Consider the following 57,671-nt stretch of genomic DNA (forward strand, 5'->3'; position numbering starts at 1 on the left):
GGTGGGCGGACTGGCCGTCATCGTCGTCCTCGGTGCTTGGCTGCTGTTGCGCGGCGATGGTGACGCCGGGAGGCTCACGCAGGTGGGCACGCCGGAGAAAGGGGCGGCGACGGCCGTGCTGAGCGGCTCGGTACTGGCCTACTACTCCTTCGTCGGGTTCGAGACCTCGGTGAACGTCGCCGAGGAGACCCGCGACCCGCGGCGGTCCTACCCGCGTGCCCTGTTCGGCGCCCTCGCCACCGCAGGCGCCGTGTACGTGCTGGTGGGCATCGGCGCGTCCGCAGCGGTACCGACCGCGCAGCTGGCCGGGTCGAGCGGTCCGTTGCTGGAGGTCGTGAAGGAGGCGGGCGGCGTGCCGCCCCGCCTGTTCAGCGCCATCGCACTCGTCGCGGTGGCCAACGGCGCGCTGCTCACCGGCATCATGTCCTCACGCCTGGCCTACGGTATGGCCAAGGACGGGCTGCTGCCCGCTGTGCTGACCAAGGTGCTGCCGGGCCGTCGCACACCATGGGCCTCGATCGCGGTCACCACGCTGCCGGCGATGCTCTTGGCCCTCACCGGCAGCGTGGCCACCCTGGCGTCCACGCTGGTCTTGTTGCTGCTGGTCGTCTTCCTCATGGTCAACGCCGCGGTGCTGGTCCTTCGCCGAGACCCGGGCGAGGCCGGCCACTTCCGTACTCCGATCGCACTGCCCGTGCTGGGCATCGCGTCCTGTGTCGTGCTGGCCACGCAGATCGAGGCACAGGTCTGGCTGCGCGGACTTGCGATCCTGGCCGTCGCTACAGTGCTCGGCGCGCTCACCGCCGTGCGGCGAAACAGGAGCCGTGACAGCCGGTGAGGTGCGTGGCGGTTCCCTCCCCCGGGCCGGGCAGCTCACCTGCGTTCATCGCCCCTGCCGGGTCAGCTGCTGTTCGGTCACTGTCGCCCTTGCTGTCCGGCCCGTCCCTCGAAGTCCCGGCGCACTGCCGCACCTTCGTCGTCGACCAGCCCGTTCTCATGCGGGAAGTCCAGCACCGTTCCGCAGTGGCTGCACAGCTTCCCGTCCTCGGCGGGGGTGCCGCATGCCTTGCAGAACCGATTGCCCTTCTGGTTCTCGTTTCCCTGCGTCATGACTCTCCGGAAGCAGCTCGGAAGTATCGGTTTCGGATGCGGGGTACCCATGGTGCCGGAGTCGATACCGTGGCCGACCGGGCCGCGACGGCCAGCCGTCCTTCGCAGTGGATCGGCGCACGGCGGGCTCTCGAGGCGGGGCGACGACCGTGCCGAGTTCCTCTGGACAGTGGCTCTCCCCATCTGTCGGCCGCCGGCGCGACGGTTCAGCCCGCAGCCCCGACGATTCCCGGGCCCTGCGCGGTGGAGCGTCTCAGCGCGAGGGCCGCGATGTCGTCGTCGAGTCGTCCGCCGCTGTGCCGGAGCAGATCCCGGTGCAGCCGGTCCAGCAGATCGCGGGGGTGCTCCGGGCTCTGTCGCCGCATCCAGTCCGGCAGTGGGAAGAACCGGCCGTTGTGGTCCCGGGTCTCCGATACGCCGTCCGTGTACAGCAGCAGCTGATCACCGGGGGCGAAGGAGACGATGTCGACCCGGTAGCGATCACCGATGAGCGCCGCGAGGTTGAGGGGCGGGGAGGGGGCCGTGGGCTCCAGAACCCGGACCTTCCCGTAGTGCGCGATCAGTGGCGGGGGATGTCCGCAGTTGAGGAGTCGTAGTCGGCTGCCGTCGTGCGGGATCTCGGCGAGGAGGGCGGTGGCGAAGTGCTCGGGCCGGTCGTGGGCGGGGAAGGCTGCGCTGTGACGGGTGACGGTGGTTTCCAGGCGGTGGACGATGCCCTGGAGGTCGGGTTCGTCATAGGCGGCCTCCCTGAAGCAGCTGATCACCGCCGAGGCTGCCCCCACTGCGGACAGCCCCTTGCCCCGGACGTCGCCGATGAGCAGACGAACCCCGTGCGGTGTACCGATCGCCTCGTAGAAGTCGCCGCCGATACGGGCTTGTTCCTGGGCTGCCAGATACAGCGATTCGATCTCGACCCCCTCGATGCGTTGCGGCAGCGGGCGCAGCAGCACCTTCTGGGCCGCGTCGGCGACGAGCCGGACCTGGAAGAGCGTCTCCTCCCGCTGAAGTCGGACATGACTGCCGTACGCGGCCGCCAAGGTGACCGCGACGATCGCGGCCGAGGTGTACGGCGTGCCCAGATCAGTGTGGAAGAAGCTGAGGACGATCATGAGCACGAGGCAGAAGGCCCCCAGCGCCACGGTGGGGAGCACGGGCCACATCGCGGCCGCAAGGGCGGGCGCGGCGGGCAGAAGGCGGCTGAAGGCGATCTCCCTCGGAGTGGAGAAGGCCAGGACGGCGATGAAGACGGTCACGATCAGGGGCGCCAGCCGGGCAGCATCCCATCGGCCGCTGTAGGCGGGGCGACGGCGCCGCAGCCGTGCAGACGTGATCACAAAAGTATCTTATCGGTCTAATCGGTCATGGGGTGTGCAGGGACCGGGCGCGCCCTGGCTACTTGGGATCACGAATGCTAGAAAGGTCGCATGGCGAGTCTTTTCGCCCGTTTTCGACAGCTGTCGGTCAAGCGTCTGATCAGCAAGAGCACGCGGACTGTAGCCGGGCAGGTTCTCGTTTTCCAGGTGGCTCTGGTAGTGCTGCTCGTAGCCTGCGGCGTCTTCGCTCTCATCCTGCAGTCGGAGCGGGACAGCAGCGCCGAGGCCAGACGCCGCTCCACGGCCGTGGCGCAGACCTTCGCACACTCGCCGGGCGTCCTGGCGGCGCTGCGGACCCCGGATCCCAGCAAAATCCTCCAGCCGCTCACCGAGGCGGCACGCCGGGCCGCCGACGTCGACTTCATCGTGGTCATGGACACCGAGGGCACCCGGTACACCCATCCCTTGCCGGACCGGATCGGAGAGCGGTTCGTGGGTGAGATCGGGCCGTCGCTGGCCGGGAAGGTCTTCGTGGAGAGCGTCGACGGCCCGCTCGGTCGTGAGGTGCAGGCCACGGTTCCGGTCAAGGACGCCGACAGTGATGTGGTGGCCCTCGTCTCGGCGGGGATGAAGGTCAAGAACGTCGAAAGTCAGTTGAACCAACAACTACCGATCATCCTGGGTGCGGGGGCCGGAGCGCTCGCGCTGTCGGCCGGGGTGACGGCGCTGGTGGGCAGGCGGCTGCGACGGCAGACACACAGCCTTGCCCCGGACGAGATGGCTCTGATGTACGAGCATCATGACACCGTGCTCCACTCCGTACGGGAAGGGGTGCTGATCGTGGCCGCCGACGGGCGGCTGATGCTGGCGAACGACGAAGCCAGACGACTGCTGGAGCTGCCCCCGGACATCGAGGGGCGGCTCGTCTCGGACCTGCCGGGCCTCGATCCCGAGACCAAGGCGCTGCTCACCTCGGGGCGCGAGGCGACCGACGAGGTGTTCCTGGCGGGAGAGCGGCTGATCGCGGTCAACCAGCGGCCCACGGGTCAGCGGCCCACGGGTCGCGCGGGAGGACCCGGGGAGACGGTGGTGACGCTGCGCGACTCCACCGAGTTGCAGGCGGTGACGGGCAGGGCGGAGGTGGCAAGGGAACGGCTCCGGCTGCTGTACGACGCGGGACTCCACATCGGTACCACCCTCGACGTGCTGCGCACCGCGGACGAACTGGCGCGAGTCCCCATCCCTCGCTTCGCGGACTTCGTCACCGTGGACCTGGCCGACGCCGTCCTGCACGGCGAGGAGCCGGCCCCGACGGGGACGGCCATGCGGCGCGCGGCCGTGTCCGGCATCGTGGACAACCATCCGCTCATCGAGCAGGGCCGGCTCTTCGACTATGTTCCCGCGACGCCGCAGGCCCGCGGATACGGCAGCGGCCGCTCCCAGCTGGTGAGCGATCTGCCGACCGCCACGAGCTGGCGCGTGCAGGACCCGGAACGGGCCCAGGCGGTCATCGACTACGGCATCCACTCCCTCATCACCGCGCCCATCCAGGCCCGCGGCGTCGTCCTGGGCATGGCCAGCTTCTGGCGCGCGCAGCAGCATGAGCGCTTCAACGAGGAGGACGTCTCGCTTGCGGAGGAGTTGGTGGCCCGTGCCGCGATCAGCATCGACAATGCCCGCCGCTACACCCGCGAGCACACCCTGGCGGTCACCCTCCAGCGCAGCCTGCTGCCGCAGGCCATGCCCGAGCAGAACGCCCTCGACATCGCCTACCGCTACCTCCCCGCGCAGTCGGGCGTGGGCGGGGACTGGTTCGACGTGATTCCCATGCCGGGCAGCCGGGTGGCCCTCGCCGTCGGCGATGTGGTCGGCCACGGCCTCCACGCCGCCGCCACGATGGGGCGGCTGCGCACCGCCGTGCACAATTTCTCCGCCCTCGACCTGCCCCCCGACGAGCTGCTGAGCCATCTGGACGACCTGGTCGGGAGCATCGACCAGAGCGAGACGGCGGAAAGCGCCGCGGGCGTCGTGGGCGCCACCTGCCTCTACGGGATCTACGACCCCGTGACACGCCGCTACGTCATGGCGCGGGCGGGGCATCTTGCGCCCGCTCTGGTCCGTCCCGACGGGACCGTCACCTTCCCGGACGTGCCCGCCGGCCCGCCGCTGGGCCTGGGCGGCATGCCGTTCCGGACCGCGGAGCTGTGCCTCGCCGAGGGGACCCAGCTCGTCCTGTACACCGACGGCCTCATCGAGGACCGCAGGCGCGACCTGGACGTGGGAATGGAACTGCTGCGCGAGGCGCTCACCGGCAACCCCGGCCGGCCACCCGAGGAGACCTGCCAGGAGGTGCTGGACAGGGTGCTTCCCGGGCGCCCCAAGGACGACGTCGCCCTGCTCGTCGCCCGTACGCGGCAACTGCCGCCCGACCGCATCGCAGACTGGGACGTTCCCCAGGACCCCGCCGCCGTCGCGGGGATGCGCGACGCCGTCGCCCGGAAGCTCGAAGCGTGGGACCTGGCGGAACTCGGCTTCACCATGGAGCTCATTCTCAGCGAGCTCATCACCAACGCCATCCGCTACGGCTCCGGGCCGATCCACGTCCGGCTGATCCGCGACCGCACGCTGATCTGCGAAGTCGCCGACGGCAGTAGCACCTCACCTCATCTGCGCTACGCCGCGACGACGGACGAGGGCGGCCGCGGTCTGTTCCTGGTGTCGCAGATGGCCGAGCGCTGGGGCACCCGGTACAGCCCGCAAGGCAAGGTGATCTGGGCCGAACAGGCCCTGCCCTAGCGCCGTGTCCGGGATGCCGCTCCGGGCGTGAGAGCCCTGCATGCCGCCGGTCCTCGATGCATCAGGCGCAGGGTCCGTCGGGCCGGCACCGGCTCGGCGGTCTCTCGTCCGGTCCGGCCGAATCCGTCCGCCGTCCACAAGGCTGAGGGGTGACACGGCCGCCGGGGGATGTGGATGAGCGGGCCGCTGCCCTCACCGAGCAAAGACCGGCCGGCCACGGAGCGGCGCCCTCTCCGACTCCCCGCAGGTGCGTGCCGTGACCGGTCCAAGTGATGCGCCATCAGGCCAAGTTACGTCGGCTCTCTTCCGGGGTTCCTGCCCCGCCCATATCCTCGTGCGGCTGACGTTACCAACGGTAAGGGGTGGCGATGAGTGGCACCACGCGCAGAGAGTTCCTGGGCACTGCCGCGGCCGCCGGCGGCTTGGCCCTCGGAACCGCAGAGGGGGCTTCGGCCGAGGACGCCTCCTCACCGCGGACCGTGGCGGTCCTGGGCGGCGGCGTCGCCGGGCTCACGGCCGCACACGAACTCGCCGAGCGCGGCTTCCGGGTCACGGTCTACGAGCGCAGGGCCTTGGGCGGCAAGGCCCGCAGCATGGACGTACCGGACAGTGGCACGGGCGGCCGACGCCCCCTGCCGGGTGAGCACGGCTTCCGCTTCATCCCCGGCATCTACCACAACCTGCCCGACACGATGCGGCGCATCCCCTTCCCCGGCAACCCGGGCGGCGTTCACGACAACCTCGTCGCCCCGAAGGAGATGCTCTTCGCAAGGTCGGGCGGCCGTGAGGACATCCGGATTCCGTTGCCCTGGCCCGACAACCCCCCGGCCGAACTCACCCCCGAGGAAATCCGCCGCGCCTTCACCGCCGTTCTGGACACGGCCTTCAACCTCCCGCTCCACGAGGCGCTCTACTTCGCCAACCGCATGCTGGTCTTCCTCACCAGCTGCGACCAGCGCCGCGACACCGTATGGGAGCGGACGCCCTGGTGGGACTTCGTGCGCGCCGGACGGATGTCCTACGACTACCAGCGGGTCCTCGCGGTCGGCATCACCCGCAACATCGTGGCCACCAAGGCCGAGGAGGCCAGCACCCGCACGGTCGGCACCCTGCTGGAGGCCTTCGCCTTCAACGTCCTCGGGCTGGGCGCGGACGGACCACTGGACCGGATCCTCAACGCACCCACCAACGAGGCGTGGATCGACCCCTGGGTGACCTACCTGAAGTCACTCGGGGTGGAGTTCCGCGTCGGCTGGACCGTACGGGACCTGACCCTGGACGCGGGTGCCATCGCCGGAGCCGTCGTGGAGGACCGCTCAGGCACGCGCCGTACCGTCACCGCCGACCACTACATCTCCGCGATGCCCGTCGAGCACGCCCGCCGCACGTGGAACTCCGCCGTCCGCGCAGCCGACCCCCAGCTGGCCGAGTGCGACCGGCTGGAGACGGACTGGATGACGGGCATTCAGTTCTACCTGACCGAACGCATACCGACCGTGCACGGCCACCTCGACCTCATCGACTCCCCGTGGTCGCTGACCGCGATCGCCCAGGCCCAGCACTGGCCCGGCCGCGACTTCCCGGCCGATTACGGCGACGGTACGGTCGTGGACTGCCTGTCCGTGGACGTCTCCGAGTGGGACCGCCCGGGCATCCTGTACGGCAGGACCGCCAAGCAGTGCACCCGTACCGAAGTGGCACGCGAGGTGTGGGCACAGCTGAAGGCTTCGCTCAACGACGGCGGCCGTACGGTCCTGCGGGACTCCGTGCTGCACTCCTGGTTCCTCGACCCCGCTGTCGACGGCCTCGGCACGCCGCATCCCGTCAACGAGGAACAACTGCTCATCCACCCGGTGGGCACCTTCCACCACCGCCCGCAATCGGCCACGAAGATCCCCAACCTCTTCCTGGCCGGCGACTACGTGGCCGTACCCATCGACCTCGCCACCATGGAGGGCGCCAACTCCTCGGCCCGGCAGGCGGTCAACGCCCTGCTGGACCGATGCGGATCCACCGCGCCCCGCTGCACGGTGACCCCCCTGTACCGAGCCCCCGAACTGGAGCCCCTCAGACGCCACGACCGCACCCGCTACCTCCTCGGCCTGCCGAATGCCTTCGACATCGGCTGAAGCCCCCCGGCATCCCGTTCCCGACACTCCGTATGATCTTTCCGCGTTGCGAAGAAGCGGGGGTGGGCAGTGGCGCGGAACGGTCGGCGCGGCCGGAGGGGGACCGAGGACGGCGAGGAGGAGGGCTGCTGCGCGGCAGCGCTCGACACGCTGACGCACCCCTGTTGCTGCGGCGGTGCGTGGTCACAGGCGGCGGCCCTGTGGCTGACGTTGCTGCGCCCCTCGCTCACCGCCGGTCACGGCGCCGACCCGGCCGCGCCCCCGCCGCGCGGCCGGGCGGCGGCCGCGATGTACCGGTCCGTGCGGCACTACCGCGTCGCGGTCAGCCCGACCCGGCCGCCGTGCTGCCCGTACACCCCGAGCTGCTCCACGTACGCCGTCCAGGCCCTCCACCATCACGGCGCCCTCCGCGGTGGCAGGCTGATCCTGGCGCGCCTGCTGCGCTGCCGCCCCGGAGCGGCCCGGATCCGCGGCTACCGGGACCCGGTACCGCCGGGCCGTCACTGACGACCACGAGGATTCCGGCACCGGCCGCCATAACCGGGGAGGCCGAGGACGTCCGACCGGTGCGAGCACGCCCTCACAGTCCCGCGATGTGATTCCACCGCCTGCTGAACTCCACACGTTCGTCGGAGCCGACGTCCCGTGCGATGGCCAGCCGGCTGCGCATCTCCTCGTCGGGGAAGATCAACGGATTCTCGGCGAGGGCGGCGCTCTCCGCGTCCCGTGCGGAGGCCAGGACCTCCCGTGCGGCGGGGACCGGGCAGACGTAGTTGACCCAGGCGGCCAGCTCGGCGGCGACTTCGGGAGCGTAGTAGTGGTCGATGAGCCGCTCCGCATTCGCTTTGTGGCGGGCGAGGTTGGGGATCATCAGCGACTCGGCCCACAGCTCGGCGCCCTCCTCGGGGACGACGAACTCGATGTCCGGGTCGTCCGCCCGGAGCTGGATCACATCTCCCGAATACGCCTGGCAGGCCAGGACGTCACCACTGGACAGGTCCTTGATGTAGTCGTTGCCGGTGAAGTGCCGGATCTGTCCCGCTTTCACCTGCTTCTCCACCTGGTCGCAGACGGTGTGGAAGTCGTCGGCCGTCCAGCGGGTGATGTCGACGCCGTTGCCCTGCATCAACAGTGCGAACGCTTCATCCATACCGGACAGCAGTGTGACCCGGCCCCTCAGGTCGCTCGCCCACAGATCCGACACCTGCCGTATCTCCCGGCCGGTCCTGCGCCGGTTGTACGCGATGCCGGTGATGCCGGACTGCCACGGCACCGTGAACGCGCGGCCGGGGTCGAAGACCGGTGAACGCAACTGCGGGTCGAGATACCGGGTCACGTTCGGCTGCCGGGCCCGGTCCATCTCCTGCACCCAGCCGAGCCGCACGAACCGCGCGCTCATCCAGTCACTGACGACGATCAGATCGCGTCCGGTGGGCCGGCGGTTCATCAGTGCCGGGCTGATCTTGCCGAAGAACTCGTCGTTGTCGTTGATCTCCTCGACGTACTCGACCGAGATCCCCGTGCGCTTCTCGAAGGCCTCCAGGGTGGGCCGCCGCGAGGGGCGGTCGTCATCGGTGTCGATGTACAGCGGCCAGTTCGCCCAGTTCAGCCGCTGATCGGTGGAGGAAAGGTCGACGGCGGCGCGGTCGCCGGGGCGTACGTACGCGGCCGGGACACCACACCCGGTGAGTCCGCCGAGGGCCGCGCCGGAGCCCAGGACGCGCAGCAGCGTGCGGCGGGAGAGCGGAGGGATCGTCTTCAGGGGCATCGGGGCAGCATGCCGCGTCCGGTGACGACCGGACAATCGGCACCGCGTCGAGGGGCCGGAGACGCCTACGGACACCTTGTCGATCAACGGGCACGGGCTGACGGCCCCGCCTCGGCGATCGCGCGGGCCACCGAACCGGTCCGGTTGCGGCCGACCTCTTGACCCCGGTGTCCTCCTCCCCGATGCTCGGTTGCGTATAGCGGTGCGTGTATCTGATGAGGCAACTCATGAAGCAGTGCACCCGCGTGACTTTCCCGTCCTAGGAGCAGCCCATGGCTCACGAGGTACGTGCCGTCGTCGCCCGGAAGAAGGGCGCCCCGGTTTCCGTCGAGACGATCGTCGTTCCCGATCCCGGTCCCGGTGAGGCCCTGGTCAAGGTCGAGGCGTGCGGCGTCTGCCACACCGACCTCCACTACCGCGAGGGCGGGATCAACGACGAGTTCCCCTTCCTGCTCGGACACGAGGCGGCGGGCCGCGTCGAGGCGGTGGGGGAGGGGGTCACCGGCGTCGAACCCGGTGACTTCGTCATCCTCAACTGGCGTGCCGTGTGCGGCCAGTGCCGCGCGTGCAGCAAGGGCAGGCCCTGGTACTGCTTCGCCACCCACAACGCGACGCAGCCCATGACGCTGCTCGACGGCACCCCGCTCTCACCCGCCCTCGGCATCGGTGCCTTCGCGGAGAAGACGCTGGTCGCCGCCGGGCAGTGCACCAAGGTGGACCCGGCCGCCCCGGCGGCGGCAGCAGGGCTGCTCGGATGCGGTGTCATGGCGGGCTTCGGCGCCGCCGTCAACACCGGCACCGTCGGGCGGGGAGACTCCGTCGCCGTCATCGGCTGCGGCGGTGTCGGCATGGCCGCCGTCGCGGGAGCCCGGCTCGCCGGCGCGTCCAGGGTCATCGCCGTCGACATCGACCGGCGCAAGCTGGACCGTGCCCTGGCCATGGGGGCCACCCACACCGTCGACGGCGCCAAGGACGACGTGATCGAGGCGGTGCGCGAACTCACCGGCGGTTTCGGCGCGGACGTCGTCGTCGAGGCCGTGGGCCGCCCGGAGACGTACCGGCAGGCCTTCTACGCACGGGACCTGGCCGGCACGGTGGTCCTGGTCGGTGTGCCCACCCCGGAGATGAAGGTGGAACTGCCGCTGCTCGACGTCTTCGGCCGTGGCGGCTCGCTGAAGTCCAGCTGGTACGGCGACTGCCTGCCCTCGCGTGACTTCCCGGCCCTCATCGACCTCTACCTGGGCGGCCGGTTCGACCTGGACGCGTTCGTCACCGAGACCATCGGCCTCGGTGACGTGGAGGAGGCCTTCGAGAAGATGCACGGCGGCGACGTGCTGCGCTCCGTGGTGGTGCTGTGATGGCCGGCTCGCCCCGCATCGAACGCCTCGTCACGAGCGGAACGTTCAGTCTCGACGGTGGCACCTGGGACGTCGACAACAACGTCTGGGTCGTCGGTGACGACGACGAGGTGGTCGTCATCGACGCGGCGCACGACTCCGACGCCGTCCTGGAGGCCGTCGGTGACCGCCGCCTGGTGGCCGTCGTGTGCACCCACGCCCACGACGACCATGTGCGCGCGGCACCGGACGTCGCCCTCGCCACCGGCGCGCGCGTCCTGCTGCACCCCGACGACCAGGTGCTGTGGAAGATGGTGCACCCGAACCGGCAGCCCGACGCTCCCCTCGCCGACGGCGACGACCTCGTCGTGGCGGGCATCGGCCTGCGCGTGCTCCACACGCCCGGGCACGCACCCGGGGCCGTGTGCCTGCACGCCCCCGACCTCGGGGCGCTGTTCAGCGGCGACACGCTGTTCGCGGGAGGGCCCGGCGCGACCGGACGCTCGTACAGCGACTTCGGCACGATCCTGACCTCGATCGGCGACCGGCTGCTGACCCTCCCCGGTGAGACGGTCGTGCACACCGGACACGGCGACACGACCACCGTCGAGGCGGAAGCCCCGCACCTGCAGGAGTGGGCCGCCCGCGGCTGGTGACACGAGCACCGCCGCACGGGCCGCTGTGGCCGAACAGCCTCGGCCCTCCACATTCCGGGCCGACCGATTCGCGACATGACCGGCGGGCCCCGCGGACCCGGACTGCTCCGGCTTCGGTGCCGGTCCCAGCCGCCGTGCAGGATGCTGGTGCGCCCTTGTCCACGACGTCGCCTCGACGGCCGACGCGGTGCGCGTGACCGCGGGTCTCGGGTGCGCGCCGACGCCGTCGCACATGCCCCCGTCCCACGGGCGCCCAGCCTTGACCTGCGTTTCCTATGACGCAGGTTATTTCATATGACGCAACAAAATTCCGGCGCCGAGCGGCCCGTGAACTCCTTGACAAGGGTTTGCGGACGCCCTCACACTGGCGTTGCGTTGACCGCAATCCGTTTCGCTATACGCACCGAGGTGTCATGATGATTCCCGCGTGCCGTCTCGTGGATCTGCCCCGAGGCGAGGCCCACAGGCTCGACATCGCCCCGCCGGTCTCGGTGTTCCACACCGACGACGGCGAGCTCTTCGCCATCGACGACACATGCACCCACCAGGACGCCTCGCTCGCCGACGGCTGGCTGGAGGGCCGCGAGGTCGAATGCCCGCTGCACGCCTCGAAGTTCGACCTCACGACCGGAGCCGTCGACGCCCCGCCGGCCAAGCTCCCGGTGCGCACGCACGAGGTCTTCGTCGAGGACGGCATGATCTACGTCCGGCTCTCCACGGCCGCCCCGAACCTGCCTCCCTGCATAGCCGCCCGGCTCGCCGGGGGCGTCGCGTGAGGACGGTGGCCGTCGTGGGCGCGTCGCTGGCCGGTCTGTCAGCGGCGCGTTCCTTGCGGAAGCAGGGATACGACGGACGGCTGGTCGTCATGGGCGACGAGCTCCACCGTCCCTACGACAGGCCGCCGCTGTCCAAGGAGTTCCTGGCCGGCGGCATCGGCGAGGCCGATCTCGCCCTGGAGCCGGACGGCGAGGACCTGCAAGTGGAGTGGCTGCTCGGAGCCCGTGCCGCCCGGCTCGACACGACACCCCGCGCCGTACGTCTCACCGACGGCCGGGAGGTGAGGGCCGACGGCATCGTCATCGCCACCGGTGCCGCCGCCCGCACCCTGCCCGGCATGGACGGCCTGGCCGGAGTGCACACCCTGCGCACCCTGGACGACGCCCGCGCCCTGCGGGACGAACTGGCCGGGGGCGGGCGCCTCGTCGTGATCGGCGGCGGCTTCATCGGCGCCGAGGTCGCCTCCACCGCCTGTGCGCTCGGCCTCGACGTGACCATCGTCGAGGCCGAGCCCACACCACTGGCCGGACCGCTCGGCGCCACCATGGGCAGGATCGTCTCCGCCCTCCACGCCGACCACGGTGTACGCCTGTTGTGCGGAGTCGGCGTCAAGGGGCTGAGCGGCGAGACCCGCGTCGACGCCGTCCTGATGGAGGACGGCCGCAGCATCCCCGCCGACATCGTCGTCGTGGGCATCGGAGCCCGCCCCTGCGTCGACTGGCTGGCGGGCTCCGGAGTCGAACTCGCCGACGGCGTCAAGTGCGGCGCGGACGGCCGTACCAGCCTGGCCGGGGTGGTCGCGGTCGGCGACTGCGCCTCCTGGTACGACCCCCGCGCCGGCACCCACCGCCGTGTCGAGCACTGGACCGGCGCCCGGGAACGACCCGACGCGGCGGTCGCCGCCCTGCTCTCCTGGGGCGAGTCCGAACCGGGCGTCCCGAGACCGCCCTACTTCTGGTCCGACCAGTACGGCGTGAAGATCCAGTTCGCCGGCAACGCGTCCCGCGCCGACAGCGTCACGATCGAGGAAGGCGCTGCGGACGACCGTGACGTCCTGGCCGTCTACCGGCGTGCCGGGCACCCGGTCGCCGTCCTCGGGATGAACCAGCCCCGCCTGTTCATGCGCTGGCGCAAACAGCTCGCGGCCCACACGCCCTGAGAGGGCGTTGCTCCCTGATCCGACGACGTCCGGTGCAGCTCGTCCGGCGCGTGTGCGTGCCCGTTCCACGACGTCTCCCCGAGGAGTGCACTGTGACCTCGACCGGTCTGCCGGAAAGTCTCATCGCCACCCTGCCCGGCTCCGCCTACACCGACCCCGGCATCTTCGCCCAGGAACAGGAACACATCTTCGAGGCGATGTGGTTCTGCGCCGTGCGTTCCGCCGACCTCGCCGGTCCCGGGGCGTTCCGGACCGTCCAAGTGGGCCGCGAGAGCATCCTCGTCACCCGAGCCCGCGACCAGTCCGTACGCGCTTTCTACAACGTCTGCCGGCACCGCGGAGCCAAGCTGTGCACGGCGGAGAGCGGCGAGGTCAAGCGCGCCTTCCAATGCCCCTACCACGCCTGGACGTACGACCTGACGGGCAAACTCGTCGCGGCACCCAACCTCACCAAGATGCCCGACGTCGGTCGCACCGAGTACGGCCTGGCGAGCGTGGCGACGCGCGAATGGCTCGGCTACGTGTGGGTGTGCCTCGCCGAGAACCCGCCCCCCTTCGACGAGGTCGTACAGGACGTCGTCGCCCGTCTCGGCGACACGGAGTCGATCGAGCGCTACGGCATCGAGGACCTCGACATCGGCAGGCGCATCGTCTACGACGTCCGGGCGAACTGGAAGCTCATCGTCGAGAACTTCATGGAGTGCTACCACTGCGCGACGATCCACCCCGAACTCACCGAGGTACTGCCCGAGTTCGCCGACGGCTACGCAGCCCAGTACTACGTGGGACACGGCGCGGAGTTCGGCTCCGACGTGAAGGGCTTCACCGTCGACGGCTCGGAAGGCCTCGACCGCATCCCGGGCGTCACCGAGGACCAGGACCGCCGCTACTACGCGATCACCGTCCGCCCGCAGGTGTTCATCAACCTCGTGCCCGACCACGTGATCTTCCACCGGATGTACCCGGTCGCCGCGGACCGCACCATCGTCGAGTGCGACTGGCTGTACCTCGAGCACGTCGTCGAGAGCGGCAAGGACGTCAGCCGGTCGGTGGAGCTCTTCGACCGGGTCAACCGGCAGGACTTCGACGCCTGCGAGCGCTGCCAGCCCGCGATGAGCTCCCGGCTGTACGCCAAGGGCGGGGTCCTCGTGCCCAGCGAGCACCACATCGGCGAGTTCCACACCTTCGTCCAGGAGCGACTCGGCGCGGGGCTGAAGCGACCGCAGTAACGGCGGCTCCCCGGCGGCCCGGCCCCCGGGTGCGCGGGGCGGCCGGCGCAGGCGCGGCCGGGGTCAGCCCAGATATCCCATCCGGTGGCTGATCTCGTCCGCGCCCTTGACCAGCACCGGAGCGAGATCGTGAATACGGTCCTCGGTGAGCCGGTACGCCGGCCCCGAAGCGCTGAGCGCCGCGATGACCTCCCCGTCCCGGTTGCGGACCGGGGCGGCCATGGCGTGCAGTCCCGCCTCGAACTCCTCCAGCGTCCAGGAGTAGCCGCGCTCCAGCGCCTCGGCGAGGTTCTTCTCCAGCTTCGTCTTCGCGGTCAGAGTGCGCGGCGTCATCTTCTTCAGACCCGCGTCCGACAGCAGCGCGGCACGCTCCTTCGCCGGCATGTGGGCCAGCAGGATCTTGCCGCTGGACGTGGCGTGCAGCGGCGTCAGCTGGCCGACCCAGTTGAACGCCGTCACAGCGCCCGGACCGCGCACTTGGTACAGGTTGATCGCGTACTTCTCCTGCATCACGGCGAGATTCACCGTCTCGCCGATCTCCTCTGCGAGACGCTCGCAGACCGGGCGGCTCTGCTGAGTGATGTCGATGCGTCCGGTGACCGCGCCGGCGAGACGGACGATGCCGAAACCGAGGCGGTACTTGCCGCGCTCGCCCGCCTGCTCCACCAGTCCGCGTACTTCCAGGGCGCCCAGCAGCCGGAACGCGGTGGACTTGTGCACGTCGATCTCGGCGGCCACCTCGCTGACGCCGGCCTCGCCGCGCCGGGCCAGGATCTCCAGCACGGTGATGGCCCGGTCGACCGACTGCACCCCACCGGCCGGCGCACTTGTCGTTTCGGTATCTGGATGGTAGTTGCTCACAACGCAACTATACGGGTGATTAACTTAGCCGACAGCGATGCAGGTCACGGGCCTGGAGCGGAAAACCCGAAGTTGCGCCGTCCGCAACCTGGTGCGCATAGAGATACCGGTACTAGCATGCCGCGCATTCTCTACGGCGCGAGCGAGACGAGGCCTCATGGCTGACTTGCGGTACGACTTCGTCATCGTCGGTGGTGGATCGGCCGGCTGTGCACTGGCCAACCGGCTCTCCGCGGACCCCGGCAACCGGGTGCTGGTCCTGGAGGCGGGCAGACCCGACTACCCGTGGGACGTCTTCATCCACATGCCTGCGGCACTGACCTACCCGATCGGCAGCCGCTTCTACGACTGGAAGTACGAGTCCGAACCCGAGCCCCACATGGGCGGCCGGCGCGTCTATCACGCGCGCGGCAAGGTCCTGGGCGGCTCCAGCAGCATCAACGGCATGATCTTCCAGCGCGGCAACCCCATGGACTACGAGCGCTGGGCGGCCGACCCCGGAATGGAGAGCTGGGACTACGCCCACTGCCTGCCGTACTTCCGGCGGATGGAGAACTGCCTGGCCGCCGACCCGGACGACGAGTTCCGCGGCCACGACGGCCCCCTCGTCCTCGAACGCGGTCCGGGGGCCAACCCGCTCTTCGAGGCCTTCCTCAAGGCCACCGAGGAGGCGGGACACGCTCCCACCAGCGATGTGAACGGCTATCGGCAGGAAGGTTTCGCCAGGTTCGACCGCAATGTCCACCGCGGGCGCCGGCTGTCGGCCGCGCAGGCGTACCTCAAGCCCGTGCGGAACCGGCCCAACCTCACCGTCACCACGCGTGCCCTGGTCACCCGCGTCCTCTTCGAGGGCAAGCGCGCCGTCGGCGTCGAGTACCGGCGCGGCCGCGGCAGGCCCCAGCGGGTGCGGGCCGGGGAGGTCATCCTCTGCGGAGGTGCGATCAACTCCCCGCAACTCCTCCAGCTCTCCGGCGTCGGCAACGCCAAGGAACTCGCGGCGCTGGGCGTGGACGTCGTACACGATCTGCCGGGCGTCGGCGAGAGCCTCCAGGACCACCTGGAGGTGTACATCCAGTACGCCTGCAAGCAGCCCGTCTCCATGCAGCCCTACCTCGCGAAGTGGCGGGCCCCCTTCATCGGCCTGCAGTGGCTCTTCCGTACGGGACCGGCGGCGACCAACCACTTCGAGGCGGGCGGCTTCGTCCGCGGCAACGACGACGTGGACTACCCCAACCTGATGTTCCACTTCCTGCCCATCGCGGTCCGCTACGACGGCTCCGTCCCGGCCGGCGGACACGGCTACCAGGTGCACGTCGGACCCATGTACTCCGACGCCGTCGGCTCGGTGAAGATCAAGAGCAAGGATCCCGCCGAGCACCCCGCGCTGCGCTTCAACTACCTCTCCACCGAGCAGGACCGCCGCGAGTGGGTCGAGGCCGTCAGGGTCGCGCGCAGGCTGCTCAACCAGCCCGCCATGGCCCCGTACAACGCCGGGGAGATCTCGCCCGGCCCGTCCGTGGAGAGTGACGAGGAGATCCTCGCCTGGGTCGCCAAGGACGCCGAGACCGCCCTGCATCCGTCCTGCACCTGCAAGATGGGCACCGACGAGATGGCCGTCGTGGACCCGGCCGACCTGCGCGTGCACGGCGTGGAGGGACTGCGGGTCGTCGACGCGTCCGTGATGCCCTACATCACCAACGGCAACATCTACGCGCCGGTGATGATGATCGCGGAGAAGGCGGCCGACCTCATCCTCGGCAAGGAGCCGCTGCCGCCGTCCGGGGCCACGTACTACCGGCACCGCGAAGCATCCGCGTAACCCACTGTTTTCAGACAGCCGACCGGCCCGGAAATCCGGTGGTCCGGGCTGGTCGGCGTCGGGTTCTATGTGTTGCCTCCTTGGCAGAACCGTCATCGGCCAACCCCTTGACGTGCGTTCCCGCCTTCTCCAGAGTGTTCCACCACAAGCAATGCGGTGCGTGATGCGCAACGTGATTCGCTCGAAAGGTCCGATGTGGCAGACCTGTACGTGGACGGTAAATGGCGGGATCCCGTGGCCGGAGGCCACCGGGACATCCGCTGCCCCGCCGACGGCACACTCTCCGTGACCGTGTCCGAAGGCACCCGCCCCGACACCGAGGCGGCCATCGCCGCGGCCCGCCGGGCCTTCGACGAGGGGCCCTGGCCGCGCACCCCCGAACGCGAACGTGGCGCGCTCCTGCTGCGCACCGCCGACACCCTCGAACGCGACGCCGACGCGTTCGCCCGCGCCGAATCACTGGACACCGGCAAGCGGCTGGTGGAGAGCGAGTACGACATCGCCGACGTCGTCTCCTGCTTCCGCTACTACGGCGGCCTCGGCGGCACCGACGCCGGCCGCGTGATCGACACCGGTCGCGACGACGCCGTCAGCCGCGTCGTGTACGAACCGATCGGCGTGTGCGCCCTGATCACCCCCTGGAACTACCCGCTGCTCCAGGCGAGCTGGAAGGTCGCCCCGGCCCTCCTCGCCGGCAACACCATCGTGCTCAAGCCCAGCGAACTCACCCCCTCCACCTCGATCCTGCTGATGAAGGCCCTGGCGGAGGCCGGACTTCCGGACGGCGCCGCCAACCTCGTCCTGGGAACCGGACCCGAGGTGGGAGCACCGCTCGCCGAGGACCCCGCCGTCGACATGGTCTCCTTCACCGGCGGTCTGGACACCGGAAGACGCATCATGGCCACCGCCGCCGCGACCGTGAAGAAGGTCGCGCTGGAGCTCGGCGGCAAGAACCCCAACGTCGTCTTCGCCGACGCCGACTTCGAGACGGCCGTGGACTTCGCGCTCACGGCCGTCTTCCTGCATTCGGGCCAGGTCTGCTCGGCCGGCGCCCGGCTGATCGTCGAGGACGCGCTGCACGACCGGTTCGTCGACGAGCTGGTCCGCCGCGCCCGGCGGATCCGCCTCGGCGGCCCGTTCGACCCGCAGGCCGACACGGGCCCGCTGATCTCCGCCCAGCACCTGGCGAAGGTCGAGGCGTACGTCGCGGCCGGACTCGCGGAGGGCGCCGTCCTGCGCTGCGGCGGCGAACGCCCGGACGACCCGGCCCTGGCCGGCGGCCACTACTACCCGCCGACCGTGCTCGACGCGTGCGGTCAGGACATGAGCGTGGTGCACGAGGAGTCCTTCGGGCCGGTCCTCACCGTGGAGCGCTTCACCGACGAGGACGACGCCGTACGCATCGCCAACGACACCGCGTACGGACTCGCCGGAGCCGTCTGGACGCAGGACGCCGGCAAGGCCCAGCGGGTCGCCCGCCGGCTGCGCCACGGCACGGTGTGGATCAACGACTACCACCCCTATGTGCCGCAGGCGGAATGGGGCGGGTTCGGGGATTCCGGCGTGGGCCGGGAGCTGGGACCGACCGGCCTGGACGAGTACCGGGAGCCCAAACACATCTGGCAGAACATCCAACCCCGGCCGCAGCACTGGTTCCGCGGCTGAACGCCGAAAGAGGTCGAGCATGACCCCAGCAACGACCGAGGCGTCGCGGCGGCGCGACACCCCCCAGGACTCCGCGCCCACTCCCGTCATCTCCGTGCGCGAGCTGTGGAAGGTGTTCGGAGCGAAGGCGGCCCAGGTGCCCGGCTCCGAGGAACTTCGCGGACTCACCCGCCGCGAACTGATGGACCGCACCGGATGCACGGCCGCGGTGCGCGACGTGAACTTCGATGTCGCGCCCGGCGAGGTGTTCGTCGTGATGGGCCTGTCCGGCTCCGGCAAGTCCACCCTGGTGCGCTGTCTGACCCGGCTCATCGAACCCACCGCCGGCGAGATCCTCTTCGAGGGCGAGGACATCCGCGACGCGGACGCGAGCCGCCTGCGCGAGCTGCGCCGCAGCAAGTTCTCCATGGTCTTCCAGCACTTCGGGCTGCTGCCGCACCGCCGGGTCGTCGACAACGTGGCCTTCGGCCTGGAGATCCGCGGCATGAGCAGAGCCGAACGCACCAGGCGCGCGCTGGAGGTCGTCGAACTCGTCGGCCTCTCGGGCTACGAGAGCTCCTACCCCGATCAGCTCTCCGGCGGCATGCAACAGCGCGTGGGTCTCGCCCGCGCCCTGGCCGGCGACCCCGACGTCCTGCTCTTCGACGAGCCGTTCTCGGCGCTCGACCCGCTGATCCGCCGGGACATGCAGAACGAGGTCGTCCGTCTGCACCATGAGGTCGGCAAGACGATGGTGTTCATCACCCACGACCTGTCCGAAGCGCTGCGGCTGGGCGACCGCATCCTCATCATGCGCGACGGCAGGATGGTCCAGTGCGGCACCGGCGACGAGCTGGTCGGCGCCCCGGCGGACGACTACGTACGGGACTTCGTCAGGGACGTGCCCCGCGGTGACGTGCTGACCCTGCGGTGGATCATGCGCCCGGCGGAGCCCGACGACCCCCTGGACGGCCCCGAACTGGGTCCGGACGTCGTGGTCAAGGAGGCCACACGGGCGGTGCTCGCGGCCGACAAGCCGGTCAAGGTCGTCGAGAACGGCACACTGCTCGGCATCGTCGGCGACGACGAGATCCTCGCGGTGGTCGCCGGACAGGAAGGCGACGCCTGATGACCGTCGCCGTACAGAAGACGGAGAGGCCGGAGAGAACCGGGGCCGAGGAGCCGCCCGCTCCCGCCCGGCGCGCGCCCACGGTCAGCCGCTCGGTGATCGTCGCCGGGATCCTGGTCGTCTGGCTCGTCCTCTTCGCCGTGCTGCGCGGCAAGCAGACCCTGTCCCTCGCCGCCGCCGATCTGACCGACCTGCACCGGTGGTTCAACGACGTCAACGACTCCATCGGCGCCAACCGCAACTCCAACCCGCTCTTCCTCTACTTCTTCAACGAGATCCGCCTGGTCATCGACACCCTGGTGACCTTCGTCCAGGAGCTGATATCGCAGCCGACCGCGGGCCGTCCGGTGCCGCAGATCGGCTGGCTCGGAGTCGTGGGCATCGCCGGCTACGTCTCCTGGGCCGTGGCCAACTGGCGGGTCGCGCTGCTCGCCGTCGCCGGCTTCACCTTCCTCGGCCTCCAGGGCCTCTGGCAGGAGAGCATGGACACGCTGGCGCTGACCCTCTCCGCGGTCTTCGTGGCGCTGCTGTTCGCCCTTCCCCTGGGCGTGTGGGCCGGGCTGTCCGACCGGTTCAACCGTGTCGTCACGCCGTTCCTGGACCTCATGCAGACGATGCCGACCTTCGTCTACCTGGCGCCCCTGACCCTCTTCTTCCTGATCGGCCCGGCCTCCGCCACCATCGCGACGGCCATCTACGCGGCGCCACCCGCCATCCGCATCACCGCCCACGCCATACGCTCGGTTCCCGAGAGCACGGTCGAGGCGGCGGACTCGATGGGCGCGACGCGGCGCCAGGCGCTGCTGAAGGTCCTGCTGCCGATGTCCAAACGGACCGTGGTGATGGGCGTCAACCAGACCATCATGGCCGCCCTGGCCATGGTGACGATCGCGGCCCTGATCAACGCGCCCGGCCTCGGAGCGACCGTCGTCCAGGCGCTGCAGTCACTGGACGTCGGCACGGCGTTCAACGCGGGACTGGCCATCGTCGTCATGGCCATCGTGCTGGACCGGGTCACCACCGCCGCGAGCGGACGGGCCGACACGGCCCGGGGCTCGGACAGTCCCTTCCTCAGATGGCGGCGGCACCTGCTGGTGGCCGGGGGAGTGGGCGCCCTGGTCCTGGTGTACCTGTCGCACACGTACCTGTGGGCGGCCGAGTTCCCCGGCGAGGGCGGCACCGGCAGCACCATCGCCAGGGCGGCGACCGACGTGACCACCTGGGCACAGGACAACCTGTCGGGCCTGACGAACGCCTTCCGCGACCTTCTCACCAACGGCCTCCTCAACCCCTTCCAGACCCTGCTGACCGACTCCCCGTGGTGGCTCGTGGGTGCAGCTCTCGTCGCCCTCGGCACGGTGCTCGGCGGATGGCGTGCCGGGGCCACCACCGCCGTGTGCGTGGGTCTGCTCATCGGCACCGGTGTGTGGTCGGACGCCATGACGACCCTGGCCTCCACCGCGGTGGCCACCGTGCTCGTCATGCTGCTCGGCGTCGTCCTCGGGGTGTGGATGGGCCGCAGCGCGCTCGTCGACCGGCTGCTCAGGCCCTCCCTGGACGCGGCCCAGGTCATGCCGCCGTTCGTCTATCTCGTGCCGTTCCTCGCGCTGTTCGGCGCGACACGGTTCACGGCGATCGTCGCCGCGATCGTCTACGCGGCACCCGTCGCCATCAAGATCATCGCCGACGGGGTGCGGGCCGTGCCCGGGACCACCGTCGAGGCCGCGATGTCCACCGGATGCAACACCTGGCAGATCATCACCAAGGTCCAGCTGCCGATGTCACGCGGCGCCCTGACCCTCGCCACCAACCAGGGCCTCATCTACGTGCTGTCGATGGTCGTCGTGGGCGGCCTGGTGGGAGCGGGCGCCCTCGGGTACGACGTCGTGGCCGGGTTCTCGCAGGGCCAGCTGTACGGCAAGGGACTGGCGGCCGGACTCGCCATCGTCCTGCTCGGAGTCATGTTCGACCGGATCACTCAGGCAGCGGCTCGCCGCGCCGGGGCATAAGGAGCACCTCACCATGGCACGACACTTCAGAGCCGGCGCTGCCGGCCTGGCCGTCCTCGGCCTCACCCTCACGGCCTGCGGGGGCGCGAAGGTCGGCGACGACAGCGCGGCCGGCGCGGCCGGCTCGGGCAAGTGCGGCACCTTCAACCTCGCGATCAACCCGTGGGTGGGCTACGAGGCGAACGCGGCGGTCCTCGCTTACGTCGCCGAACACGACCTCGGCTGCAAGGTCGAGCAGAAGGACCTCAAGGAGGAGATCGCCTGGCAGGGCTTCGGCACGGGCGAGGTCGACGCCGTCGTGGAGAACTGGGGCCACGACGACCTGAAGAAGAAGTACATCACCGACCAGAAGACGGCCGTCGAGGCCGGCCCGACCGGCAACAAGGGCCTCATCGGCTGGTACGTGCCGCCGTGGCTGGCGAAGGCGCACCCGGACATCACCGACTGGAAGAACCTCGACGAGTACGCCTCGAAGTTCAAGACCTCGGAGTCGGGCGGCAAGGGGCAGCTCCTCGACGGCGACCCGTCGTTCGTCACCAACGACGAGGCGCTGGTGAAGAACCTCAAGCTGGACTTCAAGGTGGTGTACGCGGGCAGCGAGACCGCGCTCATCCAGGCCTACCGCAACGCCGAGAAGAACAAGGAATGGGTGATCGGCTACTTCTACGAGCCGCAGTGGTTCATGTCCGAGGTGCCCCTGAAGAAGGTCAGCCTGCCCGAGTACAAGGAGGGCTGCGACGCCGACGCGGAGAAGGTCGCCTGTGACTACCCCGTGTACGAGCTCGACAAGATCGTCAGCGCGAAGTTCGCCAAGTCGGGCAGCCCGGCCTATGACCTGGTGAAGAACTTCACCTGGACGAACGAGGACCAGAACACCGTGGCGAAGTACATCGCGGTGGACAAGATGGCGCCCGAGGCGGCGGCGAAGAAGTGGGTCGAGGCCAACCGCGACAAGGTCGACGCCTGGATCAAGTAGCGCGCGGGAACGCCCGTGTGAGTCCGGCCGGAGGGGCCCGGCAGGCTGTGTCGTCAGCCTGCCGGGCCTCGTCGTTCTGCGGGGCTTCCGCCCCGCCGTGAACGGGTGTTTTCCGGCGTCGCGGACCTCTTGACACGCCGATGCGCGACGGGCACATTGAGTTGCGCAACCTGAATCCTGTTGCGTAGACAGCAACTGGATCGCTTCAACGTCGGAGGTGCGGCGATGGCGGGACCCCGGGTGGTCATCATCGGAGCGGGTGTCGTGGGGGCGGCGCTCGCCGACGAGATCTCCGCGCGCGGCTGGACCGAAGTGACCGTGGTCGACCAGGGCCCCCTGCCCGCCACCGGGGGTTCGTCGTCGCACGCCCCGGGCCTGGTCTTCCAGACCAACCCCTCCAAGACCATGACGGAGATGGCCCGTTACACCGTCGAGAAGTTCTGCTCCCTCGACGTCGACGGGCAGCCCTGCTTCCTCCAGGTCGGCGGCCTGGAGGTGGCCACCAGTCCGGAGCGCGTCACCGAACTCCAGCGGCGCCACGGCTGGCTCGCCTCCTGGGGCGTCGAGTCCCGGCTGCTGAACACCGAGGAGTGCGTCGCACAGCACCCCCTCGTCGACCCGGACAAGGTCCTCGCAGGCCTCCACGTGCCGACGGACGGCCTCGCCAAGGCGGTCCTCGCCGTCGAGGCGCAGATCCGCCGGGCCACCGCGCGCGGCGTCCGCTTCCTCGCCCGCCACGAAGTCCTCGACGTCCGGCAGGCCGAGGGCGAGGTGACCGGCGTCCTGACCGACCAGGGCGAGATCCCCGCCGACATCGTTGTGTGCTGCGCCGGCATCTGGGGCCCGAAGATCGCCCGCATGGCCGGCATGGACCTCCCGCTCACCCCGCTGGCCCACCAGCTCGCCTGGACGGGCCCGGTCCCGGCCCTGGCCGGACAGAGGCAGGAGGCGGTCCGCCCGATCCTGCGCCACCAGGACGCCGACCTGTACTACCGCGACCGCTTCGACGGCCTGGGCATCGGCTACTACGGCCACCGCCCGATGCCGGTCTCCGCCGACGACATCCTCTCCGTTGACGAGTCCGACCAGATGCCCTCCGTCCTGAAGTTCACCGAGGAGGACTTCGAGGAAGCCTGGACCGAGACGCAGTCACTCCTCCCGGCGACGAAGGACGCCAAGATCGAGGAAGGCATCAACGGCCTGTTCTCCTTCACCACCGACGGCCTGCCCCTGCTCGGCGAATCCCCGGACGTCAAGGGCTTCTGGGTCGCCGAGGCCGTCTGGGTCACGCATTCCGCAGGCGTCGGACGGGCCATGGCCGAGTGGCTGGTCGACGGCTACTGCTCCTCCTTCGACCTGCACGAGTGCGACGTCAACCGCTTCGAACCGCACCAGCTCTCGCCGGAGTACGTACTCGCCCGCGACTGCCAGAACTTCGTCGAGGTCTACGACATCCTCCACCCCCTCCAGCCGTCGGGGGACCCGCGCCCGATCCGCACCAGCCCGTTCCACACCCGGCAGCAGGAGCTGGGCGCCTTCTTCCTGGAGGCGAACGGCTGGGAGCGGCCCCAGTGGTACGAGGTCAACGCCGGGCTGGTCGAAGGCCGCTCCATCGTCACCCCCAACGACTGGGCCGCACGGTACTGGTCGCCCATCGTCGCCGCCGAAGCCCAGACCACCCGAGAGACCGTCGCCCTGTACGACATGACGGCCCTCAAGCGGCTGGAGGTCAGCGGGCGCGGCGCCGGCGAATTCCTGGAAAGGCTGTGCACCGGCAAGGTCGCCAAGTCCGTCGGCTCGGTGACCTACACGCTGCTCCTCGACCACGACGGCGGCATCCGCAGCGACGTCACCGTCGCCCGGCTCGCCCCCGACCTCTTCCAGGTCGGCGCCAACGGCAACCTGGACCTCGACTGGTTCACCCGCCACCTCCCCGGCGACGGCACGGTCCAGGTCCGCGACATCACCCCCGGCACCTGCTGCATCGGCCTGTGGGGGCCGCGCGCCCGCGACGTCCTCCAGCCCCTGACCGACGTCGACTTCTCGGCGACCGGCCTGAAGTACTTCCGCGCCAAGCGCGCCCACATCGGCTCCGTGCCCGTCACCGCGATGCGCCTGTCGTACGTCGGCGAACTCGGCTGGGAGCTGTACACCACCGCGGATCTGGGACAGAAGCTGTGGGACACGCTGTGGCGGGCGGCCGAGCCACTGGGCGGCATCGCGGCCGGGCGGGGTGCGTTCAACAGTCTCCGCCTGGAGAAGGGCTACCGCTCCTTCGGCACGGACATGACGTACGAGCACGACCCGTACGAGGCCGGTGTCGGCTTCGCCGTGAAGCTCGACAAGGACGACTTCGTCGGGAAAGCCGCGCTGGAGCGGCGCAAGGCCGATGTCCGGCGGAAGCTGACCTGTCTCACGATCGACGACCCCGGGGCCGTCGTCATGGGCAAGGAGCCGGTGTACGACGGGGCCCGTGCGGTGGGGTACGTCACCAGTGCGGCGTACGGCTACACGATCGGCAAGGGCATCGCCTACGCGTGGTTGCCGGTGGAGCTGGCCGCTCCCGGGACCGTTCTGCACATCGGGTACTTCGATCAGTCTGTCGAGGCCGTCGTGGCTGAGGAGCCGTTGTTCGATCCGACGATGTCCCGGCTTCGTGGGTGAGTTTTCGTCCGCGGGTGCGTCGTGGCTTGTCGCGCAGTTCCCCGCGCCCCTGATGGGCGTTCAGCCACAGCCTTGTTGGAAGGACCACTTCAGGTGACCGCACAACTTCTCGACGGCAAGGCCACCGCCGCCGCGATCCGGCAGGAACTCGCCGAGCGCGTCGCCAAGCTGAGCGCGACCACCGGGCGGATGCCCGGCCTCGGCACCGTCCTGGTCGGCGACGACCCCGGCAGCCGTGCCTACGTCGGAGGCAAGCACCGGGACTGCGCCCAGGTGGGGATCGCCTCGATCCGGCGGGAGCTGCCCGCCGACGCCTCTCAGCGGCAGGTCGAGGAGACCATCGACGAGCTCAACGCCGACCCCGCCTGCACCGGCTACATCGTCCAGCTTCCGCTGCCCCGTCACCTGGACGCCAACGCCGTGCTGGAGCGCATGGACCCGGCCAAGGACGCCGACGGACTGCACCCCGTCAACCTCGGCCGGCTCGTCCTCGGCGTCGAGGCGCCGCTGCCCTGCACCCCGCGCGGCATCGTCGAACTGCTCCGCCGGCACGACGTACCGCTCGCCGGGGCCCGGGTGTGCGTGATCGGGCGGGGCATCACCGTCGGACGGCCGATCGGGCTCCTGCTCACCCGCCGTTCCGAGAACGCCACCGTCACCCTCTGCCACACCGGAACCAAGGGCCTGGCCTGGCACGTACGCGAGGCGGACGTCGTCGTCGCGGCCGCCGGCTCGCCCGGACTGATCACCAAGGACATGCTGCGCCCCGGCGCGGCCGTCCTGGACGTCGGCATCACCCGCACCGACCAGGGCCTGGTCGGAGACATCCACCCGGACGCCGCCCAGGTCGCCGGCTGGCTGGCGCCGATGCCCGGGGGCGTGGGCCCCATGACCCGTGCCATGTTGCTCGCCAATGTCGTCGAGGCCGCCGAGAGGAACGCGAACGCCGTATGAACGCGCTGAACACCCCCCTGGCGGAGCTGGACCCCGAGGTCCACGCCGCGCTCCGCGCCGAGCTGCACCGCCAGCAGTCCACCCTGGAGATGATCGCCTCCGAGAACTTCGCGCCCTCCGCGGTGATGGAGGCCCAGGGTTCGGTCGCGACCAACAAGTACGCCGAGGGCTACCCCGGCCGCCGCTACTACGGCGGCTGCGAACACGTCGACGTCACCGAGCGGCTGGCCATCGAACGCATCAAGTCCCTCTTCGGCGCGGGCTTCGCCAACGTCCAGCCGCACTCGGGCGCCCAGGCGAACACGGCCGTCTTCTTCGCCCTGCTCCAGCCCGGCGACACCGTCCTCGGCCTCGACCTCGCGCACGGCGGGCACCTCACGCACGGCATGCGCATCAACTACAGCGGCAAGATGCTCAACGTCGTGCCGTACCACGTCTCGGAGGCGGACAACCTCGTCGACATGGACGAGGTCGAGCGGCTCGCCAAGGAACACCGCCCCAAGATGATCATCGCGGGCTGGTCGGCGTACCCCAGGCAGCTGGACTTCGCCGCCTTCCGCAGGATCGCCGACGAGGTGGGCGCCCTGCTGATGGTCGACATGGCGCACTTCGCCGGACTGGTCGCGGCAGGACTGCACCCGAGCCCCGTACCGCACGCCCACGTCACGACCACGACGACGCACAAGACCCTCGGCGGCCCGCGCGGCGGCGTCATCCTCACCAACGAGGCCGACCTGGCCAAGAAGATCAACTCGGCTGTCTTCCCCGGCATGCAGGGCGGCCCCCTGGAGCACGTCATCGCCGCCAAGGCGGTGTCGTTCAAGGTCGCCGCGACACCGGAGTTCGCCGAACGCCAGGCCCGCACGCTCGCCGGCTCGCGCATCCTAGCCGAGCGTCTCACCCAGGCGGACGCGGCGGCGGCCGGGGTGAAGGTGCTCACCGGCGGCACGGACGTCCACCTGGTCCTGGTCGACCTGCGCGACTCCGAGCTGGACGGCCGCCAGGCCGAGGACCTGCTCCACGAGATCGGCATCACCGTCAACCGCAACGCCGTGCCCTTCGACCCGCGCCCGCCCATGGTCACTTCGGGTCTGCGCATCGGCACCCCGGCCCTGGCCACCCGCGGCTTCATCGAGGAGGACTTCGCCGAGGTCGCGGACGTCATCGCCCTAGCCCTTCAGCCGGAGCCGGACGTGGCGGCCCTGCGTGCCCGCACGGAGGCCCTGGCCGCCAAGCACCCGCTCTACCCGCACCTGTCCGACAACGGAGACGCCCGATGAGCCCCCGCACCCCCGGCGCCGAGCTCCCCGAACACCCCGACTGGCTCTGGCGCAACCCCGAGCCCAAGCGCTCCTACGACGTCGTGGTCGTGGGCGGCGGCGGACACGGCCTGGCCACCGCCCACTACCTGGCGAAGAACCACGGCATCACCAAGGTCGCCGTGCTGGAGAAGGGCTGGCTGGCGGGCGGCAACATGGCCCGCAACACCACGATCATCCGCTCCAACTACCTCTGGGACGAGAGCGCCGGCATCTACGAGCACGCCCTCAAGCTGTGGGAGGGCCTGGCGGACGAGCTGGACTACCCGATCCTCTTCTCCCAGCGCGGCGTACTGAATCTCGCCCACAGCCTCCAGGACGTCCGCGACAGTGTGCGCCGCGTCGAGGCCAACCGCCTCAACGGCGTGGACGCCGAGTGGCTCGACGCGGACGGCGTCAAGGACGTCTGCCCGATCGTCAACGTCTCCCCGGACGTGCGCTACCCGGTCCTGGGCGCCACCTACCAGCCGCGCGCGGGCATCGCCAAGCACGACCACGTCGCATGGGGCCTGGCCCGGTCCGCCGACGCCGCCGGCATCGACATCATCCAGAACTGCGAGGTCACTGGCCTCGACGTGGTCGGCAACCGGGTGGTCGGAGTCCGGACCACCCGGGGCCCGATCGCCGCGGGCAAGGTCGCCCTCTGCTCGGCGGGCCACACCTCGGTCCTGGCCGCCATGGCGGGCATCGAACTCCCCGTGCAGAGCCACCCCTTGCAGGCGCTCGTGTCGGAGCTGCTGGAACCGGTCCACCCGACGGTCGTCATGTCCAACGCCGTGCACGTGTACGTCAGCCAGGCCCACAAGGGCGAGCTGGTGATGGGCGCGGGCATCGACGCGTACAACTCCTACACCCAGCGCGGCGCCTTCCACATCATCGAGGAGCAGATGGCGGCGGCCCTGGAACTCTTCCCGGTCTTCGCCCGCGCCCACCTCCTGCGCACCTGGGGCGGCATCGTCGACGTCAGCCCCGACGCCTCGCCGATCATCGGCCTCAGCCCCGTGGACAACCTCTACCTCAACTGCGGCTGGGGAACCGGCGGTTTCAAGGCCACCCCCGGTGTCGGCTGGGTCTACGCCCACACCATCGCCCACGACACACCGCACCCGCTGAACGCCCCCTTCTCGCTCGACCGTTTCACCACCGGCGCGCTCGTCGACGAGCACGGCGCGGCCGCGGTGGCCCACTAGGACCACTGGAAGCTTTGGGAGCCGATCCATGCTGCTGATCCCCTGCCCGTGGTGCGGACCTCGCGACGAGGCCGAGTTCCACTACGGCGGCCAGGCCCATGTGCCGTACCCGGAGGCCCCGGCGTCCCTCACCGACGAGGAGTGGGCCCGCTACCTCTTCTTCCGCGACAACCCGAGGGGCCCCTTCGCGGAACGCTGGAGCCACGCCGCGGGCTGCCGCCGCTGGTTCAACGCCGTCCGGGACACCTCGACGAACGAGATCCTGACGGTGTACCGGGCGGGGGAGGAGCGACCGGCCGTTCTCGAGGCACGTGCGGCGCGGGCAGCCCGTCCGGCGCTTGAGGACGAGGCCGTTCAGGCCGGTACGGGGGTCTGGGAGCAGAGCCCCCGGCGGGGTCCGGGGGCAGAGCCCCTGGTTTCGGGAAGGGGCGCGGCGGGGGAGGACAACCAGCCTTTCCGCCACCCCACCCGAGGCCGCATCCACCGCGACGAGCCCCTCACCTTCACCTTCGACGGCACGCAGTACCAGGGCTACAGAGGCGACACCCTCGCCTCCGCCCTCCTCGCCAACGGCGTCATCCAGACCGGCACCAGCATCAAACTGGGCCGCCCCCGGGGCATCTTCTCGGCCGGCGTCGAGGAACCGAACGCGGTCATCCAGATCGAGGAACCGTTCCCCGAGCCCATGCTCCCGGCCACCACCGTCGAGCTCTACGACGGCCTCGTCGCAACCGGCCTCCCCGGCCAGGGCCGCCTCGCCACCGAACCGGACCCGGCCCGCTACGACGCCGTGCACACCCACTGCGACCTCCTGGTCGTCGGCGCGGGCCCGGCCGGCCTCGCCGCGGCGGCCGCCGCCGCCCGGTCGGGCGCCCGCGTCATCCTCGCCGACGACCAGCCGGAGCCCGGCGGCAGCCTCCTCGGCACCGGCGAACTCCTCGACTGGGTGACCGAGACGACCGCCCGGCTCGACGCCGCCCCCGACGTGCGGGTCCTGCGCCGCACCACGGTCTTCGGCTACTACGACGACAACCACCTGCTCGCCGTCGAGCGCCGCACCAACCACCTCGGCGCCGCGGCCCCCGAGAAGGTCTCCCGGGAGCGGGTCCACCGCATCCGGGCCCGCCACGTCGTCCTCGCCACCGGCGCACACGAACGCTCGCTGGCCTTCGCGGACAACGACCGGCCCGGCGTGATGCTGGCCGCTTCGGCCCTTGCCCACGTCAACCGGCACGGAGCCCTGCCCGGCCGCCACGCGGTGGTCTTCACCACCAACGACAGCGCCTACGCGGTGGCGCTGGACCTCGCCGCGGCGGGCGTTGCCATCGAGGCCGTGGTCGACACCCGTCCCGAGCCGGGGGAGTGGGCCGAGCGCACCCGCCGGGCCGGCATCGAGGTGCTGACGGGCCACGCCGTCACGGCCACCGAAGGCGCCCCGCGTCTCACCGCCGTGACCGTCGCCCCGTTCGGGGAGACGACGGGGCGACGGGAGTTCGCCGCCGACCTGCTCCTGGTCTCCGGCGGCTGGAACCCGGTCGCACATCTGTTCAGCCAGGCGGGCGGCAAGCTCCGCCACGACGAGGAGCTCGGCAGCTTCGTCCCCGACACCTGCCGTCAGGCCGTCGAGGTGGCGGGCGCCGCGAACGGGGTCATGGACCTGGCCCGCGTCCTCGCCCAGGGGGCGGCCGCAGGAGCACGCCCGATCGAGGCCGAGGGCTACACGGCCGAGACGCCCCGCCTGCCGCAGGTGGCGGCACAGCCGCACACGCCGCCCATGCGGGTCTTCACCGTCCCCGGCAGGCAAGGCGCCCCACGGTTCGTCGACCTCCAGCGCGACGTCACCGTCGACGACCTGGCCCGGGCCACCGGCGCAGGAATGCGCTCGGTCGAGCACACCAAGCGCTACACCACGGCCGGCACCGCCAACGACCAGGGCAAGACCTCCGGCGTCCTGGCCGGCGGTGTCGTCGCCGAACTGCTCGGTGTGGACATCTCGGCGCTCGGCACGACCACGTTCCGGCCCCCGTACACCCCGGTCTCCTTCGCCGCCCTCGCCGGCCGCGACCGCGGCATGCTCAGCGACCCGGTCCGCACCACCGCCCTGCACGACTGGCACGTCGCACACGGCGCCCTCTTCGAGAACGTCGGCCAGTGGAAGCGGCCCTGGTACTACCCGCAGGACGGCGAGGACATGGAGACGGCCGTGCTGCGCGAATGCGCCGCCGCCCGCGAGGGAGTCGCCTTCATGGACGCCTCCACCCTCGGCAAGATCGACGTCCAGGGCCCGGACGCCGCCGCCTTCCTCGACCTGCTCTACACCAACATGATGAGCACCCTGAAGGTCGGCATGATCCGCTACGGCGTGATGTGCCGCCCCGACGGGATGGTCTTCGACGACGGCACCGTCATCCGCCTCGGCCAGGACCGCTACCTGGTCACCACCACGACGGGCAACGCCGCCGCCGTGCTGGACTGGATGGAGGAGTGGCTCCAGACGGAGTGGCCCGAGCTGAAGGTCCACTGCACCTCGGTGACCGAACAGTGGGCCACCGTCGCCCTGGTCGGACCGAAGTCCCGCGAGGTCCTCGGCTCCCTCGCACCGCACCTGGCCGTGGCCAACGACGACTTCCCGTTCATGGCATGGCGGGACACGACCATCGCGGGCATCGAGGCCCGGGTGTGCCGGATCAGCTTCTCCGGCGAACTCGCCTACGAGATCAACGTGTCGCCCTGGGAGGCCCTCGTCCTGTGGGAGGCGCTGTACGAGGCGGGCGCCCCGTACGGCATCACCCCGTACGGCACGGAGACGATGCACGTCCTGCGCGCCGAGAAGGGCTATCCGATCGTCGGCCAGGACACCGACGGCACCGTGACGCCACAGGATCTCGGCATGAGCTGGGCGGTGTCGAAGAAGAAGCCCGACTTCATCGGCAAGCGCTCCTTCGCCCGTGCCGACACCGCCCGCCCCGACCGCAAGCACCTCGTCGGCCTGCTCCCAGAGGACCCGGGCACGTTCCTCCCCGAGGGCACGCACCTCGTCGCCGACAGCGTGCTGCCCGCGCCCCCCGTCCCCATGCTCGGCCACGTCACGTCGAGCTACCGCAGCGCGGCCCTCGGCCGGACCTTCGCGCTCGCGCTGGTCAAGGGCGGACGCGAGCGCATCGGTGAGCGCCTCTACGCCCCCGTCGGTGACCGGCTGGTCCCGGTGACCGTCGCGAGCCCCGTCCTCTACGACCCCGAGGGAGCCCGCCGTGATGGCTGACACCGCCCTTACCGCCCCGCTCCGCAGCCCCCTGTCGCACGCCGCGGACCGGCTGGCCGCCGCGACCCGCACCTCCGGGGGCGCCGTCCGTCTCGGGGAACTCCCCTTCCTGACCCAGATCAACGTCCGCCTCGATCCGAAGGGAGCGGCGGCAGACGCCGTGGCACTGGCGCTGGGCCTGCCACTCCCCGTCGAGCCCGGCACCGTCGTCCGCGCAGGGGAGCTGACCACGCTGTGGCTGGGCCCCGACGAGTATCTCGTGGTCGGACCGCCGGGCGGCCGACGCGCACTGGAGAACCGGATCCGTGAGGCCGCCGGGGACGAGCCCGTGTCCGTCGTCGACGTCTCTGCACAGCGCACCACGCTCCTCGTCGCCGGCCCCCGAGCCCGCGACCTGCTCGCCCACGGCTGCTCGCTCGACCTGCACCCGCGCGTCTTCGGCCCGGGCCGCTGCGCCCAGACGACCCTCGGCCGCACCCAGGTCGTCCTGGTGACCCGCGACGACCCGAGGGCCGGTTTCTGGGTACTGGTCCGCTCCTCCTTCGCCGGCTACCTGTCGGACTGGCTGCTGGACGCCGCCGTGGAGTGGACGGGCTGACACGGACACCACGAAAGCGGCGGCCGGACCACCGGTATCCGGTACCGGTTCCCGGGCCGCCGCTCGGCGTACGAGACCTGTCCCGGCCGACGGCCAGCCGGGGCCGCCGTCTGCAGGGCCGGGCCGCAGCCCGCGTATCAGCCCCTGTAGCCGAGACGGCGGCTGAGCTCGTCCGCTCCCGCGACGAGCAACCGCGCCAGTTCGCGCATCCGTCCCTCGGTCATCCGGAAGGCCGGCCCCGACGCGCTGAGAGCGGCGACGACCTGGCCCTCGTCCGAACGCACGGGCGCGGACACGGCGTTCAGGCCCTCCTCGTATTCCTCCACCGTGATGGCGTAACCCTGCTCGCGGGCCTCGGCCAGGTCCGCCTCGAGCTTCTTCCTCGAGGTCACCGTGCGCGGTGTCATACGGGGCAGGCCGGTCTCGGCGAGGAGCTCGTCGCGGTCCTCGCGGTCCAGGTGGGCGAGGAGGATCTTGCCGCTCGACGTGCAGTGCAGCGGCGTCTGACGTCCCACCCAGTTCTGTGCGGCGATGGCCGAGGTGCTGCGCACCTGGTAGAGGTTGATCGCGTGGTGGGACTCGAGCACGGCGATGTTCAGCGTCTCGCCCACGTCGTCGACGAGACGCTCGCAGATGGCCCGCCCGTACCGGGTGACGGCGATACGGCCCGTCACCGCGCCGGCCAGGCGCACGACTCCGAAGCCGAGGCGATACTTACCGCGCTCGCTCTCCTGCTCGACCATCCCGTGCGCTTCCAGCGCGCCGAGCAGGCGGAAGGCCGTGGACTTGTGGACATCGATCGCCGCGGCCACTTCACTCACGCCCGCCTCGCCCTGCTGGGCGAGGATCTCCAGCACGGCGACAGCACGGTCAACGGACTGCACTCCGCCACTCGGAGCGCCTGCGGACTCGGCACCGTAGTTGCTCATGGCGAAACCCTAGGTGAAATGGTCAACAAGAGTGAGGGCTGGTGGCTGTTTTCCTCAACGGAAGACGACCGTGCGGTTGTCGTTGACCATGATGCGGCTCTGACTGTGCCATTCCACCGCCCGCGCCAGGACCTGCGCTTCCACGTCGCGCCCCAGGGCGACCAGGCTGTCCGGCCCCTGTGAGTGGCTCACACGGACGACGTCCTGCTCGATGATGGGCCCCTCATCCAGGTCCGGGGTGACGTAGTGGGCCGTCGCTCCGACGAGCTTGACGCCGCGCTCGTGCGCCTGGACGTAGGGACGGGCGCCCTTGAAGCTCGGCAGGAAGGAGTGGTGGATGTTGATGGCCCGGCCTTCCAGCTGCTTGCACAGGTCGTTCGACAGGATCTGCATGTAACGGGCGAGGACAACCAGGTCGATGTCCAGCTCCTCGACGAGCTCCAGCAGCCGCGCCTCCGCCTCGGGCTTCGTCTCCTTGGTCACCGGCACGTGGTGGAACGGGATCCCGTAGCTCTCGGCGAGCGGCTCGAAGTCCCGGTGGTTGGACACGATCGCCGGCACCTCGATGTTCAGCGCGCCCGTACGGCAGCGGAAGAGCAGGTCGTTCAGGCAGTGCCCGAACTTCGACACCAGGATCAGTGTGCGCGTGGGGGTCGACGCCTCGTACAGCTGCCAGGAGATCCGGTACGCCTCCGCCACCGGGGCGAAGCCGGACTTCAGGTCCTCCAGCGACATGCGCGGGTCCGTGACGTCGAAGTGCACCCGCATGAAGAAGCGATCCTTGAGCCGGTCGTCGAACTGCTGGCTCTCCTGGATGTTCCCGGAGTGCCGGACGAGGAAGCCGGTGACGGCGTGGACGAGGCCCGAGCGGTCGGGGCACGACAGGGTGAGGACGAACTCGCGACCGGTAGTGGGTCCAACAGACACTGAGCCCTCCCTGAGGGAAGTGCGTATCGCGCAACAGCGGGATTGATACGCAACATGGTCCCGGCTGCGGCGCCCCGTGGTCAAGGTCTTGACAGTGCACCGGGTGAACTGCACTGTGAGTTGCGCACCAAGAGGCTCGTTGCGCATGAGGCAACCACTCGCCCGACCGGGGCGCTTCACTCCGAGGTGAACCATGACCACGACCGGCCTGCCGGACAGCCTGATCGCCACCCTTCCCGGCGACCACTACACGGACCCGGAGATCTTCCGCCTCGAGCAGGAGCACATCTTCGAGACCATGTGGTTCTGCGCGGCACGCGCGTCGGAGCTGGCGAAGCCGGGTGCGTTCCGGACCGTGGACGTCGGGCGGGAGAGCGTCCTGCTGACCCGCTCGCGGGACGGCTCCGTCAAGGCCTTCTTCAACGTGTGCCGGCACCGGGGCGCCAAACTGTGCACGCAGGAGTCCGGCGAGGTGAAGCGGGCCTTCCAATGTCCGTACCACGCCTGGACGTACGACCTGAACGGCAAACTGGTCGCGGCCCCGAACCTGACCAGGATGCCCGACATCGGCCGCACCGAGTACGGCCTGGCGAGCGTGGCGGTGCGCGAGTGGCTCGGATACGTATGGGTGTGCCTGGCCGAGAACCCGCCGCCGTTCGAGCAGTCCGTGATCGCCGACGTGGTCGCGCGCCTGGGCGACGTCGAGTCCATCGAGCGGTACGACGTCGAGAGCCTGGAGGTCGGCCGGCGGATCACCTACGACGTCGACGCCAACTGGAAGCTCATCATCGAGAACTTCATGGAGTGCTACCACTGCGCGACCATCCACCCGGAGCTGACCGAGGTGCTGCCGGAGTTCGCCGACGGGTACGCCGCGCAGTTCTACGTGGGGCACGGCGCGGAGTTCGGCGCGGACATCCAGGGCTTCACCGTGGACGGCTCGGAGGGCCTGGACCGCATCCCGGGCGTCACCGAGGACCAGGACCGCCGGTACTACGCGATCACGGTGCGCCCACAGGTGTTCATCAACCTCGTCCCCGACCACGTGATCTTCCACCGGATGTTCCCCGTCGCGGTCGACCGCACGATCGTGGAATGCGACTGGCTGTACCTCAAGGGCGTGGTGGACAGCGGCCGGGACGTCAGCCGGTCCGTGGAGCTGTTCGACCGCGTCAACCGGCAGGACTTCGACGCCTGCGAGCGCTGCCAGCCGGCCATGAGCTCCCGCCTGTACGCCAAGGGCGGCGTCCTGGTGCCCAGCGAACACCACATCGGAGAGTTCCACGACTGGGTCCGGGACCGCCTCGGCACCCGCGTGAACTAGGCAGTTTCGTTTGGATCACCGGGCGGACCAAAGGAAGATGCCTGCGATGCGGAGTCCGGCCAGGTAGATGGTGGCCGTCTTCTCGTAGCGGGTGGCGATGCCTCGCCACTGTTTCAGGCGGTTGATGCACCGCTCGACAGTGTTGCGCTTCTTGTAGGTTGCGCGGTCGAAGGCCGGTGGCCTGCCGCCTCGGCTGCCCCGACGGATCCGGTGCCTGCGCTGGTCGGCGGTGACGGGGATCACGGCCCGGATGCCGCGCTTGCGCAGGTGCTCGCGGATCGCGCGGGAGGAGTACGCCTTGTCGGACGCGAAGGCGACCCATGACCTCAGTGAACGCGGGTGCATCACCGGCTTGTCCGGCGGTGAGAACGAACGCCAGAGGCCGGCAGCGGGCATCTGCAGCGAGGTGGATTTTCGTGGTCAGCCCGCCCCGGGACCGGCCGATGGCATGGTCGCCGGGTTCGCCGGCCGGGGCCCCTTTTTGCGGGCGGCGGCCGCGTGCTGATGGGCCCGCACGATCGTGGAGTCGACCGAAACGGCCCAGTTGAGGTCCTCGTCCGCGTCGGCCTGGGCCACCAGGGCGGTGAACACCCGTTCCCGGGTGCCGTTGACGGCCCACATACTTCTCCGGCAGGTGGACCCACTGCGTGCTGCTCCGAAACTTGCAGGCGATCGCGTCGATCACCTCACGATGGTCACGCCAGCGGCCACCCCGCTTCGGTGTGCGGTCCGGGAGTAACGGCTCGATCCGCGCCCACTGCGCGTCAGTCAACGGCGCACCCAGACCAACGATCAGAGAGTGGCGAACTAATCGCCCGAGAAGGCAATGCGCAAGTCTCTGTCCACGCGGCAGCGCAGGCCCCAGGCTAGTAGCGTCGAGACGGCGTGGCTCTCGGCGCCTCTCAGCAGAGCAAGATTTGAATCTTCCAGCTCCCGCACCATACGGTCTACCGCCTCACCGCGCAGGAGTGTCTCCCCGTAAGGATCGACGTCAGCCAGGGTGGGCAGCCGGTGTCGGCCCAGCGTGTCCAATGCCTCCCAGAACTCGCCATCGACGACTACCCGCTCCAGTACCCCTACTGCGGGCCGCGGTCCTGACTTCCGTCCGGTCCGAACCCTTGAGACCCCACGCCGCAGTTCGATGACGAGCGTCATCACGCCCTCCCTCATGTGCCCCTGGGACCATCGATCCTATCGGTGAACAGCTCACTTCCGTGATCCGAAAAGAACGCCCTAGCCGATGAGGGCAAGGCCCCGCAGAGACCCCGGCGCGGGTGGGCCCGCCCCAGGACCACGCCGCAGGCGGGAGTCACCCGTCACGTATTCCCCGCGCAACGCCCACGCCCAGACGGTCGTCCGCCACAGTCTGCTCATCCTGCCGACCACCAACCAGATATCCGGCTTCGACTGTCCCGGATGTGCCTGGCCCGAGCCCGAGCCCGAGCGGTCCATGACCGATCTGGCCGGCGGCGACGCCGAGCTCATCGCGGCCTCACTCGAGGAACCCGAACGTTTCGCGGCGCTCTTCGACCGTCACCCCCCGGCGATCCACCGGTACGCCGCCCGACGGCTCGGCCGGGACGCGGCCGACCGGCACGCCAATCTGCCCGGCACCGCCCCAGCCGGTGACATCTCGGACTTCGATCCGGACAAGCTGCAGGTCCGGTACGGCCCCAACCAGGAGGCCGAGTGGGAGAAGGAGGGCTACGACGACCGCTCCCAGCGGCAGTTCTACCGCTTCCTCGCCACCCTGCCGAGCAATGCCGACCGCATGATGAAGCGCATCCGCGAGGAGCACGCCATCGACTCCGTCGAGGGGGAAACCCGCGCACAGCGCGACTGGCGGGAGATCGACGTCCTGTACCGGTCGGTGCTGGTCCCGCCGAACGTCCAGGCGGGCCTGTTCAGGGCTCTCGCGAAAATCCCCGGAGCCCGCGTGACGACCGGAGTGAACGACCCGCTCGGCCGCGCCGCGATCGGCGTGAGCCGGGACGACGGTCAGATGGTCACCGCCCGCGCCGCCTGGGGCGTAGTCAACAAGCCCGGCGCGCGCCCCTGATCACCCGCAACGGGGGGGTACGCAAGGCGCCTACGGCGGTGGCGGCAGGCCCTGCTGCGACTCGTTGACCATGACGCAGCGCTCACTGAAGCACGCGAACGCGACGCCCACCGACGTGCCGATGCGGACCTTGGAGCCGAGCCACTGGTCCTCCACGGACGCGGGTGTGCCCGGTGGCGTGCGGATGAGGAGATTGGGCCGGAACCGGCGCCGTGCCCAGCACGCTCAGCGCAAGCTGGTCGACGTGCGATACGGCCCCTCCCGGGCCACCTCGACGTCGTGACGCTGCAGGTGGCGGCGCAAGTAGGCGGTGGCATCGTTCACCGGCACTCCGTCCGGGTCGAGCAGCTCGGGCTCGGCCATGGGCTCGGCCTCCGGGTAACGCCTGGCCGGCCCGGCGCCTGTGTGCCGGGCCGGCCCCGTACGGTTGGTGAGGACCCGGCGACACGCGCGGCACCGGCGGTCCGCAAGCGGGCGGTGTCCCGCCTCAGCCGAGCACCAGGAGTACGGCTGTCATCCCCGGGCGCGTCACAGGAGGGCGACCGAGCCGAGCAGTTCGACGAAGGACAGACGCTGTCGCAGCTGGTCGAAGGAGCGGACGACGGTGCCCAGGACGGTGATTGACGGTGTGTAGCCGCTGCGCAGGTCACGGGCGAACTGGGAGATGCTGCGCCACTGGTTCTGCAGCCCGGCGAGGGCGCCCATCTGCTGTGTGCTTCCGGGGTGGTAGATGTTGTTGTAGATGTTCTCCATGACGCGCCCGAAGCGGGCCCCTTCCGAGAACGTCTGGATCATGACGACGAGAGCGCGGCCCACGTTGTCGTTGTATCCGCGTGCATACCCGAGGGTGGATGCGGCGCCGTAGATGGCCTGCGGGTTGATGGTCAGGCTCTCCCGGTTGTTTCCGGTCGGCAGGCTGGTGTAGTTGCCGGTGCGTCCGAGGCGTTGGGCGCTGTTCCTGGCGATGCCCAAAGTCTGCTCGAACTCGGCTTCGCGGCCGTCGTTGAAGACGTAGTGTCCGCCGCCGCGGGCGGCGTAGAAGCCGGCCACGTAAAGGGTGTTGGCCCAGATGTAGATGGAGACGAGGTCGTTGCCGCCGGTATCGCGGATGCGGACCTGGATGATGCGGCCCTGTTCCTGTGTGGTCTGGGCGATGGAACGCTCTTCCGTGGGGTCTCCGTAACTGAGCCGGTGGATCGCGTCGATGACGTGATAGTAGGCGAGGGCGTGGTCCGTCCCTCCGGCGGTGATGTTGGAGATGTTGTAGTCGACGACCTGGTAGTTGGCCGCCGAAGCCGTAGAACTGAGGCTCGTCACGAGGCCCATGGACATGGCCAGGGCCAGGAGAGCGGCGCATAATTTTCTGATCACGGTTTCACCTCGGGAGTCCGGACGCTGGGAAGGAACACGAGGACGCTATGGCCGTCAGCCTGTTGGCCGGTTGCGTCCGAGCGCACGCTCCTTGCCCGCCGGTGCACTTCGATCGGCTGCTCGGCCAGGATGGCGCCGCGCCGGGCGGCTCGTAGGAGCCGGCACTGCAGTACCTGATACGAGACGCACCTGGCCTCTTCGTCCGGGCCGGTTTCGCAGTGGCTCCTGCCCCGCGCGCCGGCTTGCGCTACGGCCACCGCGACCTGCGCCTGCTCGCGTATGCCTCGAGGGATACGGCGGGACATGCCTGTGGGCCCCGGTGTTCCGGGGCCCACAGGCCAGCTGCTTTTGGACGCGTCACCACCGATACCAGCGGCCCTTGCGGCCCCCTGTGTCCGCACTGCGCAGCACGAAGCCGAGCAGCCAGACGACCAGCACGATGACAGCGATCCACCACAGTGCCTTCAGCGCGAATCCCGCGCCGAACAAGATCAGAGCCAGAAGCAGGACGAGAAGCAGGGGAACCATAGTTATCAACCTCCGTTGCGCCTCGTGCCCGGCAATTTGAAGAACACGCAGCTGATCTGCCTGGTTTCTTCACCGTTCTCGCGGGAACTGAACCCGGTTTCGTCACCGTCGTTCACCTCGCGGAGGGTGAGCGCCACGTGTGCGCGCCCCTTGCATCGGCCGACAGCCGAACCGTGATCTTGGACCACGCGGACCAGGACCACGAGGACTCCTGCCTGTGCAGCACCATCCCCGGTGCCGCCTAGGACGTGTCGTCGATGAGTTTCCCGCGGTTGTGCGGTCTACCCGTCGACGAAGGGAGCGCACCATGCGCAAGATCATCGTTTGCACGTTCCTGACACTGGACGGCGTCATGCAGGCGCCGGGCGGTCCGGACGAGGATGCAGGCAGCGGCTTCGAGCACGGCGGCTGGCAGAAGCCGGTGGCCGACGAGGAGGTCGGCGCGGCCATCGCCGGTTGGTACGAGCACTCCGACGCGATGCTGCTCGGCCGTAGGACGTATGAAATCTTCGCGTCGTACTGGCCGACCGCCGACCCCGACAACCCGTTCACCCACCGCATGAACAGCATGCACAAGTACGTGGCCTCTCGAACACTGAGCTCCGTCGAGTGGCAAAACTCCACGCTGCTGGAGGGCGACGTCGTCGAGGCCGTACGCGAGCTGAAGGCTTCCGATGGTGGCAACATCAACGTCGTCGGCAGCGGCGACCTCGCCCAGACCCTCATGCAGCACGGCCTCGTGGACGAGTACCGCCTGACCATCCATCCCGTGATCATCGGCACCGGCAAGCGACTGTTCGCCGGAGGCGCGATCCCCACTGCGCTGGAGCCGGTCAGCGTCTCGACGACGAAGGGCGGCACCATCGTCGGCGTCTACCGGCCGAACGGTGCGCCCAGTCACGACAGCTACTAGCTGCGTGGCCAGGGCGCGGCCGTCTTCCTGGCCGCGGCCGGCCTGCCACTGGGTGCCAGGTCTGATTCGTACTGTTGTACGTGCCTGCGTGAGATCTCGGTTCGAGGCCGTGCCGCAGTGGCCGAGTGCTCACCCAAAACCTCGGAGAACCCATGGGCCGCCCCACCGCGCTCGCCGCTGCCGCTGCGCTGCTGTGCGCTGGTTGCTCCTCGGCCGACGCGGCAGACCGAGACGAGGCTGCGGCCGCGTCACCCTCTGCAGTGCGCTCCGACCCCGGCTCCGCCGTGCGAGAAGCCGTGGCGGCTCTTCGAGAGGACCTTGCCCGGATGCGCCAGGAGGTCGCGTTGGAGGGTGAGGGTCAGGTACACCGCCTCACCATCACCGGCGGCTTCGACTTCGCCGCCGACAACGGCCACCTGGCGGTCGACCTGCCCGGCGGCGCCATCGACCACAGCGATCAGATCTTCGCGCACGGCAAGATCTACATCCGCGGCGCCAGGGGGATCGGCGAGGGCGCCTGAGGGGTCGTGCCCCGGGACCAGGCGGAGGCCCACTACCTGCTGCGGGAGGTGCGCGTCGTGCACTACCGGGGCATCCTTCGACCACCGGACCGTCACCCTGCGCATGGCCCCCGACGCGCGCAGGAAGACGGAGCAGGCCCGCGACACGCTGGGCAGCGACCTCCCGGTCTTCGCCGACGCGTGGGTCGACGGCCAGGGGCGGCTGGTGCGAACCCGCATGAGTATGAACATGTCCGGTGCGCGGTCGACGCTGACCATGTCCCTCTCGGACACCGGTGAGCCGGTCCGCGTGAGGGTTCCGCGTGGCGCCGACACGGTACCCGTCACCGAGGTCGGCGGCATCCTGAACGGCTGAGCCGGACAAGCACCGGCCGGGCCTGCAGCTCCTCATTGGCGGGACGCCTCGGTGCGGGGGCTCCTGAAAGCTGCGATGCAGGCCCGCGGGTAACCGTGCCAGCTGGCCCCGCCCGGTCAGCGTTGGTGCTCTACCGGTATCGGCTCGGTATCCGGCCGGAGGGTGGGGTGCGCATCCATGAAATGGTCGTACGCGACCTGTGCCGCGACGAGGACCTCGTCGTAGATCCGGTCCATGTGCGGACCGGCGCAGATGGTCGAGGACCAGTGGTGGTGGTAGAAGAGGTTGCTCCTGCTGGGGCGTTGGCCGATCACCTCGGCGAAGTGCCAGCCGGCGAGACGTGCGGCGCTCTTCCAGGTGGTCTCGCCGACCGTCCAGTTGGGCGCGAGCGTTGCGTTCGCCATTTCGATACTGATCGAGCTCTGGTTGCCGGCCGTGTTGCCGACGGCCCAGGCGTACTCGTTCACCTTGACGTACTGGGCGACGGCGCCGGAGGCGTCCACGTCGAAGTGGGCCGAAGCCGGACGTACCTTCCAGAGGTCGAGCACACCCTGATGCGAAAGCCGGCCGGCGTTGTGATGCAGCGTGACCGACGTCTTCCTGTACGACTTGTGGGTGACATGGCCCGTCGCGCTGAGCGCGTCGATGAAGTCCGCTACCGGACGGTCGTAAGGAATGGTGGCGGCCGCTTGGGGGCCGGTTACCGCACCGTCCCCGGCGAAACCGACGAAGTCGCTCTCCGGAAGGTCGTCGAGGTGGTCGGTGCCGGGTCCATCGCCGGTGTCGGTCCTTTCGATGGCTGCCCTCACGTCCTCGTCATCGACGTGGTTCTCGGACATGACGCCGTCCTTTCAGTTGCGCAAGTTCACCTGAGGACATTGGCGGCGAGTACCTCGGTGCCGCGCGCCGTGTTCGCGAACTGGCCCCGGGAACCAGGTGATCGATGAGGGTGAGGTCGGGGTGGTAGCCACTGACCTTGATCACGGAGATCGGCTCGTACCCGGTAATGGTCCTGCACGCCCGTGCATGCGAGGCTCCTCTCGCGCGCGGCCGGAGCCGACGAAAACGCAAGTCTGATGGGAACTGCAGACTTCTGAGAGGCCGTTCAGGGCATCTGATTCCAGGTTCGCCCCGCGTGCAAACCCTGTCAATCGGTCCGGGTGTGCGGCCGGAGACGGATGGCGGCGGCCCTGGCGGTCAAGGCGAGACTGCGGCGCCCGCTTTGACTGGAGCCCTACCCCACGGTGCCCGTGATACGTGTGCTGCCCGGTCGTGGGCAGGACGGCCGGGAGCGACGCCACTCGTGGGGTGCAGGACGACCTTGGTGTAGCACTCGCCCGCCCAGAGCGCCCGCAGGCCGGCCGCCGTCCGACCAGCGAGTTCAGTACGGTCACCGGCTCCTCACGACCCCCGCCGTGCCCCTGCACCTGGTAGCCCACGGCGTCGATGCCCTGGTCCGTGCCCTCGCCCGCCGTCCGCTCGCGGTCTGCGCAACCAGGTCGCCCTCGGCAGAGTTGGTCGGTACGGCGCAGATCTCCTCGGCCTTCTGCAGCCGCTCGGTGAGCCGGTCGACCACCAGCACCTTGCTCGCGCCACGGACCACGGCCGAGTAGGCGGCCATCAGCCCGCCGGAACCGCCGCCGAAGGACGCATCCAGCCCGCGGGGCCCTGCCGGCGTGGGTTTCGTGGGCGGCACCCCGCCGTCGCCGGGCTTGTGCCCAGCTCGAAGGCCATGCCGGGGTGGCCGGAGGCGGTGGGATACCGGCGGCGCGGCTGGGATACCGTGCCGCGTATGCGCACCGAGGACGCGATCATCCGACCCTTGCTGCGGCTCCGGGACGTGGCGGCGCGTGGGGCTCTGTACGGGCTGGCCGCCGTGCCCCTGTCCGGGGTGGCCTCCCTGTGCGTCGGCGACCATCACGACCGGACAACCTTCCTCGGCGTGGTCGGATTGTTCGCCGCTTTCACAGCTGTGGTGGGGATCCTTGTCGGGCTCTTCTTCTGGTGGGCCTGCGAAGGAGACGTCCGGCGCTGTCGCGACTGGCACACCGTCAGCGGCCAGGGCGGGCCGGCGACCGTCGCGGCCCCGGTCCTGCTGCGGACCGGGGTGCTGGCCCTGATGCTGTCTCCCGGCGCCTTCGGCCTGCACCTCCTTGTGGACGGCGCCGGGTACGACAGCTGGCTCTACGGCGACTGAGCACGGGTGGGGGACGGTGAGGTGGTACTTCCCGCCCCTCACTGCCCAATCAGCAACAGCCAGCGCGCGCCCACGCCGCATCTGGTGCGCCAGGCGGTGTGCGCCGGGGCCACGCATCCAGTGCCTTCTCACGAGCGGTTTCGATCCGGAACAGCACTCGGAACGCTGCAGGGCAGGGACACTCGGACGACTGAAGACGTCACTGACTCACCTGGCGGCAGCCGGTCCGGTGCCTGGCACAGGCGAGTTCGTGGACGGGGCAGGGCAGTGGACGAGGGAGATCCATGCTGAGAAAGGCACCGTGGCAGCCCAGCGGGCTGGGGACATCGGCTACGCGTGTCGCGGAACGGTTCCGTGCCAGCGGGCCGGTGGGCGCACCACCGGTCCGGGCTCCGCTCAGGCTTCCGGACTACCCCATGCCGTTCGGCCCGTCGGTCGAGAATCCGCTCATGGCCCAGGCTGCGGAGAAGATGTGGGCCTGGGCGTACGGTCACGGACTCGTCCGCGACCAGGCGGCACGGCAGCGGATGGAGCGCACTCGGCCGGAACTATGGGCGGCGCTGTGCTACACGACGTGTGATATCGGGACGCTCGCCCTGCTGTCGGAGTGGGTCTATTGGGGGTTCGCCCTCGACGACGAGTTCGACGAGGGCGGCCATGGCGTCCGGGCCGCCAAGGTCGCCGTCGCCGGCATGGACGCGGTCCTGCACGGAGGAGCACCGCGTACGGCTATGGAGAGGGCCTTCGCCGATCTTCTGGCCCGCTCATGCCCCGGCCGCTCGGCGGGGTGGGTGCACCAGTTCCAGTACGGGCTGCACCGGTATGTGTGGACCCTGTACTCGCAGGCGGCGGACCGTGACGCCGGCCGGGTTCCGACTGTCGCGGAGTTCGTCGACCTGCGCCGCGACACGATCGCGATGAACCTCTACTTCGACCTGCACGAGATCGACGCCGGCATCGACATCCCGCAGCCGGACCGACACCTGTCGGTCTACCGGGAACTGCGCAATGCGGCGAGCGACTACATCTGGCTGCACAACGACATCGGCTCGCTGGAGAAGGAAGTGGCCGTCGGCGACCTCCACAACGCCGTCTACGTCCTGCACATCCGCGAGGGCAAGACACTGCAGGAAGCGGTCGACGCCTCCAACGTTCTGCTGGGCGAGCACGTGGAACGCATCCTGGTCGCCGAGGAAGAACTGACCAGCCTGAGCGAGAACCCGCCGTATGCCGGGCAAGCCCGCCTCGCGCTCCAGCGGTGCGCGCAGGACTACCGGCGCATCGTCCGCGGCGACTTCGACTACCACGGCCGCGTCCGCCGCTACACCGGAACCGGCTCCTGACCGCAGCCGCCGCAGGCCGGCACCAACAGCGTCGGACGCTTGCCCGTGACGCCGGGAGAACCGCCCGACATAAAACCCACCGCAACGGCTGCCCTGGAGCAACTGCCAGGAAGTCGTACGACAACTCCTGCGTCCGGTCCACCCTGAACCACCCGTACCAGAGCGCCCGGCCCTGTGAGGTGGGCCGGGCGCTCGTTCAGGGTCCGGACTCTTGGCCTGGGCGTACCCGGGGGGACCTGCTTGCACTTCCGCCCTGGAAACGGCACGGCGCGATCACCGGTCAAAAGCCGGAGCTGTCCGAAGCGTTGAGCACCGTCGGTCAGAACCAGCCGGTGCATTCGATGCTGCCGCCCCGACCGTTCGTGCCGCAGGCGCGCATTACGAGGCCGGCGTCGTTCCACTGGGTGGTGTACGCGTCGTTGCCCGAGGTGACGGTGGTGTAGCCCAGCATCGAGTCCCAGGTTTTCCCGCCGTCGGCACTGCGGTCCACCCAGATCTCGTCGCCGACCGTGCCCCCGGTGATGCGGCCCCAGGCGCACTGGGTGGTGCCGTTGTAGCGGAGCTCCACGGTACGGCCGAAGACGGTGGTCGACTTGGCCGTCCAGGCACCCGCGGAGTCGGGCTGAGTGCCGTCGCCGCAGGAGGTGTTGTTCTCCGCGCCGGCCAGAGTTCCGCCGATCGGCGGAAAGTCACCGCAGGACGGAACGTCTTTGAGCAACGCCGGCCCTTGGACGAAGAGATTGCTGATCCAGCTGTGGTAGTCCGGCAGGTACGACCAGACGTTGTTCACCATGCCGTCGACCGTGGCCCGCTCACCCACCCGCTGGCACAGCACCCGCACCTGCACGGAGATGCCGTTGCCGTTGGTGAAGTTGATGTGGCTTCCGGTGTTGGAGTCCTGCCGCAGATTGGGCTGGCCCCATGTCTTGTGGTACGAACCGCGACCGTCCCAGGTCCAGACCATCGGTACGGCGTCGGCGTGCGGACGGAACGCGCCCTGGTAGCGGTCCCAGCGGGCGCTGATGGAGTTGACCTGGATTTTCGCGCCGGATTCGGGTGCTTCGACCATCAGTCCGTTGCCGAGGTAGAGCGCGACGTGCGTCGGCCCGAAGCCCTCACGGCCGAAGTACATGATGTCGCCGGGCAGCAGCACGGCCGACCCCTGCGACTTCAGCAGCTTCGTGTGCGCGTACCCCGGTGCCGCGAAGGTCGCCTGCGTCGTGCGCTCTGTGATGATGTCCCGGCCGGTCGCTTTGTACCAGGCCCAGCGCACCAGGCCGATGCAGTCGAAGCTCCAGTACGTCGGGTCCGCGGCGGTCTCAGGGTAGAGGCGATCGTATATCCCTTGACTGGGACCGGGCATCCCCTGCGCGTGGCCACCACCCCAGGCGTACTGCTGCCCGACGTAACGGCACGCGACCTGGACGGCCGCCTGCGCCGCCTGGCTGGCACCGGACTGCAGCGGCGCGCATCCCGTGGCGGCGGTCGCCGGAGCGGCTGAGGCGACGGGCAGACCGAGACTCACCACCGTCACGAGCGCGGCCGGCAACAGCCGTACCCGGCGACCCCATCGCCGCTCTCCCCACCCCGCTGTCGCCAGTCCCCATGATCTGCGCAATCTGTCCACGGCATTCCCCCCGGTCTCGGTGGTCTACCGTGAACGTACGGCTTCCCCGCTGCCCACCGGCCCTGACATCTGTCAGGACCTGACCAGCCCACCCGCTCCGTAAGGTCTGCGGTCTTTACCCGATCTCACAGCGGAGGGACCACCTTCCATGCGCACCAAGCTGAGGCGCGCCGCCGCGCCGGCTTTGCCGGCGTGACCGCGATCGTCGTCACGACCGGCACCGCACAGGCCAAGCCGACCGACATCTAAGCGGGTTGTGCGTAGCGGGGTCTGATCTGCTGGCAGAGCCAGGATCCGGCGGTCTCGCCGAGCCACGTCTACGGGTCTTACGGCGCTCACAGCCTCAGCAACCCCGAACGACTGCACGTGGTGGATCGCGGCAGAACGCGGCGAGTGCCGAGACTTGGGGCCGGTCAACTCGCTGCATCTGAGGCCGCACTACAACTATCGGAGGGGCATGGCCTGCGCGATGCTGGAAGCCAGATTCGAAGCCCCCGGTCGCAGGGTGGAGGTTTCGTCAGCTTTCCGGAGCCGGCGCGCCGCCCCTGCGCAGACCACGCCGACAAAACGCAGGCCGGCTGAGCTCCCCCTGAGGGTGTGACCACTCCACTCATGCGGACGGCGGGCAGGAATCCGGTCGCCCTGTCCGCCACCGTCTCTCGACCCGCCGACGCCGCAGAAATGATTTCCTCTGCCGAGGCGGTCGACCGATTGCACCTGGCGGCGGAGTCGCATGACGGACGCCGACGCCGGCTTTTCCCTGATCTGAAGGAACCAAGCCCGTCCGGCTCACGACGCTGACACCAGGTGTTGGCTGAAGCATCAACTCACCACACCTGAAACACAGTTGTCGCCCGTCCTCCTGGTTGGCAGACTCGGCTCGCCGACGGAAGCACGCGGACAAGCGTGCGAACGCATGCCCGGCAGCACACGCGCGGAGACATCACGTCAGCGGACGGGGCTCACGTCACCTCATCAGGGGGAACATCCATGAATCTCAGCTTGCCCAGACGCGTCCTCGGCCGCGCCACCGCCACCCTCGCACTGGCGGTGGCCATGGCCACCGGCACCACCGGTCTGCTCTCCGGCACCGAAGCGCACGCCCTGCCGGTCGCCGACGGCTCTTTCAGCTTCAGCGGCGACGAGGACGACTACATCAGCGGCGGCCAGTCCTATGCCTACACGACGGCATCCCAAGACCGCATGAATGTCTCCGGCAACACCGACAACAGGGTGGCCACCGTCTCCGTGGACGGGGTGAACGGCGACTGGTGGACCCTGAACCTCGCGGCACCGTCCGGCAAGGCCCTGACGCCCGGGACCTACACGGGAGCCACCCGCTACCCGTTCAACGACGGGACCGAACCGGGCCTGTCGCTCAGCGGCAACGGCCGCGGCTGCAACCAGCTCACGGGCACCTTCACCATCTCCGCGGTGGAGTTCGGCCCCCAGGGCTACGTGAAGAAGCTCGACGCCGCCTTCGTGCAGCACTGCGAGGGAGGTGCCCCGGCCGTGCACGGTGAGGTCCACATCGAGAACCCGGCCCCGCCGGCCGAACTCGGCCTGGACCTCGACATCGCCCTGGCCGGCACCGCGAGTTCACTCAACGGCAAGGCCACCTTCCACGGCACGGTGAGCTGTAACAAGCCGGTGCGGGTGAGCGTGGGGGGCGACGTCACGCAGGTGAAGAAGCGGGACCTCATCCGCGGTTCCTTCTCCGTGTCGGTGTCCTGCACCCCGGGTGCCCCGGTCGCCTGGACCGGTACGGCCGTACCCACCGGATCGGTCCCCTTCCAGAAGGGGGACGTCGAGGTCGAGGGCCGCGCCACGGCGACGGACCCGGACTACGAGCAGCCGGTGACGGTCAGCGAGACAGTGGCGGTCCGCCTCGGCCGGGTCTGACGTCCTGACACCCGACCGCAAGCCACGCGGCCCGGTCCGGGCCGCGTCGCACTGTTGTATGGATAGCGGGTGGGGTGATGCCGATCAGTCCTGCCCGGCCTGTCCCTGCACCTGCTTCAGTATGTGCTGTGCGGGGAGTGTCCCGTTGAAGAGGTCGGGGCCGTATTGGTTGAGTTGTCGGTTGACCTGTTCCCAGTTTTTTGTCGTGCGGAGCGGGATCGCCGTGGCGTTGGCGGCTTCGAGGACTTCTCGGGCTCCGGCGAGATGGGCGTTGTCGTACCACGCGTGCTGTGCCGATTCGCGTGAGGGGTAGGCGCGTCCTACCCCGCCGAGCCATTCCAGTTGTTTCCTGGAGGTCATCAGCGTGATTGCTTTGAACGCCCTTTCGGGGTCCGGGCAGGACGCGGAGATGCCGAATCCGGATCCGGAGGTGTAGGTCCTGCTGCCTTCGGGGCCGGCGGGCAGCGTGGTCAGACCCACCTGGAAGCCGGCCTGGTTTCTCAGGTTCAGCAACGCCCAGGGCCCGTTGGTTCCCATGGCCACGTTGCCGCTGAGGAACTCCCGGTCGGAGAAGGCGGGATCGGGTGCGGGCAGGCGGGGGGCGACCTTCTCCCTGGCCGCGAGGTCGGCGTACCACTGCACGCCCTGGGTCATGGCGGGGGTGGTCAGGCGCAGTCTGCCCGCCCCGTCGGTGGGCTGCGCCCCGCTCTTGGTCAGCACCATGGGGAACATCGACACATCCTGAGGTGCCGCCACGAACCCGTACTGGCGGTGTCCGGTCAGCTTGCGGGCGGCCGACTCGAACTCGGCCAGGGTCCATCCCACTCTGGGCTCGGGCACCCCTGCGTTGCGGAACATGTCCTTGTTGTACGTGAGGATCACCGGGCCGACGTCGTAGGGCAGTGCGTACTGCTTCCCGTTTGCGCTCAGTCCGTCCATGACGGACTTGTCGAAGTCGCTCACGTCGAACTTGTTCTTGGCGATCAGGTCGTCGAGCGGCAGCATGCCCTGGGTGTAGCCCGTGGTGCGCAGCGCCTGCATCGAGACGATGCAGGGCGCGTCGCCGTTGCCAAAACGGGTGGCGAGCTTGGTGAAGTAGTCGTCGAAGGACGAGGTCTCGAGCTTGATCGTGATCTGGGGATCCTCGTTGGACACACGGTCCGCGAGTTCCTGCCAGACCTGTTGTTCCTCACCGCCGTTGGCCCACATCGACCAGGTCAGCGTCCTCGAACCGTCACTGCCTGCGCTGCACGCCGTGACCAGCGTTCCGGCCAGCGTCAGGGCGAGCGCGACAGCTGTCCTCACTGCGGTGCGCGACCTTGCCATGACACGTCCATATGTCTACTTGGAGCCAATATGCGTGCATTATGGCATGGTGTGTATGTGGATGCGTGCACCCATGTGCCGCCCCAGCAGCCCCGCCGCGCCGTGCTTCCCGGGGGAGGCACTCACCGGCCCAGGCGAGGACCGGTCGATGTGCGCCGGCGCCGACGGCGGGTCACGATGGTCGTAGACGGCCCCGCTCCGCTCGACCGCGGCCCCGCTCCCTCGATCGCGGCGCCAGCAGGAGGTGGCGATGCTCCTCACGCGGTTGTGTGACGTACTCGGGATCGAGCTGCCCGTGATCGGCGCGCCGTACGGGCCGTTCGAGCAGGTGGATCTCGCCGCCGCCGTGAGTGGCGCGGGAGCCCTGGGCAGTCTGGGCACGGCGGTGCGTCCGCTCGCCGACCTGCGCCGCCAGTGGGCCCGGATGCGGGAGCTGACCGACCGGCCCTTCGCCGTCAACCACACCCTGCGCCCTTTGAACGAGGAGGCGTTCAAGGCGACGCTCGAGGAGCGTCCGGCCTGCATCTCCTTCCACCTCGGGGTGCCCGACGACCTGATCGAGCGTGCCCATGACGCCGGCATCCTGTGGATCCAGCAGGTCATGGACGTCCGGCAGGCCGAGCAGGCCGTACGGGCGGGCGCGGACGTCATCGTCGCCCAGGGCGGCGAGGCGGGGGGCCAGGGCGGTGAGGTGGCCACCATGGTGCTCGTGCCGCAGGTCGTGGACATCGCGGGAGGGATCCCCGTTGTCGCCGCGGGCGGTATCGCCGACGGCCGGGGGCTGGCGGCGGCGCTGGCGCTCGGTGCGCAGGGCGTGGCCCTCGGTACCCGTCTGCTCGCGTCGGCGGAGATGAACATCGCCGAGGAGTGGAAGGACCGGATCGTCCGCGCCGAGGCGCGCGACACGGTCAAGCTCGCTCACAGCGACCGGTTCATGCCGCCCTTCTCGCGACCCGGCGCCTACGGCTTCCCCCGTTCCCTGCGGACACCCTTCGTCGAGGAGGCCGAGGAGCATCCCGAGCGGGTGCGACCGGAGGAGGCCGGCCCGCGCCTGGTGGAGGCCATGCTCACCGGGCGGGGACACGAGTTCCTCCCCTTCACGGGACAGTCCGCCGCCCTCGTGCACGACGTCCTGCCCGCAGCCGAGATCGTGCGGCGCATCGTCGACGACGCGCAGACCATCCTCCGCCGAACCGCCGACGCCTGCACCGCTGCCGCCGGGCGGCCCGGCCCTGGCGGCCGCGCCCCTTCCTGAGGTCCGGCCCGTTCCTGAAAAAGACGCCAGGAGCGAGCGGCGCCGTGAGGTGCGGGCGCCAAACGCCTACGAGCGGTACACGGGCCCGGCAGGACACAGCCCCCGCACCGGGACAGGCTTCAAACCGCCCTCCTCACGACCGCGCCCACGGCAGCACACGGCCCCATTACTCACGGCCGGATCGTGGGCGGTCAGCCGGCGCACACCGGGCGGCCCGGTGACCAGACCGAACGAACGCGGATGACGTCACCTCCAGGACACCACGCGTCTGACAGGCACCTCACCGTCCCCACCGGTGTCGGCTGCTCACCCGCGGTCCAGGCGCTCCCCCTCCCGCGCGTCCTGCGGCCGGGGAAGGCCGGGGAACATGCCAGGGCGTTGCCGCCGCCCGCCACGTCTCCTTCTTGCCTTCCAGAAGGAACGGTGGCCCCACCCCCGGCTGGCACCGTCACAGACCCCACGCTTGGGTTCACGTCCACAGCCCGGCCGGTCGGCGGCACCTAGGCGCGGCTGTCCCGGCGACGGCGCTGACGCTCAGTCTCCCGCTGGCCGCCCTGCCGCGCCCGGCGGCAGCCATGCCACAGCCGGCGCCGGCGGCCGGCGAGTTCGTACCGCCCGCCGCTGCGCGGGCCGTTCCGCGCGCCACACAGATCCTCAATGCGGGGTCCAGCGGCTTCCTCTGAGCCCAGGAGGGCAGTGACCGGCTCCTGTGGACGGAGTACGCCACCGACCTGTAGCAGACCGCAGTCACCGGCCTGGCGTCCGGGTCCGGGCCGGCAGCTTTGCCGCGCCGTACCTCAATCGTGCCGCCGACCGGTTGCGGCACGTCGTCGATCGCTGCGGGGCGTGGGCGGTATGGCGCCACCGCGGTGTCGGTGTCGGCGCCACCGCGGTGTTGGTGGGTCATACCTGCTGTGGCATCTTCGGCGGCATCGTTGTCACCACTGCCGGCGGTGTCGGCGGCGCGCCCCGAGGGTCTACCGGTTGGCGGGTGTGCGTGATGGCGGCGATGTCGTACGGACCCCGGTGCAGGGTCTGCCGGCCGGGGTGTTCGGCGTGGTGGGTCGAGGACGGCGACGCGCGGTCCGTCAGCGTGCGCTTTCGGCGTCGCCGACGGCGAGGGGGCCAGCGTCACGGGGTAGTCATCGGGTCGGCCCTGGGTGTGTTCGGCTATCTGCCCGACCGGCCGAGGGCCGGGGACGCCCGGGAGGCGACCGGCTTGTGGCTGGGTACCCACTCGGTCCTGCGGCTGGGTGCCGGGCGTAACTGGGCGGACCTCCACCACCCGGGACAGGACGTCCAGCGCGGCCTGTACCTTCGACACGAGTTGCCTGACCTACCAGGCCGCATACGGCATCGTCGGTGACAAGCTCCTCGGTCTCGAACCGGTGGCGCCCGGCGACATCAGCTACCGGGGCCAGCCGCTGCGGGCCCTTCCCCTCCCGCGGCGCGGACACGTCCATGACCGCGGTCATGGACCCGGCCGCGCACGGACCCGGCCGGGCGCGGGACGGCTCGGTGCTGGGGGCGGGCGCCGCGCACAGCGTCGGACGCGGTGACCTCGACTGGGGCGGGTCTGCCGGGCCAGGCGACGCAACGGTCATGCGTAAATGTCTGATGCGCTGTGCAGCCGATGCCGGCACAGGGTCCACGGCCTCTCGCTCGGCAGTAACATCCTCACCGCAGCCGGCAACAGCACGCTGTACGCGCCGGGCGCGCTCATCGGCGCCTGCCGCGGCATGTGGTGCACGACGAGCGGCACCCCGTGCGTCACCAGGGCGAGCGTGGACGGGCCGGCCGGTGAGCGGGAAGACGACTGCGACGCCGGCGCACCCACTGCCTGCCGGTGTTCGCCGAGCGGCACCGGCCGCCACGGCCGCCGCAACGCCACAGAGTCCGCTCTGAGCATGCTGCGCGCCAACGGCGCCAAGGGCTGGGGCCGCGGAGCCTCGACACGGGCGACTCCACCCCGCAGCTCAAGGGCCCATCCCGGCGGTACGCGGTCGTCGGCGCCTCCTTCCGGCGGGCAGTACATCGGCGTCTCCCTCCGGCGGGCAGTACACCGGGGAGTTCGCCGACGGTGCCACCGGCAAAGTGCTGCACAAGCGGGACCGGGTCGCCGCCGCAATCCGGGGCGACACGCTGTGGAGCGGCGCGGTCCCGGCAGGGAAGGTCACGGCCACCAGACTCCCCGCCGGTACGGCCGTGGAGTCCTTCGCCACCCACAACGGCTGTACTCCGTCCGGCCTCCAGGCCGTCGGCCGCCGGTGTCCTGGACCTGTACTGCTGGGGCGACATGCAGGGCGCGGGCGTCTACGACCGCAGCGTCAAACGGACCGCCACCGCCCTGGCGGGCCGGGTCCTCCGACGCGTTCACTGCCGCTTTCTGCCGCGTCCGGTATCTGCCGCGGCGTTACACCCGGGCCGGGTGACAACAAGGTTTCGGCAATTCCGGTCCTGCGCAATGGCCACCTCACCAGAAAGGTCCGGGCGACGGGACAATAATGTCGACGGGCGCCCTCGCGGAGGCTTTCGGATCTTTGTCGGGAGCCGCGCGGCACTCCACCTTCGTCGGCTCATTGATCACCACGCCTTTGCAGGGCTGCCACGGTCCACGTCCGTCTGCTGCTCGTGACCCTGATCGACCTGGTGGAACGTCACCTCGGCGCAGCCAGGCTGACACGGAGATCTTCGGATCCCACCGAGCCGGCCTTCCCTCTCGGCCTCGGCGATTCAGGCAATCCAGCTCAGCTCTCACCGATCTCGGCAAGCCGTACCTGTCTGGGCTGGGCCAGGACGAAGGAGCGAGCATCCGACGCAAGTGTCCTCCCGCCCTCCATGGCGGCGGCTGTACTGCCCGGCCGAACGATCACCAGCAGTATCAAGGACCGGTACACGGCTCACACACGGCCCTTGACCTCCGCGGAGACCGAGCAGGTCGCCGGGCGCAGCATCTTCCCGGCCCGGGCTGCGGCGGGCAGACGCGTCGGGAACGCCTACCGCCGCCGGTCGCGGGGCATCAGGCCGGCACGGCGGGCCAGGTCGTCCTCCGGCCCGGTGCCACGACGCTTGCCCGGCACGGAGCGGACGACGTAGCGGAAGGGCAGCCCGCCCGGTTCGGCGACCATGCCGCCGAACCGGGTGTCGCCGGCGAACCACACTCGGTCCGCCGGGCGGGGCCCTGGCGGAGGGGGGCCGTCCCAGCCGTCCGCGGGGACGGGGAACGAGCAGTGACTCTGGCCGTCCGGCTGGAGCAGCACCACCCGCCCGTCCGTCCCCCAGCGGCGGCCCTGGACTCGCTCGCCCCCGGAGGCGACCACGCGCACGTCCTGTGTCCGCACCGGCCAGACCTGCCAGCCGTAGGTGGACATCACCAGCCGTTCCCGACGTCGCGCCCGGCGCCACACCAGCGTCAGGCCGGCCGTGACCGCGAAGACGGGCATCACGCAGGCGGCAGCGACGAGGCCTGGGGTGGAGGCCGGGCCCGTCACAAGGAGGACGGCAGCCAGCAGCAGCACTTCGCCGCTCAGCGCCAGGATGCCCCACCGCAGGCCGCGTTCACGCCGCCGCAGGACGTCCTCGACGCCCGGGGTCTCCACCGCCACCCCGGGCAGCACCTCGTAACCGTACTCCGCAGCGATCATCACGTTCCCCTTCCGCAATGGCCGTGGCGCGGGCTCGCGGGCCTCCGCCGAGGCCAGAGCCTACGCCCGCTCCCGGCCACCTACGCCCGCCCGCCCGCCCGCCCGCCCGCCCGCCCGCTCCCGGCCGCCTACGCCCGCCCGCTCCCGGCCGCCTACGCCCGCCCGCTCCCGGCCGCCTACGCCCGCCCGCTCCCGGCCGCCTACGCCCGCCTACGCCCGCTCCCGGCCGCCGGCGCAGGTCGGCCGCCGGCGCAGGCTCCTGCCCGCGCAGCTGGGGGCCAGGCGGCCGAGCAAGGCAACGAAGCCGTGGCAGGAGCCCGGCCAGGCCAAGTAGACGATGGTGTGCTCGAACACCGTTGCACACACGGCGGCGGGCCATGACCGAGACATCGGAGAAGGAGAGGCCGGTGCGGGCACGGGCGCAGACGTGCGGGATGACGCCACCAACCCTCAGCATCACGGGCCACGTCGACGCCCGTCTCGACCACGAGCTCGAACTGCACGAGCGCGGCGGCCACAAGCTTCCTCGCGCCCGTCCGACGGATCCTCTGCCAGATTCAGCATGCCCCCATCGATGTGCCCCTCAGACCGCGTTCGAGATCTGCCGTGCCGCAGGATCCAGGCAGCTGTTGCACTGGACGCGAGGAGTGCCCGGGGAAGCGGTATCCGCCGGACCTGACCGACAAGCAGCGGGCGTTGGCACAACCGACGTTGCCTGCGCCGGAAACGGGACCGAAGGGCGCGCGGCGACAGAAGCATCCGCCGCGGCGAACCGCAGACGCGATCTTCGTATGTGGTGCGGACCGGGCGCGCAAAGCGACAACTGCCGCACGACTTTCCGCCCCGGCCGACCGCGTACCGGTACTTCATACGCCGCCACGACGAGGGCACCCTCACTCGCATCCACGACGTCCTGCGCAATCAATCCATCAGGGCGAGGACCGGAAATGCTGAACCCACGGCCAAACGCATCGACTCGCAGCCCATACGCAACCGCCGGCACCGTCTCGGCCGACACCCGCAGGTCCGGCGCACGCAAGAAGGCCACGGGCCGCAAGCCGTTCAACGTCACCGACACCCCCGGCCTTCTGCCGACCGTCCACGTCCTAATCGGCCAGCATCCACGACCGCGACCGTGCTGAAGGCGCTCCCCGCTGGGGACCCCTCTCAACCACCCAACGGCTGCTGAACGTCCGGGCCGGCCACGGACTCACTGGCCGCCTCGCCGACCGGACTGCCAGCCCCCTCAATCCCATGGTGGGAATCCTCCGCAAAGAGCCAGGCCATCGAGGACTCCGGGGTTCAGCCCAAGCGATGGGCCGCGGAGCGCACGTTCGCCTGACTCACCTCCCACCGCCGCCTGACCCGCGACCACGAGCACCACACCACCCACACCGAAACCACGATCCGCTGGGCCATGATCCGCGTGACAGTCCGCCGGCTCACTCGTCAGTGCCCAGCCCGTAGGCAGGGGCCGGCAACCTTTGTGCCGCCCCGCCCGCGCAGGGGCGGCGCGATAGGCGATCATCGCCCCATGCAGCGAGTGATAGATCTCGACGAAGGTGCTGCCGCAGTCGCTGCACGCCAGCCCGCCTGGCAGGCAGCAGGGCTGACCGTCGGACCTCTGACCTGGCGCGACGAAGCAGCTCCAAGGCCGCAGCGGCTCGAAACTGACAGATCCAAGGTGAGTGATCCCGACTCGATCGGCATCCACCTACGCAAACACGGCCGCGCCGCCGTCGCGGATGCCTGCTCGCAGCGGACTTGGAACGGCTCGAAACTGTCGAACAATCTCAAGCCGAGCTCCGTCATCCGTAAGAAGCAGCAAGGGCTCCCCCCTGATGCATAGGCCGCTACACCCCGGCCCAATCGAGTCCGAGGCCGGCAAGTTGCTGGAGCCGTTCGACAGTGAGCTTCCCCCGGCGTCCTTTCTGGTTCATGATCCATACGCCCAGTTTCACGGTGTGCTCGTCGCCGTTGATAACGACGGTCTCCACATGACCTCTGGGCACTGTCAGGTGGCCTTCGCGCTCTTTGTACTGAGTGAGGGCCGCGACGCCTCGTTCGAAGGCCCCCATGGGCGTCGTGGACGGCTTCGCGGGCTCTTCCTGCTCCGGTGGGAGGGGTGTGATGCCGATCTGCTCCAGGAGCTTGCGCTGCCCATCTGCCAGGCTGTGCCAGACCTCGTGTTGGCGTTGTTTGTGGAGCCATCGGCCGATGTCCATGGCGTGGACGGTGACGCCGGGCGTGAGGCCCGTGAAGTCGCTCTCTTCGCGGACGAGTTCGCGTAGTGCGGTGTAGTGGCGTTGCCAGTCCGGCGGCCACGACGGGTTCCAGTGCTCATCGACGGCCTCCAACGCGGCCCTCCACTCCGGGTGTGCGTCGAGAGCTCCGGGCCTGCGCAGGTTGGACAGCCATTGCCCGATGGGCCGGTCCAGCATGGTCGCGGTGCGGGGTGCGCACAGCGTCCAGTGCTGGTCGTAGTAGGCCTTGGCGGCTTCCAGGTTCTCCTGGAACCGCTCATCCGCCACCGACCAGACCATGCCGAGTTTCTCCAGCCGGCGGGCGCGCTGACCGCTCATCTCTCCGGCCGCGTAGGCCCTTCGCTGTTCTGCGACCCACTGCCCGAGGGGCGTCGCGCCTTCGCGGTGCCCGTAGGGCACGCGGGCGTTCCCTTCCCGCTCCACATACGTCTTGAGCTTCGCCCAGCCGCGGGCCCAGTCCTGCTTCTCGGTGTCGATGACGTTGAAG

At 69.9% G+C, this 57,671-nt stretch carries 45 protein-coding genes and 2 pseudogenes (2 of these 47 cut by a window edge); 30 read left to right on the forward strand and 17 right to left on the reverse strand.

Annotated elements, in window-relative coordinates; all coding sequences use genetic code 11:
• Positions 1-838, forward strand: partial view of an APC family permease gene (locus tag AB0F04_RS21030; protein WP_362043537.1) — the 3' portion only. Its footprint begins 488 nt before the window's first position; only the last 838 of its 1,326 coding nucleotides appear in the window; the start codon falls outside the window, past its left edge; the stop codon is at positions 836-838.
• A gap of 77 nt (positions 839-915) precedes the next feature.
• Here the strand turns inward: AB0F04_RS21030 and AB0F04_RS21035 are convergent, their stop codons facing one another.
• Positions 916-1,110: a zinc ribbon domain-containing protein gene (locus tag AB0F04_RS21035; RefSeq protein ID WP_362043473.1), complete on the reverse strand. Its 195-nt coding sequence runs from the start codon at positions 1,108-1,110 to the stop codon at positions 916-918.
• Positions 1,111-1,316: 206 nt separating this feature from the next.
• A complete protein-coding gene (locus AB0F04_RS21040; RefSeq protein WP_362043474.1) occupies positions 1,317-2,444 on the reverse strand; it encodes a PP2C family protein-serine/threonine phosphatase in 1,128 nt (375 codons plus the stop codon).
• 90 nt (positions 2,445-2,534) lie between these two features.
• Here AB0F04_RS21040 and AB0F04_RS21045 point away from each other — a divergent pair, with 90 nt between their 5' ends.
• The 3 genes from AB0F04_RS21045 (at position 2,535) to yidD (ending at position 7,855) form a co-directional block, all read left to right on the forward strand.
• Positions 2,535-5,219 (forward strand): SpoIIE family protein phosphatase, encoded by a 2,685-nt coding sequence (locus AB0F04_RS21045; protein ID WP_362043475.1) that lies wholly within the window; start codon positions 2,535-2,537, stop codon positions 5,217-5,219.
• A gap of 368 nt (positions 5,220-5,587) precedes the next feature.
• Positions 5,588-7,348: an FAD-dependent oxidoreductase gene (locus tag AB0F04_RS21050; RefSeq protein ID WP_362043476.1), complete on the forward strand. Its 1,761-nt coding sequence runs from the start codon at positions 5,588-5,590 to the stop codon at positions 7,346-7,348.
• Between the two features lie 69 nt (positions 7,349-7,417).
• On the forward strand, positions 7,418-7,855 hold the full coding sequence (gene yidD / locus AB0F04_RS21055) for a membrane protein insertion efficiency factor YidD (protein ID WP_362043477.1): 438 nt from the start codon (positions 7,418-7,420) through the stop codon (positions 7,853-7,855).
• A gap of 73 nt (positions 7,856-7,928) precedes the next feature.
• Here the strand turns inward: yidD and AB0F04_RS21060 are convergent, their stop codons facing one another.
• Positions 7,929-9,116: an extracellular solute-binding protein gene (locus tag AB0F04_RS21060; RefSeq protein ID WP_362043478.1), complete on the reverse strand. Its 1,188-nt coding sequence runs from the start codon at positions 9,114-9,116 to the stop codon at positions 7,929-7,931.
• A 272-nt stretch (positions 9,117-9,388) separates the two neighbouring features.
• Between AB0F04_RS21060 and AB0F04_RS21065 the strand changes: the two genes are divergently transcribed.
• The 5 genes from AB0F04_RS21065 to AB0F04_RS21085 all read left to right on the forward strand — a co-directional run bounded on the left by AB0F04_RS21065 (position 9,389) and on the right by AB0F04_RS21085 (position 14,274).
• Positions 9,389-10,474, forward strand: a complete 1,086-nt coding sequence (locus AB0F04_RS21065) for an S-(hydroxymethyl)mycothiol dehydrogenase (RefSeq protein ID WP_362043479.1) — start codon at positions 9,389-9,391, stop codon at positions 10,472-10,474.
• Complete coding sequence (locus AB0F04_RS21070; protein WP_362043480.1) at positions 10,474-11,109, forward strand: MBL fold metallo-hydrolase; 636 nt, start codon at positions 10,474-10,476, stop codon at positions 11,107-11,109. The genes AB0F04_RS21065 and AB0F04_RS21070 overlap by 1 nt, the downstream gene beginning before the upstream one ends.
• 413 nt (positions 11,110-11,522) lie before the next feature.
• Positions 11,523-11,885, forward strand: a complete 363-nt coding sequence (locus AB0F04_RS21075) for a bifunctional 3-phenylpropionate/cinnamic acid dioxygenase ferredoxin subunit (RefSeq protein WP_362043481.1) — start codon at positions 11,523-11,525, stop codon at positions 11,883-11,885.
• A complete protein-coding gene (locus AB0F04_RS21080; protein ID WP_362043482.1) occupies positions 11,882-13,045 on the forward strand; it encodes an FAD-dependent oxidoreductase in 1,164 nt (387 codons plus the stop codon). Before AB0F04_RS21075 ends, AB0F04_RS21080 begins: the two co-directional genes overlap by 4 nt.
• 92 nt (positions 13,046-13,137) lie before the next feature.
• A complete protein-coding gene (locus AB0F04_RS21085) occupies positions 13,138-14,274 on the forward strand; it encodes an aromatic ring-hydroxylating dioxygenase subunit alpha (RefSeq protein WP_362043483.1) in 1,137 nt (378 codons plus the stop codon).
• 63 nt (positions 14,275-14,337) lie between these two features.
• Here AB0F04_RS21085 and AB0F04_RS21090 read toward each other — a convergent pair whose 3' ends face one another.
• Positions 14,338-15,084 (reverse strand): IclR family transcriptional regulator, encoded by a 747-nt coding sequence (locus AB0F04_RS21090; protein WP_362043538.1) that lies wholly within the window; start codon positions 15,082-15,084, stop codon positions 14,338-14,340.
• A gap of 208 nt (positions 15,085-15,292) precedes the next feature.
• Between AB0F04_RS21090 and betA the strand changes: the two genes are divergently transcribed.
• The 11 genes from betA (at position 15,293) to AB0F04_RS21145 (ending at position 32,699) form a co-directional block, all read left to right on the forward strand.
• A complete protein-coding gene (gene betA, locus AB0F04_RS21095) occupies positions 15,293-16,954 on the forward strand; it encodes a choline dehydrogenase (protein ID WP_362043484.1) in 1,662 nt (553 codons plus the stop codon).
• 195 nt (positions 16,955-17,149) lie between these two features.
• On the forward strand, positions 17,150-18,619 hold the full coding sequence (locus AB0F04_RS21100; RefSeq protein WP_362043485.1) for an aldehyde dehydrogenase family protein: 1,470 nt from the start codon (positions 17,150-17,152) through the stop codon (positions 18,617-18,619).
• A gap of 19 nt (positions 18,620-18,638) precedes the next feature.
• A complete protein-coding gene (locus AB0F04_RS21105; RefSeq protein ID WP_362043486.1) occupies positions 18,639-19,727 on the forward strand; it encodes a glycine betaine/L-proline ABC transporter ATP-binding protein in 1,089 nt (362 codons plus the stop codon).
• Entirely contained in the window at positions 19,727-21,736 is a 2,010-nt protein-coding gene (locus AB0F04_RS21110; protein WP_362043487.1) for an ABC transporter permease subunit, read from the forward strand. Before AB0F04_RS21105 ends, AB0F04_RS21110 begins: the two co-directional genes overlap by 1 nt.
• Positions 21,737-21,749: 13 nt before the next feature.
• A complete protein-coding gene (locus tag AB0F04_RS21115) occupies positions 21,750-22,712 on the forward strand; it encodes an ABC transporter substrate-binding protein (protein ID WP_362043488.1) in 963 nt (320 codons plus the stop codon).
• A gap of 225 nt (positions 22,713-22,937) precedes the next feature.
• Positions 22,938-25,376, forward strand: coding sequence for an FAD-dependent oxidoreductase (locus AB0F04_RS21120; RefSeq protein ID WP_362043489.1), 2,439 nt, complete (start codon positions 22,938-22,940; stop codon positions 25,374-25,376).
• A 93-nt stretch (positions 25,377-25,469) separates the two neighbouring features.
• The gene (locus AB0F04_RS21125; protein WP_362043490.1) at positions 25,470-26,330 is read left to right on the forward strand and encodes a bifunctional methylenetetrahydrofolate dehydrogenase/methenyltetrahydrofolate cyclohydrolase; all 861 of its coding nucleotides are present in this window, start codon (positions 25,470-25,472) and stop codon (positions 26,328-26,330) included.
• Positions 26,327-27,610, forward strand: coding sequence for a serine hydroxymethyltransferase (glyA, locus tag AB0F04_RS21130; RefSeq protein ID WP_362043491.1), 1,284 nt, complete (start codon positions 26,327-26,329; stop codon positions 27,608-27,610). Before AB0F04_RS21125 ends, glyA begins: the two co-directional genes overlap by 4 nt.
• The gene (locus tag AB0F04_RS21135) at positions 27,607-28,839 is read left to right on the forward strand and encodes a sarcosine oxidase subunit beta family protein (protein WP_362043492.1); all 1,233 of its coding nucleotides are present in this window, start codon (positions 27,607-27,609) and stop codon (positions 28,837-28,839) included. Before glyA ends, AB0F04_RS21135 begins: the two co-directional genes overlap by 4 nt.
• A gap of 28 nt (positions 28,840-28,867) precedes the next feature.
• Complete coding sequence (locus AB0F04_RS21140; protein ID WP_362043493.1) at positions 28,868-32,101, forward strand: sarcosine oxidase subunit alpha family protein; 3,234 nt, start codon at positions 28,868-28,870, stop codon at positions 32,099-32,101.
• Positions 32,094-32,699, forward strand: a complete 606-nt coding sequence (locus tag AB0F04_RS21145; protein WP_362043494.1) for a sarcosine oxidase subunit gamma family protein — start codon at positions 32,094-32,096, stop codon at positions 32,697-32,699. The genes AB0F04_RS21140 and AB0F04_RS21145 overlap by 8 nt, the downstream gene beginning before the upstream one ends.
• A gap of 137 nt (positions 32,700-32,836) precedes the next feature.
• Here the strand turns inward: AB0F04_RS21145 and AB0F04_RS21150 are convergent, their stop codons facing one another.
• Both AB0F04_RS21150 and purU read right to left on the reverse strand, forming a co-directional pair.
• On the reverse strand, positions 32,837-33,628 hold the full coding sequence (locus tag AB0F04_RS21150) for an IclR family transcriptional regulator (protein ID WP_362043495.1): 792 nt from the start codon (positions 33,626-33,628) through the stop codon (positions 32,837-32,839).
• Positions 33,629-33,682: 54 nt separating this feature from the next.
• Positions 33,683-34,555 carry a formyltetrahydrofolate deformylase gene (purU, locus tag AB0F04_RS21155; protein WP_362043496.1) on the reverse strand — a complete coding sequence of 291 codons (873 nt, stop codon included), beginning with the start codon at positions 34,553-34,555 and terminating at the stop codon, positions 33,683-33,685.
• Positions 34,556-34,748: 193 nt separating this feature from the next.
• Here purU and AB0F04_RS21160 point away from each other — a divergent pair, with 193 nt between their 5' ends.
• The gene (locus AB0F04_RS21160) at positions 34,749-35,879 is read left to right on the forward strand and encodes an aromatic ring-hydroxylating dioxygenase subunit alpha (RefSeq protein ID WP_362043497.1); all 1,131 of its coding nucleotides are present in this window, start codon (positions 34,749-34,751) and stop codon (positions 35,877-35,879) included.
• A gap of 15 nt (positions 35,880-35,894) precedes the next feature.
• On the opposite strand, the pseudogene AB0F04_RS21165 reads toward AB0F04_RS21160, so the two are convergent.
• Positions 35,895-36,672 (reverse strand): annotated as a pseudogene (locus AB0F04_RS21165) (IS5 family transposase).
• 657 nt (positions 36,673-37,329) lie between these two features.
• Here AB0F04_RS21165 and AB0F04_RS21170 point away from each other — a divergent pair.
• Positions 37,330-37,938, forward strand: a complete 609-nt coding sequence (locus tag AB0F04_RS21170; protein WP_362043498.1) for a CU044_5270 family protein — start codon at positions 37,330-37,332, stop codon at positions 37,936-37,938.
• Between the two features lie 30 nt (positions 37,939-37,968).
• Here the strand turns inward: AB0F04_RS21170 and AB0F04_RS21175 are convergent, their stop codons facing one another.
• The 4 genes from AB0F04_RS21175 to AB0F04_RS21190 form a co-directional block, all read right to left on the reverse strand.
• Entirely contained in the window at positions 37,969-38,094 is a 126-nt protein-coding gene (locus AB0F04_RS21175) for a hypothetical protein (RefSeq protein ID WP_362043499.1), read from the reverse strand.
• Positions 38,095-38,163: 69 nt separating this feature from the next.
• Positions 38,164-38,301 carry a hypothetical protein gene (locus AB0F04_RS21180; RefSeq protein WP_362043500.1) on the reverse strand — a complete coding sequence of 46 codons (138 nt, stop codon included), beginning with the start codon at positions 38,299-38,301 and terminating at the stop codon, positions 38,164-38,166.
• A gap of 165 nt (positions 38,302-38,466) precedes the next feature.
• Positions 38,467-39,309, reverse strand: coding sequence for a ribosome-inactivating family protein (locus tag AB0F04_RS21185; protein WP_362043501.1), 843 nt, complete (start codon positions 39,307-39,309; stop codon positions 38,467-38,469).
• Positions 39,310-39,666: 357 nt separating this feature from the next.
• Complete coding sequence (locus AB0F04_RS21190; protein ID WP_031106884.1) at positions 39,667-39,837, reverse strand: hypothetical protein; 171 nt, start codon at positions 39,835-39,837, stop codon at positions 39,667-39,669.
• Positions 39,838-40,144: 307 nt separating this feature from the next.
• Here AB0F04_RS21190 and AB0F04_RS21195 point away from each other — a divergent pair, with 307 nt between their 5' ends.
• From AB0F04_RS21195 to AB0F04_RS21205, 3 genes are all read left to right on the forward strand, one after another.
• Entirely contained in the window at positions 40,145-40,750 is a 606-nt protein-coding gene (locus AB0F04_RS21195) for a dihydrofolate reductase family protein (protein ID WP_362043502.1), read from the forward strand.
• 326 nt (positions 40,751-41,076) lie between these two features.
• Positions 41,077-41,271: a hypothetical protein gene (locus AB0F04_RS21200; RefSeq protein WP_362043503.1), complete on the forward strand. Its 195-nt coding sequence runs from the start codon at positions 41,077-41,079 to the stop codon at positions 41,269-41,271.
• Positions 41,272-41,374: 103 nt separating this feature from the next.
• Entirely contained in the window at positions 41,375-41,626 is a 252-nt protein-coding gene (locus AB0F04_RS21205) for a hypothetical protein (protein ID WP_362043504.1), read from the forward strand.
• A 116-nt stretch (positions 41,627-41,742) separates the two neighbouring features.
• Here the strand turns inward: AB0F04_RS21205 and AB0F04_RS21210 are convergent, their stop codons facing one another.
• Together AB0F04_RS21210 and AB0F04_RS21215 are read right to left on the reverse strand one after the other, a co-directional pair.
• Complete coding sequence (locus tag AB0F04_RS21210; RefSeq protein WP_362043505.1) at positions 41,743-42,465, reverse strand: N-acetylmuramoyl-L-alanine amidase; 723 nt, start codon at positions 42,463-42,465, stop codon at positions 41,743-41,745.
• A gap of 519 nt (positions 42,466-42,984) precedes the next feature.
• Positions 42,985-43,277, reverse strand: a pseudogene (locus AB0F04_RS21215) (zinc-binding dehydrogenase); the annotation flags it as partial.
• 141 nt (positions 43,278-43,418) lie between these two features.
• Here AB0F04_RS21215 and AB0F04_RS21220 point away from each other — a divergent pair.
• Both AB0F04_RS21220 and AB0F04_RS21225 read left to right on the forward strand, forming a co-directional pair.
• On the forward strand, positions 43,419-43,823 hold the full coding sequence (locus AB0F04_RS21220) for a DUF6336 family protein (RefSeq protein ID WP_362043506.1): 405 nt from the start codon (positions 43,419-43,421) through the stop codon (positions 43,821-43,823).
• Between the two features lie 449 nt (positions 43,824-44,272).
• Positions 44,273-45,166 carry a terpene synthase family protein gene (locus tag AB0F04_RS21225; protein ID WP_362043507.1) on the forward strand — a complete coding sequence of 298 codons (894 nt, stop codon included), beginning with the start codon at positions 44,273-44,275 and terminating at the stop codon, positions 45,164-45,166.
• A 319-nt stretch (positions 45,167-45,485) separates the two neighbouring features.
• On the opposite strand, the gene AB0F04_RS21230 is transcribed toward AB0F04_RS21225, so the two are convergent.
• A complete protein-coding gene (locus AB0F04_RS21230) occupies positions 45,486-46,715 on the reverse strand; it encodes an NlpC/P60 family protein (RefSeq protein WP_362043508.1) in 1,230 nt (409 codons plus the stop codon).
• A 1,068-nt stretch (positions 46,716-47,783) separates the two neighbouring features.
• Here AB0F04_RS21230 and AB0F04_RS21235 point away from each other — a divergent pair.
• The gene (locus AB0F04_RS21235; RefSeq protein WP_362043509.1) at positions 47,784-48,695 is read left to right on the forward strand and encodes a hypothetical protein; all 912 of its coding nucleotides are present in this window, start codon (positions 47,784-47,786) and stop codon (positions 48,693-48,695) included.
• An 84-nt stretch (positions 48,696-48,779) separates the two neighbouring features.
• Here AB0F04_RS21235 and AB0F04_RS21240 read toward each other — a convergent pair whose 3' ends face one another.
• Positions 48,780-50,000, reverse strand: a complete 1,221-nt coding sequence (locus AB0F04_RS21240; protein ID WP_362043510.1) for a sugar ABC transporter substrate-binding protein — start codon at positions 49,998-50,000, stop codon at positions 48,780-48,782.
• 271 nt (positions 50,001-50,271) lie between these two features.
• Between AB0F04_RS21240 and AB0F04_RS21245 the strand changes: the two genes are divergently transcribed.
• The gene (locus AB0F04_RS21245) at positions 50,272-51,276 is read left to right on the forward strand and encodes a nitronate monooxygenase (protein ID WP_362043511.1); all 1,005 of its coding nucleotides are present in this window, start codon (positions 50,272-50,274) and stop codon (positions 51,274-51,276) included.
• A 2,996-nt stretch (positions 51,277-54,272) separates the two neighbouring features.
• Here the strand turns inward: AB0F04_RS21245 and AB0F04_RS21250 are convergent.
• Positions 54,273-54,920, reverse strand: a complete 648-nt coding sequence (locus tag AB0F04_RS21250) for a hypothetical protein (protein ID WP_362043512.1) — start codon at positions 54,918-54,920, stop codon at positions 54,273-54,275.
• Positions 54,921-56,454: 1,534 nt separating this feature from the next.
• Between AB0F04_RS21250 and AB0F04_RS21255 the strand changes: the two genes are divergently transcribed.
• Complete coding sequence (locus tag AB0F04_RS21255) at positions 56,455-56,769, forward strand: hypothetical protein (protein WP_362043513.1); 315 nt, start codon at positions 56,455-56,457, stop codon at positions 56,767-56,769.
• Positions 56,770-56,773: 4 nt separating this feature from the next.
• On the opposite strand, the gene AB0F04_RS21260 is transcribed toward AB0F04_RS21255, so the two are convergent.
• On the reverse strand, positions 56,774-57,671 hold the end of the coding sequence (locus tag AB0F04_RS21260) for a Helicase associated domain protein (RefSeq protein ID WP_362043514.1). 1,493 nt of this gene lie beyond the right edge of the window; only the last 898 of its 2,391 coding nucleotides appear in the window; its start codon lies beyond the right edge, outside the window; the stop codon is at positions 56,774-56,776.

Source organism: Streptomyces sp. NPDC029041 (genome assembly GCF_040637515.1).
Classification (GTDB): domain Bacteria; phylum Actinomycetota; class Actinomycetes; order Streptomycetales; family Streptomycetaceae; genus Streptomyces.

Excerpts from the sequence above, each read along its gene's own strand:
- AB0F04_RS21035 (WP_362043473.1), bottom strand. The coding sequence starts at position 1,110 with ATGACGCAGGGAAACGAGAACCAGAAGGGCAATCGGTTCTGCAAGGCA.
- AB0F04_RS21045 (WP_362043475.1), top strand. The coding sequence starts at position 2,535 with ATGGCGAGTCTTTTCGCCCGTTTTCGACAGCTGTCGGTCAAGCGTCTG.
- AB0F04_RS21050 (WP_362043476.1), top strand. The coding sequence starts at position 5,588 with ATGAGTGGCACCACGCGCAGAGAGTTCCTGGGCACTGCCGCGGCCGCC.
- AB0F04_RS21060 (WP_362043478.1), bottom strand. The coding sequence starts at position 9,116 with ATGCCCCTGAAGACGATCCCTCCGCTCTCCCGCCGCACGCTGCTGCGC.
- AB0F04_RS21065 (WP_362043479.1), top strand. The coding sequence starts at position 9,389 with ATGGCTCACGAGGTACGTGCCGTCGTCGCCCGGAAGAAGGGCGCCCCG.
- AB0F04_RS21070 (WP_362043480.1), top strand. The coding sequence starts at position 10,474 with ATGGCCGGCTCGCCCCGCATCGAACGCCTCGTCACGAGCGGAACGTTC.
- AB0F04_RS21075 (WP_362043481.1), top strand. The coding sequence starts at position 11,523 with ATGATGATTCCCGCGTGCCGTCTCGTGGATCTGCCCCGAGGCGAGGCC.
- betA (WP_362043484.1), top strand. The coding sequence starts at position 15,293 with ATGGCTGACTTGCGGTACGACTTCGTCATCGTCGGTGGTGGATCGGCC.
- AB0F04_RS21105 (WP_362043486.1), top strand. The coding sequence starts at position 18,639 with ATGACCCCAGCAACGACCGAGGCGTCGCGGCGGCGCGACACCCCCCAG.
- AB0F04_RS21110 (WP_362043487.1), top strand. The coding sequence starts at position 19,727 with ATGACCGTCGCCGTACAGAAGACGGAGAGGCCGGAGAGAACCGGGGCC.
- AB0F04_RS21115 (WP_362043488.1), top strand. The coding sequence starts at position 21,750 with ATGGCACGACACTTCAGAGCCGGCGCTGCCGGCCTGGCCGTCCTCGGC.
- AB0F04_RS21120 (WP_362043489.1), top strand. The coding sequence starts at position 22,938 with ATGGCGGGACCCCGGGTGGTCATCATCGGAGCGGGTGTCGTGGGGGCG.
- glyA (WP_362043491.1), top strand. The coding sequence starts at position 26,327 with ATGAACGCGCTGAACACCCCCCTGGCGGAGCTGGACCCCGAGGTCCAC.
- AB0F04_RS21135 (WP_362043492.1), top strand. The coding sequence starts at position 27,607 with ATGAGCCCCCGCACCCCCGGCGCCGAGCTCCCCGAACACCCCGACTGG.
- AB0F04_RS21140 (WP_362043493.1), top strand. The coding sequence starts at position 28,868 with ATGCTGCTGATCCCCTGCCCGTGGTGCGGACCTCGCGACGAGGCCGAG.
- AB0F04_RS21145 (WP_362043494.1), top strand. The coding sequence starts at position 32,094 with ATGGCTGACACCGCCCTTACCGCCCCGCTCCGCAGCCCCCTGTCGCAC.
- AB0F04_RS21150 (WP_362043495.1), bottom strand. The coding sequence starts at position 33,628 with ATGAGCAACTACGGTGCCGAGTCCGCAGGCGCTCCGAGTGGCGGAGTG.
- AB0F04_RS21160 (WP_362043497.1), top strand. The coding sequence starts at position 34,749 with ATGACCACGACCGGCCTGCCGGACAGCCTGATCGCCACCCTTCCCGGC.
- AB0F04_RS21170 (WP_362043498.1), top strand. The coding sequence starts at position 37,330 with ATGACCGATCTGGCCGGCGGCGACGCCGAGCTCATCGCGGCCTCACTC.
- AB0F04_RS21180 (WP_362043500.1), bottom strand. The coding sequence starts at position 38,301 with ATGGCCGAGCCCGAGCTGCTCGACCCGGACGGAGTGCCGGTGAACGAT.
- AB0F04_RS21190 (WP_031106884.1), bottom strand. The coding sequence starts at position 39,837 with ATGGTTCCCCTGCTTCTCGTCCTGCTTCTGGCTCTGATCTTGTTCGGC.
- AB0F04_RS21195 (WP_362043502.1), top strand. The coding sequence starts at position 40,145 with ATGCGCAAGATCATCGTTTGCACGTTCCTGACACTGGACGGCGTCATG.
- AB0F04_RS21200 (WP_362043503.1), top strand. The coding sequence starts at position 41,077 with ATGCGCCAGGAGGTCGCGTTGGAGGGTGAGGGTCAGGTACACCGCCTC.
- AB0F04_RS21205 (WP_362043504.1), top strand. The coding sequence starts at position 41,375 with ATGGCCCCCGACGCGCGCAGGAAGACGGAGCAGGCCCGCGACACGCTG.
- AB0F04_RS21210 (WP_362043505.1), bottom strand. The coding sequence starts at position 42,465 with ATGTCCGAGAACCACGTCGATGACGAGGACGTGAGGGCAGCCATCGAA.
- AB0F04_RS21220 (WP_362043506.1), top strand. The coding sequence starts at position 43,419 with ATGCGCACCGAGGACGCGATCATCCGACCCTTGCTGCGGCTCCGGGAC.
- AB0F04_RS21225 (WP_362043507.1), top strand. The coding sequence starts at position 44,273 with ATGGCCCAGGCTGCGGAGAAGATGTGGGCCTGGGCGTACGGTCACGGA.
- AB0F04_RS21235 (WP_362043509.1), top strand. The coding sequence starts at position 47,784 with ATGAATCTCAGCTTGCCCAGACGCGTCCTCGGCCGCGCCACCGCCACC.
- AB0F04_RS21245 (WP_362043511.1), top strand. The coding sequence starts at position 50,272 with ATGCTCCTCACGCGGTTGTGTGACGTACTCGGGATCGAGCTGCCCGTG.
- AB0F04_RS21250 (WP_362043512.1), bottom strand. The coding sequence starts at position 54,920 with ATGATCGCTGCGGAGTACGGTTACGAGGTGCTGCCCGGGGTGGCGGTG.
- AB0F04_RS21255 (WP_362043513.1), top strand. The coding sequence starts at position 56,455 with ATGCAGCGAGTGATAGATCTCGACGAAGGTGCTGCCGCAGTCGCTGCA.